The sequence below is a fragment of the Klebsiella sp. GL120222-02 genome (assembly GCF_003097195.1).
Taxonomy (GTDB): Bacteria; Pseudomonadota; Gammaproteobacteria; order Enterobacterales; family Enterobacteriaceae; genus Klebsiella; species Klebsiella variicola.
Window position 1 is genome coordinate 283856 of sequence record NZ_QEQO01000003.1, and the last position, 57671, is coordinate 341526.

The 57671-nt window shown below is 59.2% G+C and carries 49 protein-coding genes and 1 pseudogene (2 of these 50 running past the window's edge); 19 read left to right on the forward strand and 31 right to left on the reverse strand.

What is annotated here, in order from left to right; translation table 11 throughout:
- Positions 1 to 881: the 5' portion of an N-acetylmuramoyl-L-alanine amidase AmiC gene (amiC, locus tag N438_RS11325; RefSeq protein WP_008806319.1), read on the reverse strand. Its footprint begins 373 nt before the window's first position; only the first 881 of its 1254 coding nucleotides appear in the window; it begins with the start codon at positions 879 to 881; its stop codon lies off the left edge, out of view.
- Between the two features lie 227 nt (positions 882 to 1108).
- Between amiC and argA the strand changes: the two genes are divergently transcribed.
- The 3 genes from argA to N438_RS11340 all read left to right on the forward strand — a co-directional run bounded on the left by argA (position 1109) and on the right by N438_RS11340 (position 3381).
- The gene (gene argA, locus N438_RS11330; RefSeq protein WP_004149616.1) at positions 1109 to 2440 is read left to right on the forward strand and encodes an amino-acid N-acetyltransferase; all 1332 of its coding nucleotides are present in this window, start codon (positions 1109 to 1111) and stop codon (positions 2438 to 2440) included.
- 231 nt (positions 2441 to 2671) lie between these two features.
- Complete coding sequence (locus N438_RS11335) at positions 2672 to 2986, forward strand: hypothetical protein (RefSeq protein ID WP_049153381.1); 315 nt, start codon at positions 2672 to 2674, stop codon at positions 2984 to 2986.
- Positions 2987 to 3060: 74 nt separating this feature from the next.
- A complete protein-coding gene (locus N438_RS11340; protein WP_023340690.1) occupies positions 3061 to 3381 on the forward strand; it encodes a hypothetical protein in 321 nt (106 codons plus the stop codon).
- Between the two features lie 59 nt (positions 3382 to 3440).
- Here the strand turns inward: N438_RS11340 and recD are convergent, their stop codons facing one another.
- The 12 genes from recD to rppH all read right to left on the reverse strand — a co-directional run bounded on the left by recD (position 3441) and on the right by rppH (position 21927).
- Positions 3441 to 5285 carry an exodeoxyribonuclease V subunit alpha gene (gene recD, locus N438_RS11345; RefSeq protein ID WP_082227638.1) on the reverse strand — a complete coding sequence of 615 codons (1845 nt, stop codon included), beginning with the start codon at positions 5283 to 5285 and terminating at the stop codon, positions 3441 to 3443.
- Entirely contained in the window at positions 5282 to 8818 is a 3537-nt protein-coding gene (gene recB, locus N438_RS11350; RefSeq protein ID WP_049008671.1) for an exodeoxyribonuclease V subunit beta, read from the reverse strand. The genes recD and recB overlap by 4 nt, the downstream gene beginning before the upstream one ends.
- Positions 8815 to 11700, reverse strand: a complete 2886-nt coding sequence (gene ptrA, locus N438_RS11355) for a pitrilysin (protein ID WP_032733765.1) — start codon at positions 11698 to 11700, stop codon at positions 8815 to 8817. Before ptrA ends, recB begins: the two co-directional genes overlap by 4 nt.
- A gap of 120 nt (positions 11701 to 11820) precedes the next feature.
- Entirely contained in the window at positions 11821 to 15198 is a 3378-nt protein-coding gene (recC, locus tag N438_RS11360; protein WP_064142738.1) for an exodeoxyribonuclease V subunit gamma, read from the reverse strand.
- 12 nt (positions 15199 to 15210) lie between these two features.
- A complete protein-coding gene (locus tag N438_RS11365; RefSeq protein WP_116696301.1) occupies positions 15211 to 15534 on the reverse strand; it encodes a prepilin-type N-terminal cleavage/methylation domain-containing protein in 324 nt (107 codons plus the stop codon).
- Complete coding sequence (locus tag N438_RS11370) at positions 15519 to 15926, reverse strand: DUF2509 family protein (protein ID WP_032691242.1); 408 nt, start codon at positions 15924 to 15926, stop codon at positions 15519 to 15521. The genes N438_RS11365 and N438_RS11370 overlap by 16 nt, the downstream gene beginning before the upstream one ends.
- Positions 15923 to 16480, reverse strand: a complete 558-nt coding sequence (locus tag N438_RS11375; protein ID WP_023298179.1) for a prepilin peptidase-dependent protein — start codon at positions 16478 to 16480, stop codon at positions 15923 to 15925. Before N438_RS11375 ends, N438_RS11370 begins: the two co-directional genes overlap by 4 nt.
- Complete coding sequence (locus N438_RS11380; protein WP_016161770.1) at positions 16477 to 17028, reverse strand: prepilin peptidase-dependent protein; 552 nt, start codon at positions 17026 to 17028, stop codon at positions 16477 to 16479. Before N438_RS11380 ends, N438_RS11375 begins: the two co-directional genes overlap by 4 nt.
- Positions 17029 to 17215: 187 nt before the next feature.
- A complete protein-coding gene (thyA, locus tag N438_RS11385) occupies positions 17216 to 18010 on the reverse strand; it encodes a thymidylate synthase (RefSeq protein ID WP_008806329.1) in 795 nt (264 codons plus the stop codon).
- A gap of 6 nt (positions 18011 to 18016) precedes the next feature.
- The gene (gene lgt / locus N438_RS11390) at positions 18017 to 18892 is read right to left on the reverse strand and encodes a prolipoprotein diacylglyceryl transferase (protein WP_002915934.1); all 876 of its coding nucleotides are present in this window, start codon (positions 18890 to 18892) and stop codon (positions 18017 to 18019) included.
- Between the two features lie 245 nt (positions 18893 to 19137).
- Positions 19138 to 21384, reverse strand: a complete 2247-nt coding sequence (gene ptsP, locus N438_RS11395; RefSeq protein WP_008806330.1) for a phosphoenolpyruvate--protein phosphotransferase — start codon at positions 21382 to 21384, stop codon at positions 19138 to 19140.
- A gap of 12 nt (positions 21385 to 21396) precedes the next feature.
- On the reverse strand, positions 21397 to 21927 hold the full coding sequence (rppH, locus tag N438_RS11400) for an RNA pyrophosphohydrolase (RefSeq protein WP_004205443.1): 531 nt from the start codon (positions 21925 to 21927) through the stop codon (positions 21397 to 21399).
- 453 nt (positions 21928 to 22380) lie between these two features.
- On the opposite strand from rppH, the gene N438_RS27970 reads away from it, so the two are divergent.
- The 5 genes from N438_RS27970 (at position 22381) to N438_RS11425 (ending at position 25685) form a co-directional block, all read left to right on the forward strand.
- Positions 22381 to 22524 (forward strand): hypothetical protein, encoded by a 144-nt coding sequence (locus N438_RS27970; RefSeq protein WP_165451949.1) that lies wholly within the window; start codon positions 22381 to 22383, stop codon positions 22522 to 22524.
- An 85-nt stretch (positions 22525 to 22609) separates the two neighbouring features.
- Entirely contained in the window at positions 22610 to 23305 is a 696-nt protein-coding gene (mutH, locus tag N438_RS11410; protein ID WP_008806331.1) for a DNA mismatch repair endonuclease MutH, read from the forward strand.
- Positions 23306 to 23368: 63 nt separating this feature from the next.
- Entirely contained in the window at positions 23369 to 24082 is a 714-nt protein-coding gene (locus N438_RS11415; RefSeq protein ID WP_004205441.1) for a TerC family protein, read from the forward strand.
- A gap of 123 nt (positions 24083 to 24205) precedes the next feature.
- Entirely contained in the window at positions 24206 to 24424 is a 219-nt protein-coding gene (locus N438_RS11420) for a YgdI/YgdR family lipoprotein (RefSeq protein ID WP_002915974.1), read from the forward strand.
- Between the two features lie 220 nt (positions 24425 to 24644).
- A complete protein-coding gene (locus tag N438_RS11425) occupies positions 24645 to 25685 on the forward strand; it encodes an NADP(H)-dependent aldo-keto reductase (RefSeq protein ID WP_032736374.1) in 1041 nt (346 codons plus the stop codon).
- A gap of 103 nt (positions 25686 to 25788) precedes the next feature.
- Here N438_RS11425 and lplT read toward each other — a convergent pair whose 3' ends face one another.
- The 3 genes and pseudogenes from lplT to N438_RS28525 form a co-directional block, all read right to left on the reverse strand.
- Complete coding sequence (gene lplT / locus N438_RS11430; protein WP_012967281.1) at positions 25789 to 26982, reverse strand: lysophospholipid transporter LplT; 1194 nt, start codon at positions 26980 to 26982, stop codon at positions 25789 to 25791.
- Positions 26975 to 29134, reverse strand: coding sequence for a bifunctional acyl-ACP--phospholipid O-acyltransferase/long-chain-fatty-acid--ACP ligase (gene aas / locus N438_RS11435; protein WP_012540651.1), 2160 nt, complete (start codon positions 29132 to 29134; stop codon positions 26975 to 26977). Before aas ends, lplT begins: the two co-directional genes overlap by 8 nt.
- A gap of 262 nt (positions 29135 to 29396) precedes the next feature.
- A pseudogene (locus N438_RS28525) lies at positions 29397 to 29661 on the reverse strand (hypothetical protein).
- Between the two features lie 93 nt (positions 29662 to 29754).
- On the opposite strand from N438_RS28525, the gene galR reads away from it, so the two are divergent.
- Positions 29755 to 30771: an HTH-type transcriptional regulator GalR gene (galR, locus tag N438_RS11445; RefSeq protein WP_008806335.1), complete on the forward strand. Its 1017-nt coding sequence runs from the start codon at positions 29755 to 29757 to the stop codon at positions 30769 to 30771.
- On the opposite strand, the gene N438_RS11450 is transcribed toward galR, so the two are convergent.
- The 4 genes from N438_RS11450 to N438_RS11465 all read right to left on the reverse strand — a co-directional run bounded on the left by N438_RS11450 (position 30732) and on the right by N438_RS11465 (position 34822).
- Positions 30732 to 31211 (reverse strand): GNAT family N-acetyltransferase, encoded by a 480-nt coding sequence (locus N438_RS11450; protein WP_116696302.1) that lies wholly within the window; start codon positions 31209 to 31211, stop codon positions 30732 to 30734. The genes galR and N438_RS11450 overlap by 40 nt on opposite strands.
- A complete protein-coding gene (locus N438_RS11455) occupies positions 31208 to 31981 on the reverse strand; it encodes a GntR family transcriptional regulator (protein WP_008806337.1) in 774 nt (257 codons plus the stop codon). Before N438_RS11455 ends, N438_RS11450 begins: the two co-directional genes overlap by 4 nt.
- Before the next feature lie 68 nt (positions 31982 to 32049).
- Positions 32050 to 33477, reverse strand: a complete 1428-nt coding sequence (locus tag N438_RS11460) for a glycoside hydrolase family 1 protein (RefSeq protein WP_110195128.1) — start codon at positions 33475 to 33477, stop codon at positions 32050 to 32052.
- A gap of 7 nt (positions 33478 to 33484) precedes the next feature.
- The gene (locus tag N438_RS11465) at positions 33485 to 34822 is read right to left on the reverse strand and encodes a PTS transporter subunit EIIC (RefSeq protein WP_110211051.1); all 1338 of its coding nucleotides are present in this window, start codon (positions 34820 to 34822) and stop codon (positions 33485 to 33487) included.
- 299 nt (positions 34823 to 35121) lie between these two features.
- On the opposite strand from N438_RS11465, the gene N438_RS11470 reads away from it, so the two are divergent.
- Entirely contained in the window at positions 35122 to 36123 is a 1002-nt protein-coding gene (locus N438_RS11470; protein WP_162893599.1) for a LacI family DNA-binding transcriptional regulator, read from the forward strand.
- Here N438_RS11470 and lysA read toward each other — a convergent pair.
- On the reverse strand, positions 36116 to 37378 hold the full coding sequence (lysA, locus tag N438_RS11475) for a diaminopimelate decarboxylase (protein ID WP_008806341.1): 1263 nt from the start codon (positions 37376 to 37378) through the stop codon (positions 36116 to 36118). The two genes, N438_RS11470 and lysA, sit on opposite strands and share 8 nt — an antisense overlap.
- A gap of 137 nt (positions 37379 to 37515) precedes the next feature.
- Between lysA and N438_RS11480 the strand changes: the two genes are divergently transcribed.
- Complete coding sequence (locus tag N438_RS11480; RefSeq protein ID WP_012967277.1) at positions 37516 to 38442, forward strand: LysR family transcriptional regulator; 927 nt, start codon at positions 37516 to 37518, stop codon at positions 38440 to 38442.
- On the opposite strand, the gene N438_RS11485 is transcribed toward N438_RS11480, so the two are convergent.
- The gene (locus N438_RS11485) at positions 38408 to 39121 is read right to left on the reverse strand and encodes an aspartate/glutamate racemase (protein ID WP_008806343.1); all 714 of its coding nucleotides are present in this window, start codon (positions 39119 to 39121) and stop codon (positions 38408 to 38410) included. The genes N438_RS11480 and N438_RS11485 overlap by 35 nt on opposite strands.
- 139 nt (positions 39122 to 39260) lie before the next feature.
- On the opposite strand from N438_RS11485, the gene N438_RS11490 reads away from it, so the two are divergent.
- The 5 genes from N438_RS11490 to N438_RS11510 all read left to right on the forward strand — a co-directional run bounded on the left by N438_RS11490 (position 39261) and on the right by N438_RS11510 (position 44269).
- On the forward strand, positions 39261 to 39587 hold the full coding sequence (locus tag N438_RS11490; protein WP_012540645.1) for a cupin domain-containing protein: 327 nt from the start codon (positions 39261 to 39263) through the stop codon (positions 39585 to 39587).
- A gap of 453 nt (positions 39588 to 40040) precedes the next feature.
- Positions 40041 to 40931, forward strand: a complete 891-nt coding sequence (locus N438_RS11495) for a sugar ABC transporter permease (protein WP_004205419.1) — start codon at positions 40041 to 40043, stop codon at positions 40929 to 40931.
- A complete protein-coding gene (locus N438_RS11500) occupies positions 40924 to 41826 on the forward strand; it encodes a carbohydrate ABC transporter permease (RefSeq protein WP_008806346.1) in 903 nt (300 codons plus the stop codon). The genes N438_RS11495 and N438_RS11500 overlap by 8 nt, the downstream gene beginning before the upstream one ends.
- A 12-nt stretch (positions 41827 to 41838) precedes the next feature.
- Positions 41839 to 42966 carry an ABC transporter ATP-binding protein gene (locus N438_RS11505; RefSeq protein ID WP_022064919.1) on the forward strand — a complete coding sequence of 376 codons (1128 nt, stop codon included), beginning with the start codon at positions 41839 to 41841 and terminating at the stop codon, positions 42964 to 42966.
- 16 nt (positions 42967 to 42982) lie between these two features.
- Entirely contained in the window at positions 42983 to 44269 is a 1287-nt protein-coding gene (locus N438_RS11510; protein WP_008806348.1) for an ABC transporter substrate-binding protein, read from the forward strand.
- A gap of 59 nt (positions 44270 to 44328) precedes the next feature.
- Here N438_RS11510 and N438_RS11515 read toward each other — a convergent pair whose 3' ends face one another.
- From N438_RS11515 to N438_RS27975, 4 genes are all read right to left on the reverse strand, one after another.
- On the reverse strand, positions 44329 to 45672 hold the full coding sequence (locus tag N438_RS11515; RefSeq protein ID WP_012540642.1) for a carbohydrate porin: 1344 nt from the start codon (positions 45670 to 45672) through the stop codon (positions 44329 to 44331).
- Between the two features lie 121 nt (positions 45673 to 45793).
- A complete protein-coding gene (locus N438_RS11520; protein WP_032736596.1) occupies positions 45794 to 47227 on the reverse strand; it encodes a glycoside hydrolase family 32 protein in 1434 nt (477 codons plus the stop codon).
- 19 nt (positions 47228 to 47246) lie between these two features.
- On the reverse strand, positions 47247 to 48488 hold the full coding sequence (locus N438_RS11525; protein ID WP_012540640.1) for an MFS transporter: 1242 nt from the start codon (positions 48486 to 48488) through the stop codon (positions 47247 to 47249).
- A gap of 12 nt (positions 48489 to 48500) precedes the next feature.
- The gene (locus N438_RS27975) at positions 48501 to 48635 is read right to left on the reverse strand and encodes a hypothetical protein (protein WP_046621754.1); all 135 of its coding nucleotides are present in this window, start codon (positions 48633 to 48635) and stop codon (positions 48501 to 48503) included.
- A 94-nt stretch (positions 48636 to 48729) separates the two neighbouring features.
- On the opposite strand from N438_RS27975, the gene N438_RS11530 reads away from it, so the two are divergent.
- Positions 48730 to 49725 carry a LacI family DNA-binding transcriptional regulator gene (locus tag N438_RS11530; protein WP_008806352.1) on the forward strand — a complete coding sequence of 332 codons (996 nt, stop codon included), beginning with the start codon at positions 48730 to 48732 and terminating at the stop codon, positions 49723 to 49725.
- Here N438_RS11530 and N438_RS11535 read toward each other — a convergent pair.
- Both N438_RS11535 and kduD read right to left on the reverse strand, forming a co-directional pair.
- A complete protein-coding gene (locus N438_RS11535) occupies positions 49722 to 51143 on the reverse strand; it encodes a sugar porter family MFS transporter (protein WP_008806353.1) in 1422 nt (473 codons plus the stop codon). The two genes, N438_RS11530 and N438_RS11535, sit on opposite strands and share 4 nt — an antisense overlap.
- Positions 51144 to 51440: 297 nt before the next feature.
- Entirely contained in the window at positions 51441 to 52202 is a 762-nt protein-coding gene (gene kduD / locus N438_RS11540; protein ID WP_002916003.1) for a 2-dehydro-3-deoxy-D-gluconate 5-dehydrogenase KduD, read from the reverse strand.
- A gap of 487 nt (positions 52203 to 52689) precedes the next feature.
- Here kduD and N438_RS11545 point away from each other — a divergent pair, with 487 nt between their 5' ends.
- Entirely contained in the window at positions 52690 to 53865 is a 1176-nt protein-coding gene (locus tag N438_RS11545; RefSeq protein WP_116696303.1) for an oligogalacturonate lyase family protein, read from the forward strand.
- 134 nt (positions 53866 to 53999) lie between these two features.
- On the opposite strand, the gene ompK26 is transcribed toward N438_RS11545, so the two are convergent.
- The 3 genes from ompK26 to N438_RS11560 all read right to left on the reverse strand — a co-directional run bounded on the left by ompK26 (position 54000) and on the right by N438_RS11560 (position 57111).
- A complete protein-coding gene (gene ompK26 / locus N438_RS11550; protein ID WP_012967271.1) occupies positions 54000 to 54695 on the reverse strand; it encodes a KdgM family porin OmpK26 in 696 nt (231 codons plus the stop codon).
- A 249-nt stretch (positions 54696 to 54944) separates the two neighbouring features.
- The gene (locus N438_RS11555) at positions 54945 to 56123 is read right to left on the reverse strand and encodes an acetyl-CoA C-acetyltransferase (protein WP_008806357.1); all 1179 of its coding nucleotides are present in this window, start codon (positions 56121 to 56123) and stop codon (positions 54945 to 54947) included.
- Between the two features lie 118 nt (positions 56124 to 56241).
- Positions 56242 to 57111, reverse strand: coding sequence for a LysR family transcriptional regulator (locus N438_RS11560; protein ID WP_008806358.1), 870 nt, complete (start codon positions 57109 to 57111; stop codon positions 56242 to 56244).
- 102 nt (positions 57112 to 57213) lie between these two features.
- Here N438_RS11560 and N438_RS11565 point away from each other — a divergent pair, with 102 nt between their 5' ends.
- Positions 57214 to 57671 carry the 5' portion of a multidrug/biocide efflux PACE transporter gene (locus N438_RS11565; RefSeq protein ID WP_008806359.1) on the forward strand. Its footprint extends 4 nt past the window's final position, so the window shows 458 of its 462 coding nt (coding positions 1-458); the start codon lies at positions 57214 to 57216; its stop codon lies beyond the right edge, outside the window.

A 57671-nucleotide genomic window follows, 5' to 3' on the forward strand; every position in this document is an offset into this window, starting at 1 on the left:
TATTTTGCCGCGGTACTGGTGGCCCCCCTGGTGGAGAGGGCAAACACTGAGGAACCGCTGGGCTGGCGGCTGGTAAAGGCGTCGGCGTGAATCGACACGAACAGGTCGGCGCGCTGCTTCTGCGCCTTGGCGACACGCACCTTCAACGGGATAAACACGTCTTCGTTGCGGGTCATATAGGCCTTCATATTGCCTTCTTTGTCGATCAGCGCCCGGAGGCGGCGGGCAATCTGCAGCACCACATCTTTCTCACGGGTGCGATACTTCCCCACGGCGCCGGAGTCTTCGCCGCCGTGTCCGGGATCGAGCATAATGACAATCGGCCGGTCACGCCCGGCTTTGCCCGGCTGCGGTCCGCTTTGCGCCGGCGGCACCTGACGCTCCAGATCGCCTTTGTTGTAATCCTCGAGCAGTGCCAGCAGCGGATCCTGAACATCGGTGGCGTTGGCGGGGTAGAGGTCCATCACCAGACGCTCTTTAAAGCCGGCCACCGGCGCGAGGGCAAACAGCTGCGGCTTAACGTTCTGCTTGAGCTCAAAAACCATGCGCACGGTTTGCGGATCAAACTGGCCCACGCGGGCGGACTGAATAAAGGGGTCGTCATCGCGGATCTGCCCCCCCATGCCCTTCAGCACAGAGTTAAGGTTAACCCCTTCCAGATCCACCACCACCCGCTCCGGGTTACTGAGGGCAAACTGCCGGTATTTCAGCACATGATTCGATTCTACCGTGACGCGCGTGTAGGTCGATGCTGGCCAGACGCGAACAGCGACCACCCGCGCATCGGCAGCCAGCCCCACAGGGCTCACGCTCATTAACCACATGGCGCCCGCGCCCTGCAGCAGACGGCGACGGCTTAATCCAGAGTTGTTTCCCGACATGCCACTCCCAAGCAATAAAAACGCATTTGTACCCAAAACAAACAGATTGACCAGAAACTTTAACGAAAGGCATATAACCTGTCATCTATAAAAGGGTAAACATTCATTGACACCCTGCGCCGGGTCACATGTTTTTCGTGGCTTAGCCTAAAATTGGCACTTGCGTTTAACAGCAAAACAGAATAAAAATACAATAATTACGAATAATCATGCATTGAGGGTTTGTCATGGTGAAGGAACGTCGCACTGAACTGGTAGAAGGATTCCGCCATTCTGTTCCCTATATTAATGCCCATCGGGGAAAAACGTTTGTCATCATGCTGGGCGGCGAAGCCATTGAGCATGAAAATTTCTCAAATATTGTCAATGACATAGGATTATTGCATAGCCTGGGCATTCGCCTGGTCGTGGTCTATGGCGCCCGCCCGCAGATTGACGCTAACCTCGCCGAGCACCACCACGAGCCGGTCTATCACAAGCAGACGCGAGTGACTGACGCTAAAACGCTTGAGCTGGTTAAGCAGGCGGCGGGGATGCTGCAGCTGGAGATCACCGCCCGCCTGTCGATGAGCCTCAACAACACCCCGCTGCAGGGGGCCCATATCAACGTTGTCAGCGGCAACTTTATCATCGCCCAGCCGCTGGGCGTCGATGACGGCGTCGATTATTGCCACAGCGGACGCATTCGCCGCATTGACGAAGAGGCGATTCATCGTCAGCTCGACAGCGGCGCCATTGTCCTGATGGGGCCGGTCGCGGTGTCGGTCACCGGCGAGAGCTTTAACCTGACTTCGGAAGAGATCGCCACCCAGCTGGCCATCAAGCTGAAGGCGGAGAAAATGATCGGCTTCTGTTCGTCGCAAGGGGTTTACAACCAGGCCGGAGAAATCGTCTCCGAACTGTTCCCTAATGAAGCGCAGGCCCGCGTCGAAGAGCTGGAAGCGGACGAAGATTATAACTCCGGCACCGTGCGCTTCCTGCGCGGGGCCGTGAAGGCCTGCCGCAGCGGCGTGCGGCGCTGCCACCTGATCAGCTATCAGGAAAATGGCGCGCTGCTGCAGGAGCTGTTCTCACGCGACGGCATCGGCACCCAGATCGTCATGGAGAGCGCGGAGCAGATCCGCCGGGCGACCATCAACGATATCGGCGGTATTCTTGAGCTGATAAGCCCGCTTGAGCAGCAGGGCATCCTGGTGCGCCGCTCCCGCGAGCAGCTGGAGATGGAGATCGACAAATTCACCATTATTCAGCGCGATAACACCACTATCGCCTGCGCTGCCCTCTATCCTTTCCCGGAAGAGAAGATCGGCGAAATGGCCTGCGTGGCGGTGCATCCGGATTACCGGAGCTCGTCGCGGGGAGAGGTGCTTCTGGAACGTATTGCCGCTCAGGCCAGACAGATGGGACTGAGCAAGCTGTTCGTGCTCACCACCCGCAGCATCCACTGGTTCCAGGAGCGCGGCTTCACGCCGGTGGATATCGACCTGCTGCCGGAGAGTAAAAAGCAGATGTATAACTATCAGCGCCGGTCGAAGGTGCTGATGGCCGACCTCGCTTAAGCCCTTCTTCACCCTTTCTAACGGCCCGGGATAGCGCGACGCTTATCGCTTTATCCTGGGCCGGTCTCCCGCCACGCTTCGCGCCAGCGCTCGTCTGCGGTACGCGGGCTAAATTCCTGGTTTCCGCGCAGACCATTTCTTTCTCGCTGGCTCACCGATATGCTACTGGCTGTCGACAGGACGTCGACTGGCGCCACGGCCGCCACCCGCCCTGCAAGGATCGCTGAAATAATGGAAACCAAACCGAACTGGCTGGTCAGACATATCAACCTCATTACCGCCACGGTCACCCTCTATCCGTGGTTGCTGATGATACTGCTCCTCTGGGATAACCAGCGCCATCATCAGCATGGTTATGCCGCACTCGGCGCCGCCATCGCGATATTATTCCTGCTGGCCCTGACGTCCGGCATGAATGTTCTCATCTCCTCGCTGGTGATTTTTGTTGCCCGCTGTTCCACCCCACCGCTGGCCAGCGGCGCGGCAGTCCGCTTTTTCGCGATGAATTCGATATCACTATTGTGGCTCGGACTGCTGGCCATATGACCTTAAAGCGCCCCTCCGTCATCATGATTCAGGCGAAACGCACGATAAATAATTCATTACGCTAAGGACAGATAATGACTAAGAAAAGGCAGCCCAACTGGGTGATCAGAAACATCAAAAACATCGTGCTGGTCATCTCCCTCTATCCCTGGGTACTGTTGCTGATAACGATGATGGCGGGTAGCGGAGGCCCCTCATCCGGTGCCATGGCGGCCGGGCTGATGGGGGTATTGCTGTTTATCGTCATGTCGATAGCCAACCTGATTATTTCACTGGTTGTTATCGTTATTGCCGATCTCTCAACGTCATCACTCCCCATGCGCTATGGGGCCTATTTTTGCGCCATGAACTCGATATCGGTGCTCTGGCTCATCCCCCTGGTCTTCAGCTACTGATTTTTCTGCCAGTCCGGGCAACGGGCTGCATTATTTTCCCATCGCCCGGATGCGGCCTCTCAGGGGGCTTCGCGCCCGGCGAAAATCTCCGCCAGGCCGCTGCGCCGCTCGGTGCGCGTCACAATGGCCTGGGAGAGCACCTGCTCGTCGGCATAGAGTGACAATCGCTGTTTCGCACGGGTGATCGCCGTGTAGACCAGTTCGCGGGTCACCAGCGGGACGCTGCGCGCCGGCAGGATCAGCGCCGCATGTTCGAACTCGGAGCCCTGCGATTTATGCACGGTCATCGCCCAGGCGGTATCATGCTCCGGCAGGCGACTCGGTTGCACCGACTTGATGGTGCCGTCGGGCATCAGGAACCACACCCGCAGCTCGCCGTTGCGCTCCAGCGCTATGCCGATATCGCCGTTAAACAGCCCCAGCGCGCTGTCGTTGCGCGATATCATGATCGGTCGGCCGTCATACCAGCGGGAGTGGCGCGGCAGGGCGATCGCCCGCTGGCGGTTGAGCCGCTGCTCCAGCCGCTCATTGACGCCGCTCACGCCGTACGGCCCTTCACGCAGCGCGCACAGCAGCTGGAATTCGCTGAAAGCGGCCAGCATGGCCTGCGGTTCGGCCCGCTCGCGGCGCAGCTGCAGGTAGCGTTCATAGCCCTGCTGGGCCGCGCCGAGCATGGCCTCGTACTCTTCAGTCGTGCTGAGGGGATGAAGCGCGATATCGTCAAACGGCTGGCGCAGCGTGGCCTTCACCTCCGCGCGCGCGCCAGCATTCACCGCCCGCGCCAGGCTCCCGATGCCGGAGTGACTGCCGAAGCGATAGCTCTTTTGCAGCAGGCACAAGCTGTCTCTCAGCGCGCCAGCGATAGCCCCCTCGCCCGCCGGCACCGGCGAACCGGTCAGCCGGGTCAGCTCCTGCGCCCGCGCGGCAGTGTAGCCCGAGCTCGCCCAGGCGCAGATATCCCCCAGCACCGCCCCCGCTTCCACGGAGGCCAGCTGGTCGCGATCGCCGAGGAAAATCACCCGCCCGTGGGCCGGCAGCGCGTCGATAAGCCGCGACATCATCGGCAGGTCAATCATCGAGGCTTCATCCACGACCAGCACATCCAGATGCAGCGGGTTGCCGGCGTGATAGCGCATGCGCTGGCTGCCGGGCTGGGCGCCCAGCAGACGATGCAGCGTGCTGGCCTCGGAGGGAATTAACGCTTTCTGCGCATCGGTCAGCGGCAGCTTTCTCAGCGCCGCGCCCAGCGATTCGGTCAGGCGCGCCGCCGCTTTCCCCGTCGGTGCCGCCAGGCGAATACGACAGCGTGGACTGTCGTCAATCTGGATCAGCGCCGCCAGAAGCTTCGCCACGGTGGTGGTTTTCCCGGTCCCGGGACCACCGGAGATCACCGAGATACGGCGGGTCAGCGCCACCGCCGCGGCCACTTTTTGCCAGTCGGTTTCGCCAGTGGCGGGAAACAGCGCATTTAGCGTTGACGCCAGCCGCGCCTCATCCATCTCCAGCACCCGGTTGGCTTCGTTAAAGAAGCGGGCGACGGTCAGCTCGTTGCGCCACATCCGGTTCAGATAGAGCCGGTCGCCGCACAAAATCATCGGCGCCGGAGCATCGCCGCAGCTCACCGCCGACGAAGCGAGCAGCAGCGCGGGCCAGTCCTCCGGCGCGCCGGCTTCGGCCAGCAGCCGATCGCGGATCTCCCCCGCTTTTCCGCTCAGCGCCTCGTCGCCGCTCAACCGCGACAGCGGCAGGCAAACGTGCCCCTCGCCAGCATCCCGGCTCAGCAAGGCCGCCGCCAGCATGACCGCCGGCGGGTCGTTTTGCGCCACCATCAGGGCAAACTGGACGTCCAGCGGCCGCAGCAGACGCTGCTCCACCGCCGCCAGCAGTAATTGTTCGAAAGTCATGAGGCCTCCTCCTGAGTTTCTCCGGCAAAAAGCTGATCCAGACCGTCAATCAGCGGTCTCACCGGCCGGGTGGTGAAGATCCCCTGCCCTCCCTCCTGCCCGTCCATGCCGCGCAGGAAAAGATAAATCACGCCGCCGAAGTGGCGGTCATAGTCATAATCGGCCAGCCGGTGGCGCAGATAGCGGTGCAGCGCCAGGCTGTACAACTGATACTGCAGATCGTAGCGGTGGGCACGCATCGCCTGCTCCATTGCCGGCCGGGTGTAGGCCTCGCGGTCTTCCCCCAGCCAGTTGGATTTGTAATCCAGCAGGTAATAACGGCCTTCGTGGCGGAAGACCAGATCGATAAAGCCCTTCAGCATGCCACGCACCTGGCGGAAATCCAGCGGTGGCGTGTCGGCGGAGAGGGGATCGTACTGGCGGATAAGCGCGTCAAGGCGCTCCGCCGTCAGCAGCTGAGCGATAGGCAGATAAAACGCCATCTCCACCTGTTTATCCCGCGCCGCAAGCTGATTGAGCGCAATATCCGCTCCCGGCAGGCGAGTCTTCAGCACGCCCCCCAGCCAGTCGGTCAGCACCGGCGCCCACTGCGCGTCAAACCCGCTCAGCTGCAGCTTCTCCGCCATCCACCCGTCCGGCACCGGCTGGGTGAAGTCCAGCTCCTCAAACAGGCTGTGCAGGAAGGTCCCCGGCGCGGCGCCGCGCGGAAACTGGTGCGGAGTCAGCTGCGGCTCTTCCACGACTTCGCCGACGCCGGCGGCATCGACATCCAGACGCGGCAGCAGATCCTGCCCGCCGCTGAAACCATGCTGTTGCAGTCCGGAGTAGCTGGTCACCCGCCAGTCGTCGGCGATGCGGCGCTGCAGCTCGCGCGCCGACAGCGGGGGGATGGTCGCCGCGGGCGCCTGCCACGGGGTCAGATCCAGCTCGCCCGGTCTCTGTAATGCAATATCGCCATGACAGAAGTCCGCCAGCCGCGCGGCCAGCCCGGCGGCGTCCATGGCTTCGCCCGCCTGCAACAGCCGCCCCAGCGCGCTGAGGTGGAAATCGCTGTTGCCGGATTTCCGGCTGCTTAGCGGCGCCACGCCGAGGCTGCAGTGCCAGACCGCACGGGTCAGGGCGACGTATAGCAGGCGCAGATCTTCCGCCAGCCGTTCCGCCTCCGCCAGCTCGAGACTGGCCTCATCCTGGCCCAGATCCAGTACCGCCGCGAACGTCTCGCGATCGTGGTAGAACGCCTGGTCCTGTTTACGAAACCGGGCGATAAACGGCAGCCAGACCAGGGGGTACTCCAGCCCTTTTGACTTGTGAATGGTGACAATTTGCACGAGGTGCTTATCGCTTTCGAGACGCATCTGCTGGCTGGCGGCGTTGCTGTCCGGCTCGGCGATATGCTGCGCCAGCCAGCGCACCAGGGCATGCTCGCTTTCCAGCTGGCTGGCCGCCTCCTGCAGCAGTTCGCTGATATGCAGAATGTCGGTTAAGCGCCGCTCGCCGCCGCGGGTCGCCAGCAGATTCTCGGCGATATGCCGGGCCGTCATCAACGCCCGCAGCATCGGCATCACTCCGCGCTGACGCCAGATCTGGCGGTATTCGCTGAACTCTTCCACCAGCGCGTCCCACGCCTGCTCATCCTGGTTCAGGTTTTCAATATCCAGCGCGGTCAGGCCAAACATCGAGGTCGCCAGCGCGCTGCGCAGGGTATTTTCCCGCTCCGGGGCCAGCACCGCCTGCAGCAGCCAGAGCAGCTCCTGGGCCTCCAGCGTCTCAAAAACGCTGTCGCGGTTGGAGAGGTAGACCGAGGGGATGCCCAGCGTCTGCAGCGCTTCACGCACCTGCGCCGCCTCCAGCCGGTTGCGCACCAGCACGGTAATATCCGAGGCCTGCACCGGGCGCGAGGTTTCCCCGCGCCACAGCAGCGCGCGCCCCTGCTGCCCGGCGCTCAGCCAGTCGCGGATCTGCGTGGCGCAGAGCTGCGCCATAAACGTTTGATAATCGCCAGACCCGACGGTGTCGCCGGGCATCAGCCAGACGTTCATCGCCGGTACGTCCGCCGCGTCAACGGTAAAGCGCAGCCCCTGATTCTTTGCCGCCGCCTTCACCGGCAGAAACGGGATCTCGCGGAACATGAAGGGGTTATCGCTGAGGCTGAACAGCCGGTTGACGCTGCCCACCATGCCCGGCGAGGAGCGCCAGTTGGTATCGAGGGTGTAGTGCGCGGCAACGTCGCCGCGCGCTTTCATATAGGTAAAGATATCGGCGCCGCGAAAGGCGTAGATGGCCTGCTTCGGATCGCCGATCAGCAGCAGCGCCGTCTCCGGCTGCTGGCGCCAGATGCGGCGAAAAATCCGGTACTGCTGGGGGTCGGTGTCCTGAAATTCGTCGATCATCGCCACCGGAAAACGCTGGCGAATGGCGCTGGCCAGCACCTCGCCGCTGTCGCCGCGCAGCGCCTCGTCAAGCCGGCTGAGCATATCGTCAAACCCCAGCTCGCCGCGGCGGCGCTTTTCGCGGGCGACCGCATCGCGGATCTCGACCATCGCTCTCGCCAGCACCAGATCGGTGAGCGTCAGCGAGGAGGCCAGCAGCGACTCCACGGCGCTAAACAGCGGGTGCACCGGCGGTTCGCCACCGGCTTTGGTGCGCTCGAGCAGAAACGACTGGGCAAATTTCTCCAGCGCGTCGGGCAGCTGGTAGCTTAACGTCTCTTCCTGCGCCCAGGCGTTCACTTTCTCAAGCCATTTGCCCTGGTTGCCACGATTGTATTTCCGCCGGTCGAGCCCGGAATTTTCCAGCACGCCTTCGATCTCGCCCACCTGCTCGCGCCACTGCTGCTTGAGCGAGTCAATGCGGGCGATGATCTGCTGATGGCGTTCGGCCAGCGTCTCGTCGGGGGCCGGCGGCGACTTAAGCTGCGGCGCTTCGCCCTGCAGCCAGCGGTCAAGAGACTTCAGCAGATCGCGCGGCCCTTTCCAGACGTCGTGGATCACCGCCGCGATATCGCGGGTCAGCGGATAGCAGTGGCGGCGCCAGAAGTCAGCGCAGGCCTGATAGCGCAGGCGGGATTCATCCTCGATCAGCTGCTGCTCGAACAGCATGCCCGACTCGAAGGCGTTAAGGCTCAGCATCCGTTGGCAAAAGCCGTGGATGGTGAATACCGCCGCCTCGTCCATCTGCCGTTCAGCCAGCAGCAGCGTCTTCGCGGCGTCGTCTTTATCAACGATCTCCGCCAGCAGCGCGCTGTAGAGCGGATTGTCGGATTCGCCGCGCAGGCAGGCGATGCGCAGTTCGTGGATGTTGCTGCGGATACGCCCGCGCAGCTCTTCGGTCGCCGCCTCGGTAAAGGTCACCACCAGCAGCTCTTCAACGCTGATAGCGCGGGAATAGGCGGACTCGCCGCCCAGCCCCAGCAGCAGCCGCAGATACAGCGCGGCGATGGTAAAGGTTTTTCCGGTGCCCGCAGAGGCTTCTATCAGGCGCTCGCCCCTCAGGGGCAAGCGCAGGGGATCCAAAGACTCAGCGGTGTCGGTCATTCATTCTCTCGCATCAGGGGTAAGGATTGCTGCAATGCGCTGACGTTTTCCCACACTTTGCCGCCTTTCGGCTGGGCATAGTCCGCTTTGCCATTCTGGCTACCGGAAATCTGGGACAATATCGTCATGCCCTGCGGATCCACCACCGTCTGATGGAAGAAGTCGGCAAGTTTTTGCGGCGTCAGCAGTTTAATCTGAGCCACTACTTTATCACGTGAATCAAAACGCATATTACCGCGATCGAAATCTTTGCTCAGTTTCGAGGCTTCATCGCCCAGCGTCTGCGGCGCCTGCAGCATCTGGCTTATCACCGCCTGCTGGAGCTGAGCAAACTCTTCCGGCTTCATCGCCCGCAGCTTCGCCTCCGCGGTGGGAAAGAAGGCCTGGAACCGCTGCCAGAGGAAGGCCGGCTGCTTATCGCTACTCTGCAGCAGGAAGCCCATGCCCCACTGGCGCCCCACGTTCATCGGGAAGGCAAAGACCGCATAGCCGAGCTGCTCTTCGGTACGCAGCTGGTTGTAGAACCACGGCTGAATAATCTGCCCCAGCAGGGTGCTGGCGGCGGTGCTGCTGAACTCATCCACGTTGGGCGGCGCGAACACCGCGGCCAGCGCGGAGTCGGTGCTGTTGCCCGCTTTGTTGAAGATCGCCAGCTGCTGCCGGTTCACCACCACGTCTTTATTACGGCACCATTCGTTGCCGTCGGCGCCCAGCTGCTGCTGGATCTGGCGGGCCAGCGTCGTGGCGGCATCGGAGGTCATATTGCCGATCACCATCAGTTCAGGACGCCCCTTGGTTTTCAGGTTGGCGCGGTAGTCGAGCACCTCTTTAAGGGTGATGGAGGGCAGCAGCGCCCGGCGCACTTCGCGCTGGAAGTACGGCACCTGGGAGACCATCTGGATCGGCATTATCGCCTGATCGTAGGCTTTGCCTTTCTCGGCGGAGTCCATCATCTGCGCATACCAGGATTTGGCCTGCTCCAGCTGCTCCTCGGTCGGCGTATAGCTGAAGTATCCCTGCAACAGATCGCTGAACAGTGCCGGAAGGTGCTGGGTATAGCCGTTGGCATTAACCATTAATCCGTTATTAGCGCCGGTGGAGAACGAAATGCCGCCGACCGCCGCCTGGTTACTGAGCTGATCGAGGGCGATGCCGGCGAGATAATCGTTGAGGGCAAACATCACCTGCCGGCGAGCGCTGTCCATCGCCTGGGGATTACGCAGCACCAGGGAGATATCCGCCTTCGGCTCGCTGGCAAAATACTGGCTCGGGGCATACACCACCCGCAGCGTCGGTTCATCAAGGATCAGCTGCGGATGCGGCCAGGCTTTATCGCTTTTGATGAGGGTGAAATCATCCGGAATATAGGGGTTGAGCACCGGCAGCTGCAGCTGGATGGCCTGCGATTTTTGCTGCCAGTCAGCGAACGTCTGCTCGCTAATCTTATCCACCTGATACGGCGCATCGACAAAATAGGCCGTCTTGTTATGCGGCTCCTGGGGGCTGATATACCAGATACGGGCGTTCTGTGGGGTCATCATCGCCAGCCGGTCTTTGATCGCCTGCGGGTCGTACTGGTCGGCAATATTCACCACGTCCAGCGCATGCTCGACCGGCACCCGGATCATGGTATCCGCCAGCCATTCCACGTAGTCCATGTCGCGGTTGATCGACGGATAGCGGAAATCCAGCGCCAGCACATGCGCCAGTTCGTCGAAGTACCGTTTGTCGATGCCCTGGGTACGCAGGAGGTCAAGGTAGCTGAAAATGGCCGCCGTCACTTCGTCGCGGTGCGCCAGGCCTTTATCGGTGAGGGTGGCAGAGATCGCCAGTACGCCGCTGTTGCCGTTTACCACCGGATCGGAATCGGCGCGGATACCTTCCGCCAGCCCCTGCTTTTGCAGCCAGTCGGAGAGCGTGCCCGGGCTGCGGTTGCCGATGAGATAGGTGACCAGCTCATCGGTCTTGCTGCGGAAGCGATCGCTGTTGTTGTCGATGCGAAACTCGACGCGCAGCACTTTGCGCGGCATCGCCGGCACATAGTGAATAATGATGCCTTTTTGCGCATCCGTTACCACCGGGACGGTAATTTCCGGCCTGCTGATCTGACGATTCGGCACGCGGCCAAAGGTGTCAGCAGCCATCCGCGCCAGCGCCGGCAACGGCTTGTTGCTGTAGATCACCGCTTTCATCAGGTTGGCGGAGTACCAGCTATCGCGGAAGGTGTGCAGCGCATCAAGTACCGGGCTGCCGGGCTTATCGCTGAGCGTCTCGAGGTTACCACCGGAGAAGTGGGCCGCCGGGTGGGCCGGGTTGATGGTCTCCGCGCTGACCTGGGCCATGCGCATCCCGTCTCGCGTCCGGGCCATCGTCAGCTCGGCGTTGACCGCGTTACGTTCGCGGTCGGCATATTTTTTATCCAGCAGCGGCGCGGCGATGGCGTCGGCCAGGCGGTCTACGGCCCCGTCCAGCGCATCATTTTCCACTTCGAGATAAAACGCGGTGCGGTAAGGCGCGGTGCTGGCGTTATGGCTGCCGCCGTGCAGTTTAAGAAACTCTGCAAGGCTGTCAGGCTGGGGATATTTTTGCGACCCCATCAGCGTCATATGTTCCAGAAAATGCGCCAGCCCCTGATGATCGGCCGGATCCTGCAGGGATCCCACCGGCACCACCAGCGCCGACAGCGATTTCACCGCCTGCGGATCGGAAACCAGCAGCACGACCATGTCGTTATCAAGGCGGATCGCCTGATACTGACGCGTATCTTTTTCGCTTTTGCGGATCGTCTCCTGAATCGGCTGCCATCCGGTGTCGGCCTGACTAAACGGCGCCCAGAGGGCGGCCAGCACAACAAAAACCTTGAACCATAAACTGCGGGGCATTCACGAACCTCATCATTAACAAACTTGCGCTGCACAGCGTGCAGCCTTTTATGTCCATCAGTCCGTGATACGTTGCGCATAATAAATGAACCGCCATTCACTGCGCAATTTTTATACTATTTAAATTTGTGTGGACTGATGGTAACGATATAGCGGTAACAGATAACGCTGCGTCTGAGCAATAATTTCTTCGTAATGCGCCGGCTCCAGCGAACGCCACAGGCGTTGATACCAGATATCGGCGCCCTCCCCGCTGACCACCATATTACCTTCGTAGGTCTGCAGGAATTTGCTCCGCGCTTTCTGCTGCGTCTCTTCGTCCATTAAGATGACATCCTTTTCGGCGTCGTAACAGGCTTTCAGCCAGGCGCCACCGCTTTCCGGCAGCAGCAGCAGCGGCTGCGACATCCCCAGCAAATAGCCATCCACCAGCGCATTAAGGTACGCCTGCGCCTCGGCGGGCGCCAGCGCCGGGAAGCGCCACTCTCCCTCTTTCCGCACAAACAGCCGGCTCTCGCCGGTGCCGCCGCTGGCACAGTAGACAAGGTGTTCCAGCCAAAGTTGCATCCCCTGGGAGACGCTCAGCAGCGAAGGCCGCCAGCGCAGCAGACCGTCCGGCTGCACCTGCTGCAGCCAGCCGGTCAGGTTCACGCCGCCGCACTGCAGATCGATCTCCATACTCTGCGCCTGCTGGCGCTCGGCCATCACCCGCTCGGCCAGAGCCTGCATCTCCAGGCGCTGCGTCTCCCAGACCAGCTCGCCAAAGGCGCCATACGGCAGCTCGCCGGCGGCGCGGAAGCGGCGGAACATGGCTGAGTCGTCCTGCTCCTCGATAAGCGTATTGAGCAGTTGCTGATTCAGTTGATAACGGCTCAGCCCTTCAAGAGTGAAGGGCTCGTCGTCTGGAATATCGTCCTCTTCGGCGCGGAAATTGACCCGCAAACGCTGCTGAAAGAACGCGCGAACCGGGTGCTGCCAGAAGCGTAAGAGCTGCTCGAACGGCAGGCTGTCAATCGGCGGCGCGGTGAGCGGCTGTATAAAATCGCTATGCGCCTCTCCCTGCTGGCCGGCGGCGGCCAGCCATTCACGAGCGTAGCTCTTGTTCTCGTCTTCCTGGAAATTAGCGACGTCGAACGGCATGCGCGTATGCAGATGGGTGATATGGGCTTTGACCCGGGCTTCGCTGGCGTCGCAGTCAAGCTCTTCGTCGCCAGCAAGACAGTGGCTCTGGCCGATATAATCCACCAGCTCCTGCACCAGCACCGAGGGAAAGCGCTCGCTGTTGTCCTGAATCGAACGGCCGATGTAGCTGATATACAGCGTCTGTTCGGCGGACATCAGCGCTTCGAGGAACAGATAGCGGTCATCATCACGCCGGCTGCGGTCGCCGCGCTGCGGCTTCTGGCTCATCAAATCAAAGCCCAGCGGCGGCAGCGTTCGCGGATAAACCCCGTCGTTCATCCCCAGCAGGCAAACCACCTTAAAGGGGATCGAACGCATCGGCATCAGGGTACAGATGTTGACCGGGCCGGCAAGAAAGCGCTGGCTGATCCGCTGCTGATCGAGGCGCTGGGCCAGCTCATCGCGCAGTAGCGTCAGCGGCACCTGGTCGCCATACTGCGCCTCCAGACCGCTATCAATAACCGCCAGCCACTGTTGCTCAATCAGCGCCAGCGCCGCTTCGGTCTCGCTGTCCGGCAGGAAAAAGTCATTCAGCAGATCGCGACAGACCGGCAGCCACTCCGCCAGCGGCCGCTGCTGGGCAAGGCCGCGTCGCCACAGATTAAGCTGCATCAGCAGCGACGCGAGGTTGCCCACCAGTTCGGCGATCAAACCGCTGGATTCGTCATACGGCAGCACCGACTGCCACTCTCCCTCGCGGCTGTCCATGGCGTAGCCCAACAGCATACGGGTGAGGCCGAACCGCCAGGTATGCTGCCCGGTCGCCGGCAGGTCCAGCTCGCGGACGTTGTCGTCATCCATTCCCCAGCGGACGCCGGATTCGTTCACCCACTGGCGCAGGTAGCGCAGCCCTTCTTCCGTGATATTAAAGCGCGCCGCCAGCACCGGCACGTCCAGCAGCGCCAGCACATCTTCGCTGGCGAAGCGGCTGTCCGGCAGCGAGAGCAGCGTGATAAACGCCTGCAGCACCGGGTGCGACTCGCGGGCGCGACGGTCGGAGATCGCCCACGGCAACCAGCGATCGCCGCTGGCCGCGCCAAACACCGCCTGAATATAGGGACTGTAGCTGTCGATATCCGCCACCATGACGATGATATCCCGCGGGGTGAGCGTCGGATCCGCCTCCAGCATCGCCAGTAGCCGATCGTGCAGAACCTCCACTTCGCGCTGCGGACTGTGGCAGACGTGAATGCTCAGACTGCGGTCATCCAGCGCCAGCGGACGTTTGTCGCGACTGTGGGCGAACGCCTCTGCGCTCTGCCCGGCCACCGCCGCGTTGCGCAGTTCGAGGATATCCGATTGCAGGTTATGCAACAGGTTATCGGGGGCAATATCGACAAAGGCGTCCAGCTCCTCATAGCGCTCCAGCCCCGCCAACAGGTAGATATAATCGCGCCCCAGTTTGCCCCAGGAGGCGAGCAACGGGTTGCCGACATCCTGTTCCCCAGCGTCATTAAACAACCCCGGCGCCTGCTCGGTGTCGCGAAACAGGGGTAGCGCGCGCGCCTCGCGGTGATGGCGCCGCTGGCGCGACAGCAGCTTCGCCAGGAACGCCGGATCCTTAATGTCTCCCCAGTAGTAGCGGCAGGGGTTGGTAAACAATACGTAGACATCGACATGCTTACCCAGCGCCTGCAGCGCCTGAAGATAGACCGGCGGCAGCGCGGAAATCCCGCAGATGAAGACGCGCGACGGCAGCCCGGCGGGCGGTTCGTCCGCTTTTTCCAGGGTACTGATAAAGCGCTGGTAGAGATTGGCGCGGTGCCACTGCGGTTGCCCCAGCTCGGCGGTATAGCTCACCAGCGCCTGCCACAGCGGCGCCTGCCACTGCTGGGCATCGCCGAGACCTTCCACCCGCTGGCCGGCCTCCCAGCGCATCAGCCACTCCGGGCGATAGACGAGGTACTGGTCATAGAGGTCCGCCACCCGGGCGGCGAGTTGAAACAGCTTGCGCTTGTCGCCGTCATCGCTCAGATACTGGCGCAGCAAGATAAAATCGTCTTCCTCCAGGTGCTGCGGCAGGAGGGTCATCAGCTTCCAGCTCATGCTCTGCTTGCTGAAGGCGCTTTCGCCAGGAATATCTTTCAGGACGCGCACAAACATGTCCCAGATAAAGCTCGCCGGCAGCGGGAACTCGATATTGGCGGCAATTCCGAAGCGCGAGGCCAGGGTCATCTGCAGCCACTGCGCCATACCGGTACTCTGCACCAGCACCATTTCGGCCTGAAAAGGGTCATCCAGCCGCTGGCGCTCGACGATAAATTCCATCAACGCCTCGAGAACATCCAGCCGGTTTGAGTGGTATACCCTTAACATAATTGCTCCTGACTACTGACTGACCGGGCAATGCAGCCGGGTCATCTGCACCCGCTTGGCAACGGGCATACTGATCGTTACCGTGATGCTGACACATCTTTGCGTCGATGTCTGCATACGGCTTACCTGCCCGCGTGCCGGCGAGGGCGGCGCGGAGAGCTTGCTATAGCGCCACGCGTCGCGCCACAGCTGACCGGTCTGGTTCAACTGGACAATTCCTTGCGCCATTCCGCGCTGATAGCCGCCCAGCGCGGTGACCGTCAGCACCATCAGCGCCATCGCCAGCACGGTCTCCGGCAGGCTAAACCCCCGCTGATGCTTCAGGGCATTTGACATAAGCTCGCCTCCCTGAGCGGGCAAAAATCGCTCCAGCCGTGGGCGGAAAAACGCACCTGCCCGCCGCGCACCTCGCCGGACTGCCAGACCTGCACCTCGCCGCTGGCGCTGCTGAGCAACAGTGAACCGTCGCCGAAGATACGCAGGCAGGCGCGCCAGCCCTGCGGCGTCTGCTCCCGGCAGGCCAGCGGCAGCTGCGCCGACCAGGCCTGTTGTTTTCCCCACTGCAGCGCCGAATGGGCTATCGCCGTATCGCGGATCGCCTGCGTTTCGCTGGCGGTTTGCGCCAGCAGCGCCCGCTGCTGCAGGTTAAGCCCCTCGAGTAACAGGCTGCCGAGGGTCAGCAACAGGAGCACCATCAGCAGCGACGACATTCCACGCTGACGGCTCACAGGTTATACCCCGTCACCCGCTGCTCAACCTCGCTCGTCAGGCCCCTCTGTTGCGCGGAGCGCGCCGCCAGCGTCACGCTCAGCTCCGGCGCGAAGCCCGAGGTGACCTGACGTTGTACCGAGAAGCGCGTCACCACGATGGCGGCCGGGTTGGTGATTTTCTCCCATCCGCCCCCGCGGCAGTCGCTGGCCCCGCGCAAGGTCTCCAGCGCGCCGTCGCGCAGGCGAAAGCCGGTGCTCTCCGCCGCTGCTGCGGGGGAGGTTTCCCATCTCCCGTTGCTGTTCGCATCCCAGCGCACAATCAGACACTCGCCATCAGCGGCTAGCTCCAGCCCGGCTCCGCCGCACGCTCCCCGGCAGTACCCGGCGCGCTGGAGATGTTTTCCCACGGCATGCACGCGCTGCCACAGCTCGTTCTCCAGGGCCAGCTGTTCGCCCTGGCGCAGAATATGACGCTGCAGGGCAGGCAGAAAACGGCAGGCCCCCATCAGCAGCAGCGAGCCGATGGCCATGGCGATAAGCGCCTCCGCCAGGGAAAATCCTCGACTGTTCACTGACACCCTCCTGCGCTGTCGCTGCGGCATAAACGAATCCGCCCCCAGTGTGAGATCACAATGCTCCAGCTGCCGGCCGCGCTCTGCAACCGCAGATTCCCCGCCCAGGCGGTGCTGCGCAGACCATAAAACCCCAGACCAGGCGTAACGCCAGCCAGCGTGATCCCCGGCCAGCGCGGGCGCAGCGTGAAGGATGTCCCCGAGGCGCATTCCGGCCCCTCCCCCTCCGCGCTCAGGCACCAGCCCACTTCGTCCTGGCCGACGCGAAGCACGCGGTCCCGGTTGTACGCGTTGGCGTCATCGCGCAGAAAGAGCAGAAAATCCCGCACCTGGACGGCGGTTTGCCACAGTTGTTGCTGCTGCTGCCAGCGCTGCCAGCCGTACAGGCCGCCGACGCTGAGGATCATCATCAGTGTCAGCGTTACCAGGGTTTCCATCAGGGTGTAGCCATGTTCTCTGTTCATGGCGTCGAGTATGCCGCGGCGGTTGACCCTGGCGCGACGACGGAAAATAGCTTTCCCGGCCAGATACGCAAAAAAGGTTTGCATACTCGACAGAGGAACATTTTTTTGCGAGCGTCTACCCAACTTCGCCCACCGCAACCGCCGGGGGGCAGTGGGCAGGCTGAAGCGACCTTATCCCTGTGGCTATGGAGATAGCCTCCATTCTGATGGTGCAAAAGGCATAAAAAAACCGGCGCCATCGGGCGCCGGTTGATCATCTCTGCAGGGGGGGTTAAATCGCCACCGGCGCTTTAATGCCCGGGTGCGGATCGTAACCTTCAATCTCGAAGTCTTCAAAACGGTAGTCGAAAATCGACGCCGGTTTGCGTTTGATGACCAGCTTCGGCAGCGGACGCGGTTCGCGGCTCAACTGCAGGTTGGTCTGCTCAAGATGGTTGCTGTACAGATGGGTGTCGCCGCCGGTCCAGACGAAATCACCGACCTGCAGATCGCACTGCTGCGCCACCATATGCACCAGCAGCGCGTAGCTGGCGATATTGAACGGCAGGCCGAGGAATACGTCGCAGGAGCGCTGATACAGCTGGCAGGAGAGCTTGCCGTCAGCGACGTAGAACTGGAAGAAGGCGTGGCACGGCGCCAGCGCCATTTTATCCAGCTCGCCGACGTTCCACGCCGAGACGATGATCCGGCGGGAGTCCGGGTCGTTTTTCAGTTGGTTCATCACCGTGGTGATCTGGTCGATATGACGACCGTCCGGCGCAGGCCAGGAACGCCACTGTTTGCCGTAGACCGGCCCCAGGTCGCCATTTTCATCTGCCCACTCGTCCCAGATGGTGACGTTGTTGTCGTGCAGATAGGCGATGTTGGTGTCGCCCTGCAGGAACCACAGCAGTTCATGGATGATGGAGCGTAAATGACAGCGCTTGGTGGTCACCAGCGGGAAGCCTTCCTGCAGGTTAAAACGCATCTGATGGCCGAAAATAGAGATCGTGCCAGTGCCGGTGCGGTCATTTTTTGGCGTGCCCTCGGTGAGCACTTTCTGCATCAAATCAAGATACTGTTTCATGGTTCCTCAAGAATTCTGTTGCTGCGGACGATGGCGGTAAGCCCAAACCATCATGATGATACCCGCAAGCACCATCGGGATCGAAAGAATCTGCCCCATGCTGATGTACTGCACCCAGCCGCCGGTGAACTGGGCGTCGGGCTGGCGGAAGAATTCCACGATGATGCGGAACAGGCCGTAGCCAATCAGGAACAGACCGGAAACGGAGCCGGTCGGGCGCGGTTTACGGATAAACAGGTTCAGGATCAGGAACAGCACCACGCCTTCCAGCGCCAGCTCGTACAGCTGCGACGCGTGACGCGGCAGCGCGCCGTAGGTATCGAACAGCGATTGCCATTCCGGATGCGTCGGCAGCAGCGCCAGGTCTTCGGCACGGGAGCCCGGGAAAATCATCGTGTAGTGGAAGCTAGGGTCCACGCGGCCCCACAGCTCACCGTTGATGAAGTTGCCCAGACGTCCGGCGCCAAGGCCAAACGGGATCAGCGGCGCGATAAAATCGGAGACCTGGAAGAAGGTGCGTTTGGTGCGTCTGGCGAAGATAATCATCACCAGGATCACGCCGATCAGGCCGCCGTGGAACGACATGCCGCCGTCCCAGACGCGGAACAGATACAGCGGATCGGCAAGAAATACCGGCAGGTTGTAAAACAGCACGTAGCCGATACGGCCGCCCAGGAAGACGCCGAGGAAGCCCGCGTAGAGCAGGTTTTCCACTTCATTTTTCGTCCAGCCGCTGCCCGGACGATTCGCCCGACGGGTGGCCAGCCACATCGCAAAGACAAAGCCCACCAGGTACATCAAACCGTACCAGTGGAGGGAGACCGGACCTAGAGAAAAAATGACCGGATCGAACTCCGGAAAATGCAGGTAGCCACTATTCATCTGTCACCATAAAGACTTGTTATTCCGCCGAAAGTGGACAGCGGTGATGATCTATGCCCGATAAAAACGGGCACGCCGAAGGAGGCGAATCATAGCATAAGCCTGGAGTGCGATCCGCGCCGAACGTGTAAAAGATATGTATACGGATGCTAACAGAATGCCGTTTTCCCGGCGGTACCCTATTTTGCCGGATGGTGCGAGCAGAGGATCCCCGGGTTACGGCTTACGCCTCACCCGGGCTACCGCTACCGCCCGCCGCGGATCAGGCCGCCGAGACCGCGACGCTCCATAAAGGCCGCCACCTGATGGCGCACCTCAGCGGTCATCTGGGCATCAAGGCTGCGACGCGACAGCTCCTGCGCCTCTTCGATATCAATGCGGCGCAGCAGATATTTCACCCTCGCCACCGAGCGGCCGTTCATCGACAGATGGCGATAACCGAGGCCGATAAGGATCGTCACGCACATCGGGTCGCCCGCCATCTCGCCGCACAGTCGCAGATCGATGCCAAAGCGCTCCGCGTCATGGGCGATCATCGCCAGCGCCCGCAATACCGCCGGATGCAGGCTGTCATACATGCTGGCGACCCGGGTATTGTTGCGGTCGACGGCCAGCAGGTACTGGGTCAGGTCGTTCGTCCCTACCGAGATAAAATCGATCCGACTGGCCAGCTGCGGCAGCATAAAGACCATCGACGGGACCTCCAGCATCACCCCCAGGCGCGGACGTGGGATGGCGTAGCCGATCATCTCTTCCACTTCCCGGCTGGCGCGGTCGATCAGCCGACGGGCCTCATCCACCTCCTCCAGACTGGTCACCATAGGCAGCAAAATGCTGAGGTTGCCGGTGGCGGCGTTGGCGCGCAGCATCGCCCGCACCTGGATCAAAAAGATCTCCGGCTGATCGAGGGTGATGCGGATCCCGCGCCAGCCGAGGCACGGGTTCTCTTCGCTGATCGGCATATACGGCAGCTGTTTATCCGCGCCGATGTCCAGGGTACGCAGGGTCACCGGTTTGCTGTTAAACATCTGCAGCATGCCCTGATACTGGGCGACCTGCTCCTCTTCAGAGGGGAAGCCGCTCTGCAGCATAAAGGGAATTTCGGTACGGTAGAGGCCAATGCCGTCAACAAAGCTGCCGAGCTTCTCTTCGTGCTCCGGGCTTAAGCCGGCGTTGAGCATGACTTTCACCCGCTCGCCGCTTTTCAGCTCCGACGCGCGCTGGAGATCGTCCTCCGCCAGGCGGCTGAGCTCGTTCTCTTCGCTAATAAGGCGCTGATATTCCTGCAACAGGACAGGTTCGGGATCCACCAGCAGCTCACCGCGATAGCCATCGACAATCAGCGTATGGCCATGCAGCAGAGAGGGCTGGATATCGGCGCCCATCACCGTCGGGATCCCGAGGGCGCGTACCATAATGGCGGCATGGGAGTTGGCGGCGCCATCGCGCACCACCACACCGACCAGACGATCCTGCGGCACTTCGGCGAGGGTGGTGGCCGACAGCTCGTCCGCCACGAGGATAATGCGCGCCGGCCAGGTGTTGGGCCCCTGAATGCTGTCGTCGAGATGGAACAGCAGACGCTGACCCAGGGTACGCAGATCGCCGGCCCGCTCTTTCAGATAACCGTCGCTGAGCGCGGCAAACTGTTCGGCGAACTTCTCAATGATCTTTTTGACCGCCCACTCGGCCACCGCGCCTTTGTCGACTTCGGCAAACAGCTCGCGACGCAGGCGGGCGTCGGAGAGGAGGTGCGAGTAGAGATCGAAGATTGCCGCCGTCTCTTTTTGCGCGCCGGCAGCATAGCGTTTGCTGTAGCGACGAAATTCGTTAGCCGCCTCTTCCAGCGCGCCGGTCAGGCGTTCGCGTTCCGAGGCGGTGTCCAGCGTCGAGGCTTCATACACCTGCTCCATCAGCGGCAGGCTGACGTCCATCCAGCCCTCGGCGATCGCCACCCCGGAAGAGGCCGGGAGGGCGCGAATGCGCGTCTGACGATACTGGCCGAACAGGGCGTTCAGCTGGGACTGGGAGAGGATCGCCGCCATCTGGGTGGCGAGGGTGACGAGGAAAGACTCTTCGCTTTCATCAAACTGACGCAGCTCGCGCTGCTGGACCACCAGCACGCCCAACAGCTGGCGGCGCTGAATGATCGGCACGCCAAGGAAGGCGCGGAAGCGGTCCTCTTTGACGGCAGGGATATATTTGAAGCTGGGGTGTTTTTGCGCATCGGCGAGGTTGATGGGCTCCGCCAGGCGGCCAACCAGACCCACCAGGCCTTCATCGAACGCCAGCGCAACGGTGCGCCCGCGAGGTTTTTTTAACCCGCGGGTGGCCATCAGGTAATAGCAGCGTCGGTCATTGTCAGCCAGGTAAACCGAGCAGACTTCCGTCTCCATCGCCTGGCAGACATCCGTCACCAGAATATCCAGCGCCTCGTTTAAACGCGGCGCACTCGCGACCTTCTCGACTATTTCTCGCAACCGAGTGAGCATAATGTGCGTGGCTTAACCTCTTTTACGTCGATAAGCAGGCGCGCTTTGCGGCTTAGGTGCACTCTCCGCCAGCGACATGGTCACGCTGGCGAACTCTTTCATCACCCGGCGGTAGACGTCGCGCTTGAACGACACCACCTGGCGAACCGGGTACCAGTAACTCACCCAGCGCCAACCATCAAATTCTGGTGTACTGCTGGTTTGCATATTGATGTCCGCATCGTTGCCGATCAACTGCAAAAGAAACCACTTTTGTTTCTGGCCGATACAAACCGGCTTTGTGTCCCAACGCACCAAACGTTTAGGCAACTTGTAACGCAGCCAGTTACGGGTTGAGGCAAGGATCCGCACATCTTTACGGCTTAACCCGACCTCTTCAAACAATTCCCGATACATCGCCTGCTCTGCGGATTCTCCTGGATTTATGCCCCCTTGCGGGAACTGCCACGAGTGCTGACCATAGCGCCGGGCCCACATGACCTGGCCCTGACGATTACAGATTACAATACCGACATTTGGGCGGTAGCCATCGTCATCAATCACCGGACTACCTCAAGATAAGCTTCAATGTGAATGATTGTTTCACACTCGCCGGAAACGGTAAACCACTCTGTTCGCCCACTGAGAACGGATAACATTTGAATAACTCACAGTAATGGCCAGAGTTATAAACAACGAATGCGGCTTAGGCCCTATTTTATTCACTTTTTCTGTGGATAGAGTTGTGAAGAAGTACGGAATTACCCCGGGAAAACCCGGAGTAATCTGAACATCGCACCGCTAACACCTTAAAATAATGATAGCATATTCATTAAGTTAGAATATATTCCTTTCACTTATTACAGCGTAACGTGACGATCATCACATATGCGATCCGCTGACTGATGAAAGATCGAGCAATGTCGATTTTATCCACAGATTACGCGCAGACCGCGGGCAGGTTTTCTCTAAAATTTCGATTTTCGTCGCACGTCAAGGCTGTAAATCGAACCAGTAGTGAGGCTTTTCCCCAGTTATCCCACTTTTCTGTGGATAACATGGTGTAAGATCCTGTTTATTGTCAGTGACCAGTTCTGGAAAACCTGTTTTCACGGTTTTCACCCGCGGCGCAATAAGTTTAAAAACTCATATAAATCATGACATTGGTATAGTTACTCAGAAAACGGTAAACTCTATCCACAACGCGCAAAAATAGCGCTCATTTTTTAGCCAAAGGTAGCGCCCTATGCCCACTATCGCCCCTCTCTCCTCGCCGCCGCAAAGTCAGGAACAGTTGCTGGCCCAGGCCCGTCAGCTGGCTGGCTATTCGCTGGGCGAGCTGGCGGCGCTGGCCGGGATCCCCATTCCGCGCGATCTGAAACGCGATAAAGGCTGGACGGGCATTCTGCTGGAGCTGTGGCTGGGCGCCAGCGCAGGCAGTAAACCCGAGCAGGATTTCGCCGCGCTGGGGGTCGAGCTCAAAACGATCCCCATCGACAGCCGGGGGCGTCCGCTGGAGACCACCTTCGTCTGTGTCGCCCCGTTAACCGGCAATAGCGGCGTCACCTGGGAGAGCAGCCATGTGCGGCATAAGCTGCAGCGCGTCCTGTGGATCCCGGTGGAGGGTGAACGCACCATCCCGCTGGCGGCGCGGCGCGTCGGCGCACCACTGCTGTGGAGTCCGGACGAAGACGAGGAGCGCCAGCTGCGCATGGACTGGGAGGAGCTGATGGATCTCATTGTTCTGGGCGAAGTTGAGCGCATTACCGCCCGCCACGGCGAGGTGCTGCAGTTAAGACCGAAAGCCGCCAACAGCAAGGCGCTGACCGAGGCCATCGGCGCGCACGGGGAGACGATCCTGACGCTGCCGCGCGGCTTTTACCTGAAAAAGAATTTTACCGCCGCCCTGCTCGCCCGCCATTTCTTGTTACAACACGATTAATTTTTTGTTCTGCGTTAGGGCTTGCATATAATTGCTGCTTTCTATTTTGCAGGACTTTGAACAATGTTATTTGCATGGATAACCGATCCTAACGCCTGGCTGGCGCTGGGCACGTTGACGCTGCTGGAGATCGTGCTCGGGATCGATAATATTATTTTTCTCTCTCTGGTCGTGGCCAAGCTCCCCACCGCCCAGCGCGCCCACGCGCGACGGATCGGTTTGATGGGCGCGATGGTCATGCGCCTGGCGCTGCTGGCCTCTATCGCCTGGGTAGTGAAACTGACCAACCCGCTCTTCACCGTCCTCGGTCAGGAGATTTCGTTTCGCGACCTGATCTTGCTGCTCGGTGGGCTATTCCTTATCTGGAAAGCCAGTAAAGAGATCCATGAATCTATCGAAGGTGAAGAAGAGGGGCTGAAGACCAACGTCCACTCCTTTCTCGGCGCTATCGTGCAGATCATGCTGCTGGATATCATCTTTAGCCTCGATTCAGTGATCACCGCCGTCGGCCTGTCGGATCATCTGTTCATCATGATGGCGGCGGTGGTGATTGCGGTGGGGGTGATGATGTTCGCCGCGCGACCTATCGGCGATTTTGTTGACCGCCATCCTTCGGTGAAAATGCTGGCGCTGTCGTTTCTGATCCTGGTCGGCTTTACCCTGATGCTGGAAAGTTTCGACGTTCATGTGCCGAAGGGATACATCTATTTCGCCATGTTCTTCTCTATTGCGGTGGAGAGCCTTAACCTGCTGCGTAATAAGAAAAACCCGCTGTAAACCACAAAATTGCAGCCTGGTCACAGGCTGCAACCCTTTTTCAGACTTTACTGCTTTTTATGTCTCACAAATCAGGCTATTAATAGACGGGTATGGGGTGCAGCTACTCAAGAGGTGATGACGATGAAAAAATGGGCAGTATTGATTTCCGCCGTAGGACTGGCGTTCTCGGTTTCCGGTTGCAGCAGCGATTACGTCATGGCGACCAAAGATGGGCGAATGATCCTGACCGACGGTAAACCTACCGTGGATGACGATACCGGTTTAATCAGTTACGAAGATCAGCAGGGTAATAAAATGCAGATCAATCGTGACGACGTTTCGCAAATCATTAAGCGTTAATCTTTCCCCGTCGGCCCCAGCCTCTGTTGACGCTGCGCTTACCGACAACCAGTCTTTTGAGAAGAGTCGGGACACACCAGGACGCCGCGGGTTCCACCCACCGCCCCTCCTCGTCACCCGGCTTTTTTGATTTTTTACTTCCTCTTTTTCTCACCCTCTGCCATGTTGATACTCCTTTGTCGGGGAATGCCTGACCTTATAAATAAAAAGGAAGCTGGCTATGCTGTATCACCGTATCCCACACAGTTCACTTGAAATCAGCACCCTCGGGCTGGGGACCATGACCTTTGGCGAGCAGAACAGCGAAGCTGATGCCCATCAGCAGCTCGACTATGCGGTTGCCAACGGCATCAATCTGATCGATGTCGCCGAAATGTACCCCGTCCCGCCGCGCCCGGAAACTCAGGGGCTGACTGAAACCTACGTCGGCAACTGGCTGGCGAAACGCGGCAATCGCGAAAAGCTGGTGCTGGCCTCCAAAGTTAGCGGGCCCGCGCGCAATAACGACAGCAGCATTCGGCCCAATCACGTCCTGGACCGCAAAAATATCCGCGAGGCGCTGCACGCCAGCCTGAAGCGGCTGCAGACCGATTACCTCGACCTGTACCAGGTACACTGGCCGCAGCGCCCAACCAACTGCTTTGGCAAGCTGGGCTATACCTGGGCTGATGCCGCGCCCGCCGTGACCCTGCTGGATACCCTCGAAGCGCTGACCGAGTTCCAGCGCGCCGGGAAGATCCGCTACATCGGCGTGTCGAACGAAACCGCCTTCGGCGTGATGCGTTATCTGCACCTGGCGGATAAGCACGACCTGCCGCGGATCGTGACCATTCAGAATCCTTACAGCCTGCTGAACCGCAGCTTTGAAGTCGGCCTCGCGGAAGTGAGTCAGTTCGAAGGCGTGGAGCTGCTGGCCTACTCCTGCCTGGCTTTCGGCACACTGACCGGCAAGTATCTCAACGGCGCGAAGCCGGCGGGGGCGCGCAATACGCTGTTCAGCCGCTTTACGCGCTACAGCAGCGAGCAGTCGCAGAAAGCGGTTGCGGCCTATGTGGATATCGCCAAACGCCACGGCCTCGATCCGGCGCAAATGGCGCTGGCCTTTGTGCGTCGGCAGCCATTTGTCGCCAGCACCCTGCTGGGGGCGACGACCATGGCGCAGCTGCAGGCTAACGTGGAAAGTTTGCAGCTTGAGCTGAGTGAAGAGGTATTAGCGGAGATTGAGGCGGTGCATCAGGTTTATACCTACCCGGCACCGTAAGAAAGCAAAGCCCCGGGTAGCGGCGTATACGCCTTACCCGGGCTACCGAAGAGCAGACATTGATGAACCCGTCGCCCGGTTAAGCGCAGCGCAAACCGGGAGGTTATTTACGCCGCCCCCAGACCCACAGCGCGGCGATGGCCACGGCAAAGACCGCGCCAAACCCTATCCCCACGGCGACCGGCGGAACGCCCACGCTCACCGCCAGGGAATAGAGCCCCAGCATCAGCAGCATCGCCACGTTTTCGCCCAGGTTCTGTACCGCAATGGCGTTACCTGCCCCGACCGAATGTTTCCCACGCTCCTGCAGCAGCGCGTTCAACGGTACGATAAAGAACCCGCCGAACACCCCGAGCAGTAACAGCAGACCGAACGCCGGCAGCAGCGACTGCTGCACCGCAAAGGCCATCACCGCGATACCGATCAATATTCCCGCCGGCATACAGCGCGATACCGTCTCCAGGGTCACCAGCTTCGCCGCCGCCCCGGCCCCCAACACAATCCCCACCGCCACCATCGCATTAAGATAGGTAGGCATGGCGTTGCTGGTAATGCCCAGCGCCACCGGCACCCAGATCACCAGCAGGAAGCGCAGGGTCACGCCAGCGCCCCAGAACAGGCTGGTCCCCATCAGCGAAAAGCGGGTTTCGCCGTTGCGCCACAGCGTGCGGCAGGCGCTGAAGAAGCTGTGCGTCATTGGCTTAAAACGCCACGACTGCCCCGGGCGCGCCGCCGGCAGCTTGGGTATCCACAGGTTAGCCACTACCGCCCCGCCGTAGACCAGCGCGCAGACGATCAGCGCCGCCAGCACGTGCCAGTCGGCGAGGATCCCGCCGGCCATGGAGCCCAGCAGGATCGCCGCGATGGTCGAGGACTCCATCAGTCCGTTAGCCTTCACTAACTTATCGCCGGTAGTCAGTTCGCCGAGAATGCCATACTTGGCCGGCGAATAGGCGGCGGCGCCAATCCCCACCAGCGTATAGCCGATAAACGGATTGACACCGAAGCAGATGCAGCCGGCGCCGAGCAGCTTCAGACCGTTGGCCACCATCATCACCCGGCCTTTGGCAAAGCTATCGGCAAACTGGCCGACAAAAGGAGCAAAAAGAATGTAAGCGCCCACAAACAACATCTGCAGGACCGGCTGGCTCCACTCCGGATAATAGAGCTGCTTCATCAGCGCCAGGGTGGCGAAGAGAAGCGCATTGTCGCCGAAGGCCGACAGGAACTGGGCGCAGATCACCGCCAGCATCCCTTTCGAGTACAGCGAAGGGTTAGTATGTACTGACTCACTCATGGGTTGTTTCCGCCTCGTCGACCATGTTTTTCAGGGTGACATAGTCTGGCTTGCCGCTGCCCAGCACCGGCAGTTGCTTCAGCCAGCGTATATCTCGCGGTACCGCCAGCTCCGGTACTCCGTGCTGGCGAGCGTAGCGCAGCAGGGCTTCGCGAGTCAGTTCATTATCGGTGGTAAACAGCACCAGCGCCTCGCCTTTGCTGGCGTCCTGCTTAATCGCCGTGGCGTGCATTTTGTCCGGCGACGCGCCGAGGGCCACCTGCTCCACCATCTCGAGGGAGATCATCTCGCCGGCGATTTTGGCAAAGCGCTTCGCGCGGCCCTGGATGCGAACATAGCCCTGCTCGTCGAAGGTGACGATATCGCCGGTGTCATACCAGCCCGCTTCCTTCTCGCCGTGCTGGTTTTCCGCCGCTGGCGCTTCCAGCACCCCGGGGTTTTCCACCCGCAGGTAGCCTTTCATGATGTTCGGCCCTTTTAGCTGCAGCCGCCCCCCTTGCTCAATGCCTGGCATCGCCAGCAGGCGGGCGTCCATCCCCGGCAGGATACGGCCCACGGTGCCGACCTTCGCCGCCATCGGTACGTTAATCGATACCACCGGCGCGCACTCGGTCACGCCATAGCCTTCGAGAATGCGCAGGCCGAATTTATCCTGCCACAGCTGTTTGGTGCTCTCCTGCAGCTTCTCCGCCCCGGCGACCACATAGCGCAGGCGATAGAAATCATACGGATTAGCGAAGCGGGCATAGTTGGCGAGGAAGGTCGAGGTACCGAACAGCACCGTGCAGTTGCGATCGTAGACCAGCTCCGGCACCACGCGATAGTGCAGCGGGCTGGGATAGAGAAACACTTCTGCCCCGGTAAACAGCGGCGTCAACAGGCCGACGGTGAGGCCAAAGGAGTGGAACAGCGGCAGCGCCGACATAAAGCGGTCGTTGGCGGTAAAGTCGGCGATAGTTTTGATCTGCTCGACGTTGGCCAGCAGGCTCTTATGGCTGTGCACCACCCCTTTCGGATTGCCCTCCGAGCCGGAGGTGAAGAGGATCATCGCCGCGTCTTCCGGCTGCTGCTTAACCTGCGCCAGACGCGGCGCCAGCAGATGTCCGAAAATCCATAGTTTGTCAGCGAGGGTGATATCACCTTTAAGATCTTCGAGGAATACCCAGCGCACCTGGGTCAGTTGCTCCGGCAGATGCCAGAGTTTGCCTTTATCGAGGAAGGTGCGTGAGGTAAAAATAGTGTTGATTTCCGCGGCGGCTATCGCGCTGCTGAGCCCTTTCACCCCGGCGGTATAGTTCATCATCGCCGGAATACGCCCGCGGGCGATAGCGCCGAAAATCACCGCCGCGCTGATGCCGGCGTTAGGCAGCATCAGGCCAATCTTTTCGCCCCGCTGGCTGTATTTTTCCAGAATGCGGGCGACAAACAGGGTTTTGGTCAGCAGCTTGCGATAGGTATCCGGCTGGAAGTTGATATCCTCCACGCAGGGTTTGCGCGCGCCGAAGCGGTCCTGTGCCGCCAGCAGCGATTCATACAGGGTTTCCCGCGGACGCACTGCCATCCGGGCTTCCATCATGATTTGATGCAGCATTTCCCCGGCGATTTTCCGCCGGTCGCGGGCGCGCGGCGCCTCGGGCATCGGCAGATGGGTGGGCGGCAGCAGATGCAGCTGAATACGCGGGAACAGGCGACGCTTCACCAGCCCCTTCAGCCGGCTGAAGGGCGTCAGTTCGGCGCCGTCAATGCGTAGCGGCACGATGGTCGCCTGCGATTTGGCGGCGACAAAGGCGGCGCCGTCATAAATTTTCATCAGCGAGCCGCTAACCGAAATTCGCCCTTCCGGGAAGATAACCACCGGCCGCCCCTGCTCAATCAGCCGCACCAGATGTTTGATCGACATCGGTTTGGTCGGGTCCAGCGGTACAAAATCGATAATCGGCGTCAGCGCGCGCATAAACCAGCGCTGGCTGATTGAGGTATAGACCGCAAAAACCGGTCGGACCGGCAAAAACAGCGCCAGCAGAATGCCGTCGAGGAAAGAGACGTGGTTCGGGGTAATTAAGACCTTTTGCTGGTATAAAGCCTGCGTGTCGCCGGTCAGTCTGACCCGGTATAACCCCTTGAACAGCAGTCTGAAAAATCCCAAAAGCATAACAACTCCATGTGACCGGTGATGAGTCAAAGCAGGTTACACGAGAAGGCATGGGAAAGCAGTGCAGCGGGGAGATTTTCGGAATAAAAAAAACCTGCGCATCCGCGCAGGTCGGTGTAAGACGTTCAGTACGAAGAGCGTACCTAAGAAACTCACCTATCAATACCTCTGGGATCTCGATTGTCGCGTTTTTCGACCGTAACGGGCCAGCGGGAAAACGCAAGGGAGTGAGCCTAAGTGCAACCAGGTATTACGATTTTCGCTATCTGTAACAACGCCGATGGCGGGCAAAAAAAAACCTGCGCATCTGCGCAGGCTGGTGTAAGTAAAGTGGTCAACGTGACGTTGACTCCACCTATCAATACCTCTGGGATAGCCAGAATATCAACCGGGTCCGCGAACAAACCAGCGAACATTCGCAACAGCGCATCGCAAAGTGTAAGCAAAGGTTTGTATTTCCCTGCGTCGGTTTCAATTAGCGATGACGTCAATGTAACCAGGTTACCCATAAGCCCGGCCTGAATCACATTTGCGCCATTCCTTCGCCGCCGCGCCTTGAATCTGCCGCTCTTTCCCGTAACATAGCAGTATGTAAACGCTTACCCTATAAAAGGCATGGTATGGCGACAATTAAGGATGTAGCCCGACTCGCAGGAGTCTCCGTCGCTACCGTCTCCCGCGTCATCAATAACTCTCCCAAAGCCAGCGAAGCCTCGCGTCAGTCCGTGGGCGCGGCGATGGAAACCCTGAACTATCATCCCAATGCGAACGCCCGGGCCCTGGCCCAGCAGTCAACGGAAACCGTCGGCCTGGTGGTGGGTGATGTCTCCGACCCCTTCTTCGGCGCGATGGTCAAAGCCGTCGAACAGGTGGCTTACCGCACCGGCAACTTTTTGCTGATTGGCAATGGCTACCACAACGTGCAGAAGGAACGCCAGGCGATAGAGCAGTTGATCCGCCACCGCTGCGCGGCGCTGGTGGTGCACGCCAAAATGATCCCCGATGAGGAACTGGCGGGGTTAATGAAGCAGATCCCCGGCATGGTGCTGATCAACCGCATCCTGCCCGGGTATGAAACCCGCTGCGTGGCGCTGGACGACCGCTATGGCGCCTGGCTGGCGACCCGTCATTTGATCCAGCAGGGGCACACGCGTATCGGCTATCTGTGCTCAAACCACCATATCTCCGATGCGGAAGATCGACTGCAGGGGTACTACGCGGCGCTGGAAGAGAGCGGCCTGCCGTGCAATGACCGGCTGGTCGCCTTTGCTGAACCGGATGAAAGCGGCGGCGAACTGGCAATGACCGAACTGCTTGGCCGCGGCCGCCACTTTAGCGCCGTCGCCTGCTATAACGACTCGATGGCCGCCGGCGCGATGGGCGTACTCAACGACAACGGCATCGACGTCCCGCGGGAAATTTCGCTGATTGGCTTCGACGATGTCCTGATTTCGCGCTATGTCCGTCCGCGGCTGACCACTGTCCGCTACCCGATCGTCACCATGGCGACCCAGGCGGCCGAGCTGGCCTTAGCCCTGGCGGAGTACCGCCCGGCCCCGGAGATCACCCACCTGTTCAGCCCGACGCTGGTGCGCCGTCACTCGGTGGTCGCCCCGCTGGAAGGCGATAAATCGTAGCGATAGAGATGCACGGCGGTGGCCGGGTAATCCAGCCCCTCGCCGAGGTAGCGCCAGCCGAAGCGTTCATAGAAATCCCGGCAGGCGGAGTAGAGATAGAGCTCCCGAAAGCCCGCGCGGTGGGCATAATCGATCACATGCCGCTGCAGTTTTCCGGCCAGCCCCTGACCGCGGGCGGCGGGCGCGACGTACAGCGCCGCCAGCCAGGGAAACAGATCCTGGCGGCTGATCAAGTCGCAGCGCCAGAGGCCAATCGTGCCGAGCAACTGCTCGCCTTCCACGGCAATAAAGGTCAATGGCAGCGCCTCCGCCGTCTGGCTATGCTGCACAATGCTGGCGAAAAACTCCCGCGGCAGCGTCTCGCCGCCAAAGGCGTGCCACAGCCAGTCGGTTACCTGCGGGGCGTACTGCGGCGCAGCGTACAGCGGCAGGATCGTCATACCAGCTTCCCCTGAAAAATCGGCACCGAGTCGAACAGATAGCCGTCAAAGTCGGGGGCGTCTTCATCGGACAGCTCCAGCAGACTGTTTTTGACGTTTTCCAGATGCTGCCACATCGCCTGCCAGGCGCCCATCACATCGCGACGCCGCAGCGCGGCGAGCAGCGTCTGTCGGTCACCGAGCCACTTCAGCCGCCAGGCGCGGCTGGCAATATGCACATTGAACTGCTGCCACAGTGGGCTGCTGTCCATCTGCAGCCAGATCCGCTCCACCGTCGCCAGCAGCATCTGGTTCTGCGTCGCCCCGGCCAGCACCAGATGGAACAGACGAGCGTTATCCTGCGCGGTGTCGTTGAGGGCGATAGCCCGCTGCTCCTGCTCGACAATCCGCTTCAGATTGTCGATATCGGCGCGGGTGGCCATTTTCGCGGCAAAGGCGGCGATATTGCTCTCCAGCAGCTGGCGCGCCTGCAGAATTTCAAACGGACCGACGTCGCTGCTGAGCAGTTGCTCCTCTTCGCTGTCGTTTTCATGGGGAATACGCATGACGTACACCCCGGATCCCTGACGAATATCCACCGTCCCCTGCAGCTCCAGCATCAGCAGCGCTTCGCGCACGATGGTCCGGCTGACGCCGTAGGTTTCGGCAATATGGCGTTCCGGCGGCAAACGCGACCCGACCGGGTAGCGCCCCTGCGCGATCTGGGCGCGTAAGTCATCACCAATCTCCTGATAGGGCTTCTTTTCCGGCGGAATTATCGCTTTTTCCACAAAATCACCTGTGCGTTACATGCCTGCGAGTCAAATACGCCGCTATCTTAGCAAAAATTGCCCCCCGGCTAGCGGTATTCATCATCGATATCCAGCACCATTTCACGCCGTTCGCCCAGCTGACGAAACCAGTGCGCCGAGGCTTTGGGTCGCCGGGCGCGATGGTTTTGCAGGTCGATTTCGATAAGCCCGTAGCGGTTTTTAAAGGCGTTCATCGGCGATACGTTGTCGGTAAACGCCCACAGCATATAGCCCTGGCAGTTGGCCCCTGCCTCGCGGGCGCGCAGGGTGTGCCACAGATGTTCGCTGATAAAACGGATGCGGTAACTGTCATCGATGGTGCCTTCGCGGTTACGGAACTGGTCTTCGTTTTCCACCCCCATCCCGCTCTCCGCCACGAACCAGGGGATGTTGCGATAGTCATTTTTTATCCGCATCGCCATATCAAAGATGATTTGCGGGTAGATTTCCCAGCCGCGGGAGGCGTTCATTCGCCGGCCGGGCAGCTCAAACGGCTCATAATACCAGGCCGGATGAAACGGGGTATGCGGATGCCAGGCCCGCGACGGGGCTTTGACCCGGTGCGGGTAGTAAAGATTAATCCCCAGCTCATCGACGGTGTGCTCGCGAATAATCGCCAGATCCTCCTCGCTGGCGTCCCACGTCACCTGATGCTGTTCGAGCAGTGCAAGAAGCTCCGGCGGCCAGACCCCGTGCACCAGCGGGTCGAGGAACATGCGGTTGTAGAACAGATCGTAGATCTCCGCCGCGCGCAGGTCATGGGGGGCGCGTGAGCGTGGGTAGGTCACCTCCGGATTGAGGATGCAGCCGACGGTCCCGGGATAGCCGAGCTCGCGAAACCGCTTCACGACGCTGGCGGTCGCCAGCACCTTATGATAGTTCCACTGCATCCAGGTGCTGGTGTTCTGCTCATAGGGCCAGCGCAGGGCATCCAGATAGACCCGGGTCTGTACCACAATTGGCTCATTAAAGGTAAACCAGCGGGTCACCTTCGGGTGGTAGCGGGCAAAGACCTGCTCCGCGTAGCGCACAAACAGCTCGACCACCGTTTTCGACCCCCAGCCGCCATACTTTTCCAGCAGATAGCCGGGCAATTCATAATGCTCAAGGCAGATCATCGGCGTGATGCCGTTGGCCAGCAGCGCATCGAACAGCTGGTCGTAATAGGCCGCATACTCCTCATCCACCGTGACGTTTTCATAGTCGGTCAGAAAGCGCGACCAGTTGATTGAGGTGCGGTAGTGGGTCAGCCCGGCCAGCTTCATCAACTGCACATCTTCCTGAAAGCGGTTGATAAAATCGGTGGCCACCGCCGGGCCATAGCCGTTATGCCAGACGTGGCGGTCGTTTTTGTACCAGAGATCGGGCCAGGAGTCCTGCCCCGGTTTTTTCCCGCTCCAGCCCTCGGTCTGCCAGGCGGAAGCCGCCGCGCCAAGGATAAAATCATCGGGAATGGTCATCCGTACGGTAGTCATAGGCTCCTCAGACAGGGTTGGCGGTCTGTTGATTGTCGGCCTGACGCTGTGCGGCATCGGCACGGCGGGAGGCGATTTTGACGAAAGGCAGATAGATAAGCACCGCGGTCACGATGCAGATAAACTGGGTCACCACCGCCCCCATCGAGCCGGCGGTGGAGAGCCAGGCGTTGATCAGCGGCGGCGTGGTCCAGGGCACCATCACTACCGCCTTGCCGGCGAAGCCGGTCAGGGTGGCGAAATAGCCGATGCTGCCGGTCACCAGCGGGGTGATGATAAACGGGATAGCGAGGATCGGGTTGAGCATGATCGGCATCCCGAAGATCACCGGCTCGTTAATATTGAACAGCCCCGGGCCTATCGACAGCTTGGCGATCTCTTTCATCTCTTTACGCTTCGTGGCGATCATCACCGCAATCAGCAGGCCGATGGTCAGCCCCGAGCCGCCGATGCTCATGTAGACGTCCCAGAAGGGCATCGTGATAATGTTCGGTACCTCTTTTCCCTGCTCAAAAGCGCTCATATTGACGGTGATCGCCCCCAGAAGCAGCGGCTCGCGGATCGGCTTGATCATCTGGTTGCCGTGAATGCCGATCACCCAGAACAGCTGGGCGACGAACATCAGCAGCAGGATCCCCGGCAGGCTCTGCACCACCCGCTCCAGCGGCTGCTGCACCACCTGGTAGACCGCATCGTACAGATACATTCCCGTCAGTTGGTGAAAGAGAAAACCCAGGGTGGCGATCGCGGTGGTGGTGATGATCGCCGGGATCAGTGCCGAAAAAGAGGCGGAAACGTTCGGCGGCACGGTATCCGGCATTTTGATCTTCAGTCCCTTGCGCCCCTCCAGCCAGCAGTAAATCTCCACTGACAGAATGGCGATGAACATCCCGAGGAACAGGCTGCGGGTATCGGAGAACTGGCGCAGCAGGACATCTTTCACCACGTGCATCTGGCCATCGACCATCATCTCCACCGTCGTCGGCGTGACGCAGATAAAGCAGATCACCGCCAGCAGGCCGGGAAACAGGCTTTTGATGCCGTTTATCCGCCCCAGCTCAATACCGATCAGAAACACGGCGCCGATATTGAGGAAATTGAGCGTGGCGTAGTTGAGCGCGCTGGTGATCGGCTTCAGCGCCGCAAGAAAGGAGAGCGAGGAAAAGCTGGCGAGCCCATTCTTCGGATCCAGCACCATATTGGAGATCAGTACCGAAAAGGCCCCGACGATGATCACCGGCATCAGAGTAATAAACGCCGATTTGATCGCCATAATGTAGCGATAGCTGTTGAATGTCGTCGCGAAACGCCCCAGCGCGTCGATCAGTTTGTCCTGTAATGCCATAAAAGAGTACCTCAGAGTAAAGGGCTTATTGCGGCCAGGTGAACAGCCAGAGACTTTTGGCATACCAAAACATAGTCGCCAGGCAAAAATAGTTCTGTGACAGCGCTCGCAACGCGCACTGTGGTATCCCAAATATCCGATAGAATCGACATTGGCATACCAGACTATGCCGGCTCGTCAGTTCCTGCCAAAAGCGTGATCGCGATGGTTTTTCCGCCCCGCCCCGTCGATATGTCCCTTTTCGGTCTGTGATAAACTGCGCTTTACCACGTGAAATCAGGAATCGATGAATGGCTACAATGCTGGATGTCTCAATTCGCGCAGGCGTCTCGAAAGCGACGGTTTCCCGCGTGTTGAACGGCACAGGTCAGGTGAAAGAGAGCACCCGCCAACAGGTCTTTAAAGCGATGGAAGAGCTGGGCTACCGGCCGAATTTTCTCGCACGCTCGCTGGCCAATCAGACCAGCAATAGTATCGGGCTGGTCGTCTCCACCTTCGACGGCTTCTACTTTGGCCGTCTGCTGCAGCAGGCTTCACGCCAGACGGAAGCCTGGGGAAAGCAGCTTATCGTCACTGACGGTCATGATACGCCGGAGCGCGAAGAGGAAGCGGTGCAGATGCTCGCCGACCGGCAATGCGATGCGATCATCCTCTATACCCGGCACATGAGCGAAAAGGCGATCATGTCGCTGATTAATTCGATCGCCATGCCGCTGGTGGTGATTAACCGCGATGTGGCGCAGGCCCGCGAACGCTGCGTGTTCTTCGAGCAGCAGGAAGCCGCCTTTCAGGCCGTTGAGTATCTGATTACCCAGGGCCACCGCGATATCGCCTGCATGACCGTCCCGATGCACACCCCTACCGGCCAGGCTCGCCTGCAGGGCTACCGCAACGCGCTGCTAAAACATGGTATTGAGTGGGATCCGAGCCGGGTGAAGTACGGGGACTCGACGATGACCCGCGGCTACGAACTGTGCCGGGAACTGCTGGACGAGAAAGCCCGCTTCAGCGCGCTGTTTTCCTGTAACGATGATATGGCGCTGGGGGCGTCAAAGGCGCTGCATCAGGCGGGGCTGCGTATTCCGCAGGATGTGTCGCTGTTTGGCTTCGACGATGCGCCAAGCGCGAAATGGCTGGAGCCGGGGCTATCGACGGTCTATCTGCCGATCGACAACATGATCACCACGGCTATCGATCAGGCGATCAAGCTTGCTAACCAGCAGCCGATAGAAACGATCCCGCCGTTTACCGGCACGCTGGTGTTGCGCGAGTCGGTAACGACGGGACCTTTTTTTAAATAAGCTCTAAGGCCAGCAGCTCCTGAATGGTCTGGCGACGGCGGATCAGCCGCGCCTTGCCGCCATCAAACAGCACCTCCGGCAGCAGCGGACGGCTGTTATAGTTGGATGACATCGAAGCCCCGTAGGCGCCGGTGTCATGGAGCACCAGATAGTCCCCAGGCACCACCGCCGGCAGCAGGCGGGTCTCGACTTTGCCCCCTTCCTGCTGGGTAAAGACGTCCCCGGATTCGCACAGCGGCCCGGCCACCACGGTTTCCACCTGCGGCGCGGCGCTGAGATCGCGACCATCCGCCGCCAGAGCGGTGATATGGTGATAGCTACCGTACATTGCCGGGCGCATCAGGTCGTTAAAGCCGGCGTCAATCAGCACAAAGTGACGGCTGCCCATCTCTTTCACGCTGCGCACCTGCGACACCAGCACGCCGGACTCGGCCACCAGGAAGCGTCCGGGTTCAATCTCCAGTTTCACCGGGTGCCCCAGATGGGCCGCGATCTGCTCCCTGGCGCGGTTCCACAGGCCATAATAGTGGGCGGTGTCGATGGCCTCTTCGCCTTCGCGGTAAGGAATCGACAGACCGCCGCCGGCGGAGATGGCCTGCAGATCCTGGCCAAAGTCGACGACCTGACGCACCATCGCGCCGCACACCTGCTCCAGATGACCGTAGTCAACGCCAGAGCCAATATGCATATGGATCCCGACCAGCTGCAGCTGATAGCGACGCATCACTTCCAGCGCCGCCGGCAGGTGGCTGTACCAGATACCATGCTTGCTGTTCTCCCCGCCGGTATTGGTTTTCTGGCTGTGGCCGTGACCAAAGCCCGGGTTGACGCGCAGCCAGACGCGATGGCCCGGCGACACCTCGCCCAGCTGGCTCAGCATGTCGATCGAGCCGGCGTTCACCGGGATCTGTAACGCTTTCACCCGATCGAGGGTGGCGTCGTCGATCAGATCGGCGGTAAAGACGATATCCTCTGGATTCTGCTGCGGATCGTAGCCCGCCGCCAGCGCCCGCTCGATCTCCCCCAGCGACACCGAGTCCACCTTCACCCCCTGCTCACGCATCAGACGCAGAATATGAATGTTAGAGCAGGCTTTTTGCGCAAAACGTACCACGTCAAACTGGCTGAGCTGGGCAATCTGGCGGCGAATAATCTGCGCATCATAGACCCAGACTGGACAGCCAAATTCCGCGGGCAGGCGCAGCAGGTTGTCTGCGGTCAGGTCAGTATCGGTGGCGTAAAGCGAGTGTGGCATAAGAACTCCGGTGCAGTGCGTGTGTTGGTCGCTGTTTTTTTTCGATTACGCCACAGTGGCGGACGAATAAAAAATATCGTTTTATCGCGACTCTATGCAAAAATGATATGGTTACAGCCGAGCCTCATGGAGACCGCATGCCAGCCGTTAATTTGCGTCATATCGAAATCTTTCACGCGGTGATGACCACCGGCAATCTGACCGAAGCGGCGCGGATGCTGCACACCTCGCAACCCACGGTCAGCCGCGAGCTGGCGCGCTTTGAGAAAGTGCTCGGCCTGCAGCTGTTTGAACGGACCCGCGGTCGCCTGCAACCGACGGTGCAGGGCCTGCGTTTGTTTGAGGAGGTTCAGCGTTCCTGGTACGGCCTGGACCGCATCGTCAGCGCCGCCGAGAGCCTGCGCGAGTTCCGCCAGGGCGAGCTGTCGATCGCCTGCCTGCCGGTCTTTTCCCAGTCCTTTCTGCCGCTGCTGTTGCCGCCGTTTCTCGCTCGCTACCCGGAGGTCAGCCTGCAGATCGTCCCCCAGGAGTCGCCGCTGCTGGAGGAGTGGCTCTCCGCCCAGCGCCATGACCTCGGCCTGACGGAGACCCTGCATACCCCGGCGGGCACCGAACGCACCCCACTGCTGACGCTGAATGAAGTCTGCGTGCTGCCTGCCGGCCATCCGCTGGCGGTGCAGACGACGCTGACCCCCGCCGATTTTCAGGGCGAAAACTACATCAGCCTGTCGCGCACCGACAGCTATCGCCAGCTGCTTGACGCCCTGTTCCTTGAGCATCAGGTTAAACGGCGGATGGTGGTCGAAACCCACAGCGCGGCCTCGATCTGCGCCATGGTGCGCGCCGGCGCCGGGATCTCGGTGGTGAATCCCTTGACCGCTCTGGACTATGCCGATAGCGGCGTGGTGGTGCGCCGCTTTAGCGTCGAGGTGCCGTTTACCGTCAGCCTGATCCGCCCCCTCCACCGCCCGCGATCGGCGCTGGTCGACGCCTTTGTTGCACACCTGCAGGAGAGTCTGCCGCAGATCCTCACGCCGCTGGCGTCGGTCCTGCAGAGAGCATAAAGTTTACCGCGTCTTCTGCGTGGATCGCCGCAGTGTCAAAGACCGGCAGCGGGCTGAGCTCGGCAGGCACCAGCAGGCCAATTTCCGTACAGCCGAAAATAACCCCTTCCGCCCCCTGCTCCGCCAGGGCGGCGATCACCTGCAGATAATAATCCCGCGACGCCTCGCTGAAAGTGCCGAGACAGAGTTCGTCGAAGATGATCTGATTGATCCGCGCCCGATCGTCAGCCTCGGGGATCAACGTCTCGATGGCAAACTGCTCCAGCAGACGACCGCGGTAAAAGGTCTGCTCCATGGTATAGCGGGTGCCCAGCAGCGCGACCCGGCGCTGGCCTTTGGCGGCAATCGCCCGCCCGGTGGCATCGGCAATATGCAGGAAGGGAACCTGGCAGCGGGCGGCGATGGCATCTGCGACTTTATGCATAGTGTTGGTGCACAGGACAATGCCTTCGGCCCCCGCCTGCTGCAGCCCAACCGCGGCTTCAGCAAGGATCTCCCCGGCGCGATCCCAGTCGCCGGCGGACTGGCAGGCTTCGATGTCGTGAAAATCGACGCTGTGCAGCACCAGGCTGGCAGAGTGCAGGCCGCCAAGTCGCGCCTTAACGCCCTCATTGATCAACCGATAATAGGGGATCGTGGACTCCCAGCTCATGCCGCCTAACAGGCCAATGGTTTTCATCTTCTGCTCCTTATGTCGTTTCTGCCAGTGAAGCAAACTTGTGATCAACTTTCCACTTCTCTGGCCGCGTATTTCTTTTTCATGAAGAGTGGGATAAGTTAAATGAAACAATGTTTCACTTTAACAACAGGACCGTCCGATGTTTATTTTCCATAAAGACACCACCCTTGAAGACCTCGGCAATGGCGTAACCCGCCGCATTCTGGCCCACGACGGAAAAATGATGGCCGTGGAGGTGAATTTTGCCGCCGGCGCCGTCGGCCCGATGCATAACCATCCCCACGAACAGCTCACCTATGTGCTCTCCGGTGAGTTTGAATTCACCATCGGCGAGGAGACGCGCGTCGTAAGTGCCGGCGATACGTTGTATAAGCAGCCAGGGATCATGCACGGCTGCGTCTGCCTGCAGCCCGGCACGCTGCTCGATACCTTCACGCCGGTCCGCGAAGATTTTCTCTCACGCTGATCCATGATGGGGGCGTTTACCGCCCCCGGTTTAAGAGTTACCGCAGGCATTAAAAAAGATGCCGTCACAATCATTATCCTGGTAATAATATTTTTCACTCAGTTAACGCTGAACCTTCATTCTTTTCAGGCTCCCGCAGCCCCCTAAAATGCTTACCACCTCACCTTTTTGAAACATCGTTTCGACTTTGATCACATTTCCATCCTGATCTGCATGACGCAGAAATAAATCGCAATAAAATGAAATTAAAACGGTGTTTTATAAAAAATAGAGCAGCATAAAAGCGAGCCTGACAGCACGCCACTTGCTGGCTCACTTAAATAATAACCCATTCATTAACAAGGACATGTTAATCAGAGGAAGCGTTCAGACATTTTTGCGTTGTCAGGCGAAAAGGCCGACAGCGCCGCGTCACCGAATCCGTATTACAACTCGTAAGCCAGGTAGGTATGTATGAATGAAAACAAGCTGCTGGGATTGGCATGGATATCACCCTATATCATCGGGCTGATCGTCTTTACCGCTTTTCCCTTTGTTTCATCTTTCTTTCTCAGTTTTACTGAGTACGACTTGATGAGCCCGCCGGTATTTAACGGCATCGAAAACTATCGCTATATGTTGACCGAGGACAGCCTGTTCTGGAAATCGATGGGCGTGACCTTTGCCTACGTTTTTTTAACTATTCCCTTAAAACTGGCTTTCGCCCTCGGCATTGCTTTTGTGCTCAATTTCAAACTGCGCGGCATCGGCTTTTTCCGTACCGCCTACTACATTCCGTCGATTCTCGGCAGCTCAGTGGCTATTGCGGTACTGTGGCGCGCCCTGTTCGCCATTGACGGCCTGCTGAATAGCTTCCTCGCCGTCTTTGGCATCGATGCCGTCAACTGGCTGGGGGAGCCTTCGCTGGCGCTGATGTCGGTCACCCTGCTGCGCGTCTGGCAGTTTGGTTCCGCGATGGTCATCTTCCTCGCCGCGCTGCAGAACGTTCCGCAGTCGCAGTATGAGGCGGCGATGATCGACGGCGCCTCAAAGTGGCAGATGTTCATGAAGGTCACCGTGCCGCTGATCACTCCGGTCATTTTCTTCAACTTTATTATGCAGACCACTCAGGCGTTCCAGGAGTTTACCGGCCCGTACGTGATAACCGGCGGCGGCCCAACCTATTACACCTACCTGTTCTCACTCTATATCTACGATACCGCCTTTAAGTACTTCGACATGGGCTATGGCGCCGCGCTGGCGTGGGTGCTGTTCCTCGTCGTCGCGGTCTTTGCATCGATAGCCTTTAAATCATCGAAATACTGGGTCTTCTACTCCGCCGATAAGGGAGGCAAAAATGGCTGATATTCAACAGATGGCGCCGGTAATGAGCAACGCCGATCGTGAGGTCGCTCGTACGCTGCGTCGGGAAAAGGTGAGTCGGGTGGTACGCTACGTCGTGTTGATATTCGTCGGCCTGCTGATGCTCTACCCGCTGGCGTGGATGTTCTCCGCCTCGTTCAAGCCGAACCATGAGATCTTCACCACCCTCGGACTGTGGCCTGCCCACGCGACCTGGGACGGGTTTATCAATGGCTGGAAGACCGGCACCGAATACCATTTCGGCCACTATATGCTTAACACCTTTAAATATGTGATCCCGAAGGTGGTGTTAACGATCATCTCCTCCACCATCGTGGCGTACGGCTTTGCACGCTTTGAGATCCCGTGGAAGAAGTTCTGGTTCGCAACGCTCATCACCACCATGCTGCTGCCGAGCACCGTCCTGCTGATCCCGCAGTACCTGATGTTCCGTGAAATGGGGATGCTGAACAGCTATCTGCCGCTGTACCTGCCGCTGGCCTTCGCCACCCAGGGATTCTTTGTCTTCATGCTGATCCAGTTTCTGCGCGGCGTCCCACGCGATATGGAAGAGGCGGCGCAGATCGACGGCTGCAACTCCATCCAGGTGCTGTGGTACGTGGTCGTGCCGATCCTCAAGCCGGCCATTATCTCGGTGGCGCTGTTCCAGTTCATGTGGTCGATGAACGACTTTATCGGCCCGCTGATCTACGTCTACAGCGTCGATAAGTATCCCATCGCGCTGGCGCTAAAAATGTCCATCGACGTCACGGAAGGCGCGCCGTGGAACGAAATTCTGGCAATGGCGAGTATCTCCATTCTGCCGTCCATCATTGTCTTCTTCCTGGCTCAACGCTACTTCGTGCAGGGCGTGACCAGCAGCGGAATCAAAGGTTAAGAGGGAAATATCATGGCTGAAGTCATTTTCAACAAACTGGAAAAAGTTTACTCCAACGGGTTTAAAGCGGTGCATGGTATCGACCTGAAGATTGCCGATGGCGAATTTATGGTGATCGTCGGCCCCTCCGGCTGCGCCAAATCGACCACCCTGCGCATGCTGGCGGGTCTGGAAACCATCAGCGGCGGCGAGGTGCGGATTGGGGACAAAATCGTCAACAACCTGGCGCCAAAATCACGTGGCATCGCGATGGTGTTCCAGAACTACGCCCTCTATCCGCATATGACGGTGCGCGAAAACCTCGCCTTCGGCCTGAAGCTGAGCAAGCTGCCGAAGGCGCAAATCGACAGACAGGTGGAAGAAGCGGCGAAAATTCTCGAACTGGAAGAACTGCTCGATCGCCTGCCGCGCCAGCTCTCCGGCGGCCAGGCGCAGCGCGTGGCGGTGGGTCGGGCGATCGTCAAAAAACCGGACGTTTTCCTGTTCGACGAACCGCTCTCCAACCTTGACGCCAAACTGCGCGCCTCGATGCGGATCCGCATTTCCGATCTGCATAAGCAGTTGAAAAAATCCGGCAAACCGGCGACCACCGTCTACGTCACCCACGATCAGACGGAAGCGATGACCATGGGCGACCGCATCTGCGTGATGAAGCTCGGCCACATTATGCAGGTTGATACGCCAGACAATCTCTACCACCAGCCGAAAAATATGTTTGTCGCCGGGTTCATCGGCGCGCCGGAGATGAATATTCGCCCCAGCCAGCTGGTTGAGCACGACGGTCGCCTGCATCTGACGCTGGGCGATCAGCGACTGCCGCTCAACGACCTGCTGCAAAGCAAAGTTGAGACCCATAAGAATCAGCAGGTTTTCTTTGGCGTGCGCCCGGAGTTTGTCTCTCTCTCCGATGAACCCTTTGCCGAGGGTTCCTGCACGGGTGAAATGGTACGTGTGGAAAACATGGGACATGAATTCTTTGTTTATCTGAAGGTTGCTGATTATGAGCTGACCGCCCGCGTGCCGTCCGATGAAGCGAAACCCATGATCGAGAAGGGCCTTCATCGCAAGGTGTATTTCAAATTTGATCTCAATAAGTGTCACATCTTTGACGCGAAAACCGAACAGAACCTCTCTCTGTGAACACTGGAGTATTAAAATGAAAAACGTGCTTTTAAGCGCCGTCATCTCCGCCACTCTGGGCCTTACCGCATTACCGTCAATGGCGAAGGATGTCGACCTGCGTATGTCCTGGTGGGGGGGCAACGGCCGCCATCAGGTCACCCTCAAGGCGCTGGAGGAATTCCACAAACAACATCCCGACATTAACGTCAAAGCAGAATACACCGGCTGGGACGGCCATCTTTCGCGCCTGACCACCCAGATTGCCGGCGGCACTGAGCCTGACGTGATGCAGACCAACTGGAACTGGTTGCCGATCTTTTCGAAAAATGGCGAGGGCTTTTACGATCTCAATACCCTGAAAGACGAGATCGACCTCAGCCAGTTCGATGCCAAAGAGCTGCAGTCCACCACGGTCAACGGCAAGCTTAACGGTATTCCCATTTCCGTCACCGCCCGCGTCTTCTACTTTAACGACGAAGCGTGGAAAAAGGCGGGCATCGCCTTCCCGAAAACCTGGGATGAGCTTATGGCGGCGGGCAAAACCTTCGAAAGCAAGCTCGGGAAACAGTACTACCCGGTCGTGCTCGAACACCAGGACGTGCTGGCGCTGCTCAACTCTTATATGGTGCAAAAATACAATCAGCCGGCCATCGATGAGAAGGGGCGCAAATTCTCCTACAGCAAAGCGCAGTGGGCAGATTTCTTCGGTATGTATAAGAAGCTTATCGACAACCATGTGATGCCGGACACCCGCTACTATGCCTCGTTCGGCAAGAGCAACATGTACGAGATGAAGCCGTGGATCCAGGGTGAATGGGGCGGCACCTACATGTGGAACTCCACCATCAACAAATATTCCGATAACCTGAAGCCGCCGGCGAAGCTGGTGCTGGGGGAATACCCGATGCTGCCGGGCGCCACCGACGCCGGACTGTTCTTCAAGCCCGCGCAAATGTTGTCGATTGGCAAATCGACGAAAAACCCGCAGGCGGCGGCGAAAGTGATTAACTTCCTGCTGAACAGTAAAGAAGGGGTGGATATTCTCGGACTGGAGCGCGGGGTGCCGCTGAGTAAAGCGGCGGTCAACTACCTGACCGAGGACGGGATCATCAAAGCCGACGATCCGGCGGTGTCTGGCCTGAAACTGGCACAATCCCTGCCCACGACCCTGCCGGTCTCCCCGTACTTCGACGATCCGCAGATCGTCGCCCAGTTCGGCACCACCCTGCAGTACATCGACTACGGTAAAAAGTCGGTGGAAGAAGCGGCCGAGGACTTCCAGCGCCAGACCGACCGCATTCTGCGCCGCGCGATGCGCTAACCTGCCCGTCTGAACTCTCCCGCGGCGTCCGCCGCGGGAGAGTCTGCCTGAGTATCCTGTCAGAAAAAATATTTAAAACGCACCCGAGCGCCGTAGCGTTCATCGGGATTCCCGCTCTTCGCTGCCGTGGAATCGAGCCACGAAGCATAGGCGCCAAGGTAAATATTGAAGTTCGGCATCGCCATAATATTCGGCAACTGCCAGGAGGTGTGCAGGGTATGGATGTCATAGCGCCCCGGCGCGAGAATTGCGCAGTCGCCATCACATTCGCTGGTCACGCCGGCCATATTGAACTGGTCGATTTTGTTATGCGCGTAGATATAGCCCAGCTCCACGCGATGCCACAGGGCGTTAATTCCGGCGCTGAAGTCGGTTTCGTCCGCCGCGTCCAGCAGGGCGGTACTCAGATTGACCACCGCCCCATCCTGCGGGTCGCTTTTCAGGGTGTTCCAGCTCATGGTCAGCCCGTAGCCGGTGCGATTTGACTGGTCGACCCAGCGTCCGCTCTGGTTCTGATAGCCGTAAGCATTGTTGACGAGATTGCTCTCTATCGCCGCGGCCGCCGACCAGGCGCCGGACTGCCACACCGCCACCGGCCGCACGTACACCACATTTTTGCGGTTTTCCAGCGCGTTACCGTGATAGTTCTGATCGACAAACAGCGAACTGCCGTCCTCCACCAGGGTATTAACCTCGAAATACCAGTTATCCACCGTTTTGCTGAACAGAAGGTTGCCGCCGCTGCTGCTGCGCCCGCGCCCCTCTTTCATCATGTAAATATAGCCATAGCCGTCGGAATAGAGATCGTTGGCGGTATTGCCTGAATATTCAATAAAGGTGTCCTGATTCAGGGGGAACATATCCCAGGCTTCAAAGCGACCTATTTTTATTTTCCAGTCATCCTGCTGACCAAAGAAAAATACCGCATCGTCGAGATTCATTTTGCCATCCATATCCGCCAGCGGCTGCACGCTGAATCCGGCATATTTCCCGTCAGCGCCATTACGCCTGCCGTCAATCCCCAGCAGAATACGACCATTAATATCCCAGCGTTCTTTATCGCCCGGCGCCCAGCTTTTATTCGCGCTGGTTTTGACCGACGTCAGACTGCCGGTGCGGCTGGCGCCATCGAGGTTAAATTCGACGTCGCCATAAAATTTTAATTCGCCATTGTCGTTTAGCTGCAGGCGCGGCGTAGCCGGCGCCGCGCGGGCGACCGTCGTGGCCTGCTGCTGGCCTTTCAGTGTCTTAATTTCCGCCTCTGCGCTGGCGGCGCGCGCCTCCGTTGCCTTTAACCGCTGCTCCATTTGCGCCAGTCGATCCTCCAGCGATAACGGCGCCTGCGCCATAACGGATGGCAGATACAGAGACGTGAGAAAACACCCGACCCAGATTTTATTCATCGGTAAACCCTTTTATTATGGAATGAACTGAATTTGTTATTAATGGGTAACGCACGACGATGCAGGCAATAATAACCCGCCCATCGTCAAAGACGGGTTATTAACGACAACAGCCTTATTATTATTCGAGCTGCCAGGCGCCGGCTTCAGTTAATGCAGCTGAGCCGCTCCAGGCAAATAACGCTAATTCACGGCAAGGGACTTGCGGATAGATACGACTGCTCAGGCAGGCTTCGCCATCATTGACGAAAACCTCAACCGAAGAGCTATCGATAAATATCCGCAGGTTGAGATCCGCCCCGGCGGTCAACGGCACGCTGCGCGTCCCGCACAGGCCAAACTGCGGATAATACCGCTCCACCACCAGACGCTGCTGTTGGGCATCCACGTAGATGCGCAGGCCATCGCCAAAGCGCAGACCATACTGCTCAGCGCTGCTGCGGGCGCAGTCCCAGCGCAGGTGCACCTCCATCGCCTCGCAGTTGTCGACCATCGTCGTCTGCTGGTTGTTCAGGGTGCTGACCGGCCACGGGAACCAGGCGCCGCGCAGGCTCTCCACTTCTTTCGCCGGGCGCATCTGCAGGCGGTTATCCGCGCTCAGGCTCAGCTCGCGCGGCAGGGAGAGCATGCCCGCCCAGCCGTCCTGCTGCTCCGGCAGCGGCGATTCCCACATATCCAGCCAGCCAATCACGATCCGCCGGCCATCGGGGGTGGCGAAGCTTTGCGGGGCATAGAAATCGTGGCCGTGGTCCATCTCCCTGAATTCGCCGTGGCGAATAAAACGCTGCCCCGGTTGCCACTCGCCGATCAGATAGCCGCTCTGGAACAGATTGCGGTTGCTGAACCCTTCGGCCTGCATCCCCTGTGGGGAAAACATCAGGACGCGCTTACCGTTGAGAGTGAAGAAGTCCGGGCACTCCCACATGTAGCCCATGGTGCTTTCCGCTTCATCCAGCACGCCCGCATCCTGCCACTGGCGCAGATCGGTTGAACGGTACAGCCGTACCTGGCCGGTATCGCCTTCACGCGCGCCGACGATCATGTACCAGCTATCCCCTTCCCGCCAGACCTTCGGATCGCGGAAGTGGTGCATGCCTGGAGGGGTGTCGACCACCATCCCCTGGCGCTCAAAGTGGATCCCGTCGCGGCTGGTGGCCAGACACTGCACCTGATACAGATTGGCTTCGTCGCCAGGATCGCCGTGGAACTTATGCCCGGTGTAAATCAGCGCCAGGGTATCACCATCGACCACGGCCGAACCGGAGAAGCAGCCGTCTTTATCTTCCGGCCCCTCCGGCGCCAGCGCCACCGGCAGGTGCTCCCAGTGCACCAGATCCTTACTGCGCGCGTGCCCCCAGTGCATCGGCCCCCACTGGGTGGAATACGGGTGATGCTGATAAAAGGCATGGTACCAGCCGTCGAACCACACCAGACCGTTAGGGTCGTTGATCCACCCGGCGCGGGCCGCCAGGTGATAGTGTGGATACCAGCGCAGATTGAGCGCCTGGCGTTGTGTCTGGAGTACCTGTTCAGCCCGGGAGATTGTGTAAGTCATCATTTTCACTCTTTTTGATTCAGATAGCGGTAGGTTGCGACACCAGCGGATCGGCCGAGGATTTACCTGAGCGCAACAAGAAGATGGAGATAAAGGTGGTGCAGAACACCAGCAGGCCCATGATCAGATAGGACTGGGCGAAGCCATATTTTTCATAGCTGTAGCCCGCCAGCGGCGACAAGACGCTGGCAATGATCGAGCTGGTGCAGGCGAAACCCACCAGATAGAGGGTGGACGAGAGGCGTTTATCAAAGTTGATGCTGTTGTACTTAAAGATAGCCACCAGCAGTATCGGCAGCTCCACCGCGTGCAGCAGTTTGGTAATGGAGATCAGCAGCGGCCCCTCCACCAGGCCAGAGGCCACCATGCGCATCGCCATCACCATGCCGGCGAAAATCAGACCGTTCTTGGCGCCGATACGGTTCACCAGCCACGGCGCGCAGAACATGCCGGCCGCCTCGAGGAACACCTGGAAGGAGTTGAGATAACCATACATCTCATTGCCTTCCTGCAGGGTCGCGAACTGCGATGAGAAATAGACCGGGAACTGCTGGTCATAGACGCCGTAGATGCAGGTGCCGATGACGAAAAAGACCAGCGCCCAGAACCGCGGCAGCGTCAGCAGGCGCAGCGCATCTTCCAGCGTCACCTTACCGCCCGATACCGCCTCCTGCATCGCATGCGGCGCCGAGGAGACCCGCAGCCGCGCCAGCAGGATAAAGAACACCAGCCCTGAGCAACTGGCGACGAGGAAGTTAAGCTGCGGATTGATGTTAAACAGCAGGCCGGCGAAGAAGGTGGCCACCGCCCAGCCGAGCGAGCCCCACATCCGTGCCCTGCCGAATTCAAACTGGCTCTGACGCGCCACGCGCTCGGTGTAGGATTCCAGCACGCCAATGCCGCCGTTAAAGGTCAGGCCGATGTAGATCCCGCCGAAGATGCTGCCCAACAGGACGTTAATCTTCAGCAGGTGGCCGAACAGCAGATACGCCGGACCGGAGAGGATCAGCAGCGCAGTGATATACCAGAGCAGATGTTTGCGCAGCCCCAGTTTGTCCTGAATGAAACCATAGCAAACTTGCGCAAACAGCGCGGAAACCGACAGTACGGCATAGATAATACCGGTATCGCCAGCCTTCAGCCCAACCTCCTGGTGAAGCCAGATAGAGAGCAAGGAGCCGGATGACGACCAGGTCACGAAAAAGAAAAACAGTAAGGCACTGAGCAACGGGTAGCTGTGTGAGTGATGCGCTTTCATCATGACATTCTCGTGTTAGAGGAATGCAATTATGGTAACGTTAACAAAAAACAAAACGCAGGGGGATTCGCTGCGATACATGATGTTAATCACAAAAGTTAACGTTAACATAATGAAGATGCGATCGCGATCAAATATTAACCGCGGCAGCGTTCAGGACGGCGATAGCAGAAAATCGTTTCACTCTTTTACATCAGCGACTTAGTTGTATAGCCTGTACTCTGCAGCCACGGCGGAGGAAAAAATGGCGTCCCTGAAAGATGTAGCAAAACTGGCGAATGTATCTCTGATGACCGTCTCGCGGGCGCTGAACACCCCGGAGCGGCTCAAGCCGGAGACCCTGGCCCGCGTGCAGGCCGCCATCGCCGAGACCAACTACGTCCCCGACCTGTCGGCGAAGAAGATCCGCGGGGCGCGCGCCACCCCCAGCACCATCGGCGTGCTGGCGCTGGATACCGTCACCACGCCCTTTTCGGTGGAGATCACCCTCTCGATCGAAGAGACCGCCCGCGCCCACGGCTGGAACAGCTTTGTGGTCAACATGTTTTCGGACGATAGTCCGGAAGCGGTGGTCGACCTGCTCCTCTCCCACCGTCCGGACGGCATTATCTTTACCACCATGGGGCTGCGCCAGGTGCCGCTGCCGGACAAACTGCTGACCCTGCCCTGCGTGCTGGCCAACTGCGAAAGCCTCAGCCAGCCGGTGGCCAGCTATATCCCGGACGATGAACAGGGCCAGTACGACGCGGTGAAAGCCCTGCTTGCCGCTGGCTATCGTCATCCGCTGTGCCTGCACTTACCCGCCAGCCAGCTGGCGACGATCCGCCGCCGCCAGGGGCTGGAGCGCGCCTGCCGGGAGGCGGGTATCGAACCGGACCATCTGATCCATTCGTATATGGGCCAGGGCGATGAGCATTACCACGATATCCCGGCGGTGGTGCTGGCGCATATCCGCGAGGGTAAACCTGGCTTTGACTCGGTGATCTGCGGCAACGATCGCATCGCGTTTATGGTCTATCAGACGCTGCTGGGTCAGGGGTTACGCATTCCCCAGGACGTGGCGGTGGTGGGATACGACAATATGGTGGGCATTGGCGATCTGTTTCTGCCGCCGCTCTCCACGGTGCAGCTGCCGCACTACGACATCGGGCGCCTGAGCGCCCTGCATATCATTCACGGCGACAACCATCGGGAGACGCGCAAAGTCGCCAGCCCGTGGTTGCCGCGCGCCTCACATTAACGGTTACCGATGTTGCGCAGCTTCTCGCCCGCCATCAGGTTGCGCTCAATGTGCTCGAGGGTGACATTCTTGGTTTCCGGGATCAGCCAGAAGGTGACGCCGATAAAGGCCACGTTAAGCACCGTGTAGAGCCAGAAGGTACCGGCGGCGCCAATCGCGTCAAGCAGCGTCAGGAAGGTGGCGCCGATGATCATGTTCGACACCCAGTTAGTGGTGGTCGAGCAGGTGATACCGAAGTCGCGGCATTTCAGCGGCTGGATCTCGGAGCAGAGGATCCACACCACCGGCGCCGCGCTCATCGCATACCCGGCAATACACATCATGGTCATGCCGACGGAAAGCCAGGAGAGACCGCTGGAGGCGGTGCCATTGTCGAACTGCATCAGGCAGTAACCCAGCACCAGGGTGCCCAGCGCCATCACGCTAAAGCCGATTTTTAGCGCCGGCTTACGACCCGCTTTATCCACCGTGAACACCGCAATAAAGGTGGCAAACATAAAGGTCAGGCCCACCACCAGGGTGGCGATCATCTGCTGTTCGGTAGTGGTAAAGCCCGCCATTTTAAAGATACGCGGCGCGTAGTACATGATGATGTTCATGCCGGTGAACTGCTGCATCGCCTGCAGCAGCATGCCAAGGAACACCGCCCGGCGCACGTTACGATTGACCTTAAACAACGCCCAGCCGCCCTGCTTCAGCTTCAGGCTCTCACGGATCTCGTTAAGCTCGTCGCGCGCCTTTTCCGAGGTATCGCGCAGCATCCGCAGCACCTCTTCCGCTTCGATATGGCGTCCTTTCTCCGCCAGCCAGCGCGGGCTGTTCGGCAAAAAGACGACCAGAATAATCAGGATCACCGCCGGCAGCGCCAGCACGCCTAACATGGCGCGCCAGTTACCGCTGTAGCTAAAGGCGGTATCGGAAAGAAACGCCAGCACAATGCCGAGGGTCACCATCAGCTGGTACATACTGATCATTTTCCCGCGCACGTTCTCACTGGCCATCTCGGAGAGGTACAACGGCGCGGTATAGGAAGCGATCCCGACGGCCACCCCCAACACCACGCGGGCTATCAGCAGCACCTCCACGCTGGCGGCAAAAGCGGAGCCGATAGAGCCGGCAACAAAGAGCACAGCCCCCGCCATCAGGCTGTATTTACGGCCGAGGCGGAACGACAGCCAGCCGTTAAACAGCGCACCGATCGCCGCCCCCAACATCATACTGCTGACCACCCACTCCTGAAGCTGGCTGGATAAGGTGAAGTGGTCGGTAATAAAGGGCAGCGCCCCGGATATCACGCCGATATCCAGGCCAAAGAGCAACCCCGCTACCGCCGCAGCGATAGAAACAAACCAGTTCATCCGCCGGGTGTCACGTTGTGTCCGCGGCGTTAATGCAGAGTCGTTACTGATTGAAGTCATTTTTATTCCTGCCACACAGAGAAAGACATAGGACGAAAGTACGTGACTGGCGGAGGAGTTTGTCAGGCTGGATAAGCCAAAGATATGGACTATTTTGCTGGCAGGAGAGGTTTTGTGATGGACATTAAACTTTCTAAGGAACAAAAAATGCGTTTGTCATAGTGAATAACCCTGTCCATACAGGGCAGTAACATTAATCAGGCGATATAGAATATGGACGATTATCACTTATTGATATGGACAATAATTGCTCACTCGGCCGGTGCGATACTCACCGCCCCGGCCTCGCGGAGGGGGTTAGCGCGCCAGCCAGCCGCCGTCCACCGCCACCGTGTAGCCATTGATGTAATCGGAGGCTGAGGAGGCGAGGAATACCACCGGCCCCATCAGATCGGCCGGCAGGCCCCAGCGTCCGGCGGGAATGCGGTCGAGAATTTCGCTGCTACGCTGTTCGTCAGCGCGCAGCTGCTGGGTGTTATTGGTCGCCATATACCCCGGGGCGATGGCGTTGACGTTGATATTGTGTTTGGCCCATTCGTTCGCCAGCAGGCGGGTCACGCCCATCACCGCGCTTTTGGACGCCGTATACGATGGCACGCGGATCCCGCCCTGGAATGACAGCATGGAGGCGATGTTAATGATCTTCCCGCCGCTGCCCTGGGCGATAAAGTGCTTCGCCGCCGCCTGGGACATGAAAAATACGCTCTTGATGTTCAGGTTCATGACGTCGTCCCAGTCCTTTTCGCTGAACGCCAGCGCGTCCTCGCGGCGGATCAGCCCGGCGTTATTGACCAGAATATCAATATGGCCGAACTCCGCCACCGCACGCTCCAGCAGCTGGGGGATACCGTCGATCTGGCGCAGGTCGGCGGTCAGGCTGAGAAAGCGGCGTCCCAGCGCCGTCACCCGCTCGATGGTTTCCACGGGCTCGACAATATTGATACCAACAATATCGCAACCTGCTTCCGCCAGCCCGAGGGCCATTCCCTGACCTAAACCGGTATCGCATCCGCTCACGACGGCTACTTTTCCCTGCAGGGAGAATGCATCAAGAATCATAATGTGTTCCTTAATCGTTCAGAGCCTGCTGCGTGCAGGCAAGGTTCTCTCGGCCCTGCCCACGCCGATGGCGGAGCTGAGCGTGGGGTGAACTCTCGGGCATAGCCCACCATAATGAAAATAAAACAGAGTTCCGTTTTTGCTGATGGGTGCCATCTTAGCCCTGCCCCCTGTCATTTTCAATAATATTTAAAACGATGTTTCATTTTTTATGATGGCGATTACAAAAAAAAGAAAAAGCGAAGTCACCCGGCGGCACGCGCCGGGCGGGAGAGGTGTTAAAAGGACGATGATTCAACCGGTTGTCTGGAGAGGCGAACAAAGAGAGGCCAACAGGCCGCTGAAAATGCGGGAATTACGCTGAACTGCGTGAAGCATCACAAATAATGAAACGATGTTTTGATAAATTAACACTCATCTTTTAAAACACATCACTCAGCGACACGCCTCTGGTCCAGCGGCATCGCAGGAAAGAAAGGAGCACTACATGGCTAAAGGCATGCGGGTCAAACTGAATTATCAGGTCAGCCACGATCCGGATACCGGAGCGGAAGTTACCCGCTTAACCCCTCCGGAGGTCACCTGTCATCGCAACTACTTCTATCAGAAGTGTTTTTTTAACGATGGCAGCCATTTACTGTTCGCCGGCGAGTTTGACGGCCACTGGAACTACTATCTGCTGAATATCGCCAGCGCCGAGGCCATCCAGCTGACGGAAGGCGCCGGGGATAACACCTTCGGCGGCTTCCTCTCCCCGGACGATAAGTCGCTTTATTACGTGAAAAATGACCGCACCCTGCTGGAGGTGAACCTGACCACCCTCGCCGAGCGCGAAGTTTATCGCGTCAGTGATGACTGGGTCGGCTACGGCACCTGGGTGGCAAACAGCGATTGCAGCAAACTGGTGGGCATTGAGATTGCGAAAAGCGACTGGACGCCGCTCAACGACTGGCAGATTTTCCATGACTTCTTCCACAAAGGACCGCACTGCCGCCTGCTGCGCGTCGACCTGCACAGCGGTGAGAGCCAGGTGATCCATGAGGAAAAAATCTGGCTGGGACACCCAATCTATCGTCCCTTCGACGACCACACCGTCGCCTTCTGCCATGAAGGGCCGCACGATCTGGTGGACGCCCGCATGTGGCTGGTCAATGAAGATGGCAGCCACGTCCGCAAAGTGAAAACGCATGCCCCGGGCGAAAGCTGCACCCATGAATTCTGGGTACCGGACGGTTCGGCGCTGATCTACGTCTCCTATCTGAAAGGTCAGCAGCGGCGGACGATCTATCGCTTTGATCCCGAAAGCGGCGTCAACGAGGCCCTGATGACCATGCCGGCCTGCTCACATCTGATGAGCAATTTCGACGGCACGCTGCTGGTGGGCGATGGCTCAGGGACCCCGGTGGATGTCAAAGATACCGGCGGCTACTCCATTGATAACGATCCTTATCTGTATGTCTTTAACGTGGCGCAAAAACGCTACTTCCGCGTCGCGCGTCATGATACCTCGTGGGCGACAGTGGCCAACAGCCGTCAGGTGACTCACCCGCACCCCTCGTTTACCCCGGACGACAGCGCCATTCTGTTCAGCTCCGATAAAGACGGTAAACCGGCCATTTATATCGCGAAATTACCCGAACATCCGCCAATGCTGAGCGCCTGATCCACGCCACACTTCTTTCTGTAACTGGCCTTGCCCTCCTTCGCGGAGGGCTTTTTTTGTCCCTTCTCTTTCACCCATAAAAAACCCCGGCTGACGGCGCCGGGGAAAACAAACGATGAGGGCTGAATGGTCTGTCAGAACGAGTAGGCTACCCCAACGCGGAAGCGGGTCTGACGATCGCTGCGGTCGTTCACCCCGACGTTGCCAATTTCACCATACGGTGACCAGTTGTTATCCAGCTTATAAGCCACCTTCACGTTATATTCCTGCGAGTAGGGTTTGTTGTCGTTGCGGCTGACCCCTTCGGAACTGCGGGCATAGACATAGTTCAGCTCTGTACGCCAGTCACCAAGCGCAAACCCGGCCCACGCATCGCCGCGGTTAACTTTGTCATCATCTTTACCGGCGTTGTTCGGATAACGGGTGTATTCATAGCGATAGCGAGCGGCGACATAGAAGCCGTTGTCGAAGCTGTATTGCACGTGGAGGTGCGGCTTGTAGATGGAGCGGCTGTCGTTGCTCTCAATGGTAAACCCGGGGGTGAGGAAAAAGTTCGACGTTGCTTTCCAGCGCCAGCTAATGGTGTCTTCATGTCCATTACCCACCACGTCTGAATAGGGCTGCGAACCGTTGTCGCCACCCGAACGCCATTTGGCCTCGACGGTAAAGCCTAGCCCGTTGGCAAAACGGTGGGAAACGGAGACGCGGTCGGCATTACTTTTATCGCTCTTACCGCCATCAATGAATTCATGACGTAAATCTATCGTTACCGCAGTCGCCGCAAAAGACATACCACAGAGGGCGGCCAGAACCAGAGATCGTTTTAACATAGGGTACCCCTTATAATAAATAAAATGTCATTTCGTTTTTATGAAACGTTATTTTATTTTTTAAGCACCTTAGTTTTAGTGACCAGGATCGTAGTTATTTGTTTCAAAAAATGTGGCACAACAAGACGTGACGGAGCTCAATAAATTCGCCAGGGGGGAAGTGAAATACGCGAGGAAAAGCAGGGTTCGGCAAAGCGCGGCGCATAAAAAAGGCCTCCCGCAGGAGGCCATGTAGATCGAGACAGAGCGTCAGGCGCGCTCTACCGCCAGCGCCACGCCCTGACCGCCGCCGATGCACAGCGTCGCCAGCCCTTTACGGGCATCACGCTTGATCATTTCATGCACCAGCGATACCAGGATCCGGCAGCCGGAGGCGCCGATGGGGTGGCCGAGAGCGATCGCGCCGCCGTTGACGTTGACCCGCCGTTCATCCCACTCCAGTACCCGGCCAACCGAGATCGCCTGAGCGGCAAAGGCCTCATTGGCTTCGATCAGATCGACGTCGTCCAGCCGCCAGCCGGCCCGCTCAAGACAGCGACGGGTGGCGTGCACCGGGGCAATGCCCATCAGCGCCGGATCGACCCCGACGCTGGCGAAGGCGCGGATCCGGGCGAGGATCGGCAGCCCCAGTTCAAGAGCTTTGGCTTCACTCATCATCATCACCGCCGCCGCGCCGTCGTTGATGCTGGAGGCGTTGCCGGCGGTCACCGACCCGAGGCGGTCGAAGGTAGGCTGCAGGCTGGCCAACCCTTCCGCGCTGGCATCCACCCGCGGTTGTTCATCGGTATCCACGGTGCGCGCCGCGCCGTTATGCTCGGTAATAACCGGGACAATCTCGTCGCGAAAGCGGCCGGAATCAATCGCCTTGCGCGCCTTATGCTGTGAGCTGAGCGCCCAGGCGTCCTGCAACTCGCGGCTGATGCCGTATTCCCGGGCGAGGTTTTCCGCCGTAACGCCCATATGATAATCGTTGAAGGCATCCCACAGGCCGTCATGCACCAGGCTGTCAATCAGCTGGCTGTTGCCCAACTGGGCGCCGGTGCGGCTGTCGGTGAGTACATGCGGAGCGCGGCTCATATTCTCCTGGCCGCCGGCGATCACCACATCCGCTTCCCCACACTGAATCGCCTGGGTGGCGAGGTGCAAAGCCTTCAGGCCGGAGCCGCAGACGTCGTTTATGGTAATGGCCGATACAGTGTTAGGCAGCCCGCCGCGAATTGCGGACTGCCGCGCGGGGTTTTGCCCGGTACCGGCGGTCAGCACCTGGCCGAGGATCACCTCATCCACACTCTGCGGATCGATCCCTGTCTGCTCAACCAGCGCTTTCAATACCACACTCCCCAGCTCGACGGCTGAATGGCGCGATAAGGCCCCCTGAAAGCAGCCAATCGGCGTTCGCAGCGCCCCGACGATCACGACATCCTTCATCCTCTACCCCTGCCCATGCTTTTGCGCAAAGAAACAGCGATATACTAGATAATTGTTATCAAAAAACTTTGTAATTGTTTAAAAAAAGTGAAGCCAATCACAAAGAAACCGCTTTTTATTAACGTTCACGCCGCTGCAGATGCTCACGCAGCCAGCTGCCGGCCGCCCCCGGCGGCGCTTTCTTATTCCACAGCAGATCGACCGAAATCGCCCGCGGCCAGCCGGGAATATCAAGCGCCACCAGCCCGCCCTGCGGCGCAAACTCCGCCACCAGCGCACAGGGCAGAATGCACCAGCCGAATCCCTGCACTGCCATGCTGAGCAGCAGCAGGTAGTTTGGCGCCGACCAGACCTGACCTGCGGCAGGTTCGGTGGCGCTGGCCAGAAAGGTGCTCAACCGCAGCTCACGCCAGCTGCGCAGCTCATCCCAGACGACCTTGCCCTGCGCCGCCAGCGGATGGTCAGGCGCCACGTAAATGCCCATCGCCGTCTGCAGCGGCAGGCGGGTGCTGCCGATGTCGGTCGGGTAGCGATCTCTGGCCTCAATCAGCCCCACCTGGGCGCGGGCTTTTTGCAGGAGATCGATCACATCCTCGTCTTCGCCAATCAAACACTCAAACTCGGTATGGGGAAAGCGGCGGTCAAACTGCACCAGCAGATCTTCCAGCACGTCCGGGTGCAGGGTGTCCGAGAGCACGAAGGTCAGTCGCGGTTCCGTCTCACCGGCGAGCGACACCGCCAGCTCATCCAACCGCTCGCTGGCGGCGAGGATCGCTTTGACATAGCTTAGCACCTGCTCCCCCTGCGGCGTCAGCGTCGGCTGCCGCGTTGCCCTGTCAAAGAGGGTCACGCCGAGATCGGCCTCCAGGTTGGCGATAGCGGTACTGATCGTCGACTGGCTTTTACGCAGGCGACGGGCGGCAGCGGAAAACGATCCGCAGTCAACCGCCTCCACAAAGGCGGTTAACGCTTCCGGGGAATAACGCATAATCTATCTACTTTATCGATGGTTTCTATCTTTTGTTTATCATATTTTTCCATAAAATGCCGGGTAATTTCCTGTTCAGGCTAAAACTGGAGGTCGCTCGCCATGCAACAGATCCCTCATCAGCGCAAGACGCTTACGGAACGCGTTATCCACGCCATCACCTTCGAAGGACTGGCGACGCTGATCCTCGCCCCTACCGCCGCCTGGCTGATGCAGCGCTCGGTCGTGGAGATGGGCGGGCTGAGTATTCTGCTCGCCACCCTGGCGATGGTATGGAACATCATCTATAACGCGATGTTCGATCGCCTGTGGCCGGTCTCCCGCTTTCCCCGCCAACTGAAAGTGCGTGCGCTGCACGCGCTGGGCTTTGAGACCGGATTCATCATCATTGGCGTCACCATGGTGGCGATCGTGCTGGGCGTATCGCTCTTGCAGGCGTTTATGCTGGAGATCGGCTTCATGCTCTTCTTCCTGCCCTACACCATGGCGTTTAACTGGGCATGGGACACCCTGCGCGAGCGCGTTATCCGCCGCCGCCGCCCACGCCAGCCGGCGCGCGG

Bases quoted from the DNA above. Each gene is read 5' to 3' on its own strand.
- N438_RS11380 (WP_016161770.1), bottom strand. From the start codon at position 17,028: ATGCAAACCTTTTTTGCGTATCTGGCCGGGAAAGCTATTTTCCGTCGT.
- N438_RS11495 (WP_004205419.1), top strand. From the start codon at position 40,041: ATGAATGAAAACAAGCTGCTGGGATTGGCATGGATATCACCCTATATC.
- N438_RS11510 (WP_008806348.1), top strand. From the start codon at position 42,983: ATGAAAAACGTGCTTTTAAGCGCCGTCATCTCCGCCACTCTGGGCCTT.
- N438_RS11450 (WP_116696302.1), bottom strand. From the start codon at position 31,211: ATGACGATCCTGCCGCTGTACGCTGCGCCGCAGTACGCCCCGCAGGTA.
- N438_RS11490 (WP_012540645.1), top strand. From the start codon at position 39,261: ATGTTTATTTTCCATAAAGACACCACCCTTGAAGACCTCGGCAATGGC.
- N438_RS11420 (WP_002915974.1), top strand. From the start codon at position 24,206: ATGAAAAAATGGGCAGTATTGATTTCCGCCGTAGGACTGGCGTTCTCG.
- ptsP (WP_008806330.1), bottom strand. From the start codon at position 21,384: ATGCTCACTCGGTTGCGAGAAATAGTCGAGAAGGTCGCGAGTGCGCCG.
- N438_RS11365 (WP_116696301.1), bottom strand. From the start codon at position 15,534: ATGTCAAATGCCCTGAAGCATCAGCGGGGGTTTAGCCTGCCGGAGACC.
- N438_RS11485 (WP_008806343.1), bottom strand. From the start codon at position 39,121: ATGAAAACCATTGGCCTGTTAGGCGGCATGAGCTGGGAGTCCACGATC.
- N438_RS11555 (WP_008806357.1), bottom strand. From the start codon at position 56,123: ATGAAGGATGTCGTGATCGTCGGGGCGCTGCGAACGCCGATTGGCTGC.
- N438_RS11535 (WP_008806353.1), bottom strand. From the start codon at position 51,143: ATGACTTCAATCAGTAACGACTCTGCATTAACGCCGCGGACACAACGT.
- lplT (WP_012967281.1), bottom strand. From the start codon at position 26,982: ATGAGTGAGTCAGTACATACTAACCCTTCGCTGTACTCGAAAGGGATG.
- N438_RS11505 (WP_022064919.1), top strand. From the start codon at position 41,839: ATGGCTGAAGTCATTTTCAACAAACTGGAAAAAGTTTACTCCAACGGG.
- lysA (WP_008806341.1), bottom strand. From the start codon at position 37,378: ATGCCACACTCGCTTTACGCCACCGATACTGACCTGACCGCAGACAAC.
- ptrA (WP_032733765.1), bottom strand. From the start codon at position 11,700: ATGCCCCGCAGTTTATGGTTCAAGGTTTTTGTTGTGCTGGCCGCCCTC.
- N438_RS11415 (WP_004205441.1), top strand. From the start codon at position 23,369: ATGTTATTTGCATGGATAACCGATCCTAACGCCTGGCTGGCGCTGGGC.
- recD (WP_082227638.1), bottom strand. From the start codon at position 5,285: ATGACTTTCGAACAATTACTGCTGGCGGCGGTGGAGCAGCGTCTGCTG.
- ompK26 (WP_012967271.1), bottom strand. From the start codon at position 54,695: ATGTTAAAACGATCTCTGGTTCTGGCCGCCCTCTGTGGTATGTCTTTT.
- N438_RS11500 (WP_008806346.1), top strand. From the start codon at position 40,924: ATGGCTGATATTCAACAGATGGCGCCGGTAATGAGCAACGCCGATCGT.
- thyA (WP_008806329.1), bottom strand. From the start codon at position 18,010: ATGAAACAGTATCTTGATTTGATGCAGAAAGTGCTCACCGAGGGCACG.
- N438_RS11545 (WP_116696303.1), top strand. From the start codon at position 52,690: ATGGCTAAAGGCATGCGGGTCAAACTGAATTATCAGGTCAGCCACGAT.
- mutH (WP_008806331.1), top strand. From the start codon at position 22,610: ATGCCCACTATCGCCCCTCTCTCCTCGCCGCCGCAAAGTCAGGAACAG.
- N438_RS11425 (WP_032736374.1), top strand. From the start codon at position 24,645: ATGCTGTATCACCGTATCCCACACAGTTCACTTGAAATCAGCACCCTC.
- N438_RS11520 (WP_032736596.1), bottom strand. From the start codon at position 47,227: ATGACTTACACAATCTCCCGGGCTGAACAGGTACTCCAGACACAACGC.
- recB (WP_049008671.1), bottom strand. From the start codon at position 8,818: ATGACCGACACCGCTGAGTCTTTGGATCCCCTGCGCTTGCCCCTGAGG.
- N438_RS11335 (WP_049153381.1), top strand. From the start codon at position 2,672: ATGGAAACCAAACCGAACTGGCTGGTCAGACATATCAACCTCATTACC.
- recC (WP_064142738.1), bottom strand. From the start codon at position 15,198: ATGTTAAGGGTATACCACTCAAACCGGCTGGATGTTCTCGAGGCGTTG.
- N438_RS11525 (WP_012540640.1), bottom strand. From the start codon at position 48,488: ATGATGAAAGCGCATCACTCACACAGCTACCCGTTGCTCAGTGCCTTA.
- N438_RS11340 (WP_023340690.1), top strand. From the start codon at position 3,061: ATGACTAAGAAAAGGCAGCCCAACTGGGTGATCAGAAACATCAAAAAC.
- aas (WP_012540651.1), bottom strand. From the start codon at position 29,134: ATGCTTTTGGGATTTTTCAGACTGCTGTTCAAGGGGTTATACCGGGTC.
- N438_RS11515 (WP_012540642.1), bottom strand. From the start codon at position 45,672: ATGAATAAAATCTGGGTCGGGTGTTTTCTCACGTCTCTGTATCTGCCA.
- N438_RS11465 (WP_110211051.1), bottom strand. From the start codon at position 34,822: ATGGCATTACAGGACAAACTGATCGACGCGCTGGGGCGTTTCGCGACG.
- N438_RS11460 (WP_110195128.1), bottom strand. From the start codon at position 33,477: ATGACTACCGTACGGATGACCATTCCCGATGATTTTATCCTTGGCGCG.
- kduD (WP_002916003.1), bottom strand. From the start codon at position 52,202: ATGATTCTTGATGCATTCTCCCTGCAGGGAAAAGTAGCCGTCGTGAGC.
- argA (WP_004149616.1), top strand. From the start codon at position 1,109: ATGGTGAAGGAACGTCGCACTGAACTGGTAGAAGGATTCCGCCATTCT.
- N438_RS11470 (WP_162893599.1), top strand. From the start codon at position 35,122: ATGCTGGATGTCTCAATTCGCGCAGGCGTCTCGAAAGCGACGGTTTCC.
- N438_RS11480 (WP_012967277.1), top strand. From the start codon at position 37,516: ATGCCAGCCGTTAATTTGCGTCATATCGAAATCTTTCACGCGGTGATG.
- N438_RS11530 (WP_008806352.1), top strand. From the start codon at position 48,730: ATGGCGTCCCTGAAAGATGTAGCAAAACTGGCGAATGTATCTCTGATG.
- lgt (WP_002915934.1), bottom strand. From the start codon at position 18,892: ATGAATAGTGGCTACCTGCATTTTCCGGAGTTCGATCCGGTCATTTTT.
- N438_RS11560 (WP_008806358.1), bottom strand. From the start codon at position 57,111: ATGCGTTATTCCCCGGAAGCGTTAACCGCCTTTGTGGAGGCGGTTGAC.
- galR (WP_008806335.1), top strand. From the start codon at position 29,755: ATGGCGACAATTAAGGATGTAGCCCGACTCGCAGGAGTCTCCGTCGCT.